At 56.9% G+C, this 51,944-nt stretch carries 48 protein-coding genes, 10 tRNA genes and 3 pseudogenes; 43 read left to right on the top strand and 18 right to left on the bottom strand.

Annotated elements, in window-relative coordinates:
- The first annotated feature begins 182 nt into the window (after nucleotides 1-182).
- Entirely contained in the window at nucleotides 183-1,211 is a 1,029-nt protein-coding gene (locus DU506_RS11765; protein WP_114487114.1) for a quinone-dependent dihydroorotate dehydrogenase, read from the top strand.
- 90 nt (nucleotides 1,212-1,301) lie between these two features.
- On the opposite strand, the gene rmf is transcribed toward DU506_RS11765, so the two are convergent.
- Nucleotides 1,302-1,508: a ribosome modulation factor gene (rmf, locus tag DU506_RS11760; RefSeq protein ID WP_114487113.1), complete on the bottom strand. Its 207-nt coding sequence runs from the start codon at nucleotides 1,506-1,508 to the stop codon at nucleotides 1,302-1,304.
- Between the two features lie 340 nt (nucleotides 1,509-1,848).
- Here rmf and rlmKL point away from each other — a divergent pair, with 340 nt between their 5' ends.
- The 3 genes from rlmKL (at nucleotide 1,849) to DU506_RS11745 (ending at nucleotide 5,991) form a co-directional block, all read left to right on the top strand.
- Nucleotides 1,849-4,182, top strand: a complete 2,334-nt coding sequence (gene rlmKL, locus DU506_RS11755) for a bifunctional 23S rRNA (guanine(2069)-N(7))-methyltransferase RlmK/23S rRNA (guanine(2445)-N(2))-methyltransferase RlmL (protein WP_114487112.1) — start codon at nucleotides 1,849-1,851, stop codon at nucleotides 4,180-4,182.
- On the top strand, nucleotides 4,179-4,514 hold the full coding sequence (locus DU506_RS11750; protein ID WP_114487111.1) for a glutaredoxin family protein: 336 nt from the start codon (nucleotides 4,179-4,181) through the stop codon (nucleotides 4,512-4,514). The genes rlmKL and DU506_RS11750 overlap by 4 nt, the downstream gene beginning before the upstream one ends.
- 130 nt (nucleotides 4,515-4,644) lie before the next feature.
- Nucleotides 4,645-5,991 (top strand): ISNCY family transposase, encoded by a 1,347-nt coding sequence (locus DU506_RS11745; RefSeq protein ID WP_114487110.1) that lies wholly within the window; start codon nucleotides 4,645-4,647, stop codon nucleotides 5,989-5,991.
- Nucleotides 5,992-6,202: 211 nt separating this feature from the next.
- Here the strand turns inward: DU506_RS11745 and DU506_RS11740 are convergent, their stop codons facing one another.
- Nucleotides 6,203-6,484 (bottom strand): hypothetical protein, encoded by a 282-nt coding sequence (locus DU506_RS11740; RefSeq protein ID WP_114487109.1) that lies wholly within the window; start codon nucleotides 6,482-6,484, stop codon nucleotides 6,203-6,205.
- 112 nt (nucleotides 6,485-6,596) lie between these two features.
- Here DU506_RS11740 and pdxB point away from each other — a divergent pair, with 112 nt between their 5' ends.
- Nucleotides 6,597-7,742, top strand: coding sequence for a 4-phosphoerythronate dehydrogenase PdxB (gene pdxB / locus DU506_RS11735; RefSeq protein ID WP_114487108.1), 1,146 nt, complete (start codon nucleotides 6,597-6,599; stop codon nucleotides 7,740-7,742).
- A 61-nt stretch (nucleotides 7,743-7,803) separates the two neighbouring features.
- On the opposite strand, the gene htpX is transcribed toward pdxB, so the two are convergent.
- The 4 genes from htpX to msrB form a co-directional block, all read right to left on the bottom strand.
- A complete protein-coding gene (gene htpX / locus DU506_RS11730; RefSeq protein WP_114487107.1) occupies nucleotides 7,804-8,706 on the bottom strand; it encodes a protease HtpX in 903 nt (300 codons plus the stop codon).
- Nucleotides 8,707-8,855: 149 nt separating this feature from the next.
- A complete protein-coding gene (locus DU506_RS11725) occupies nucleotides 8,856-10,103 on the bottom strand; it encodes a pyridoxal phosphate-dependent aminotransferase (RefSeq protein WP_114487106.1) in 1,248 nt (415 codons plus the stop codon).
- 66 nt (nucleotides 10,104-10,169) lie between these two features.
- A complete protein-coding gene (gene ylqF / locus DU506_RS11720) occupies nucleotides 10,170-11,123 on the bottom strand; it encodes a ribosome biogenesis GTPase YlqF (protein ID WP_114487105.1) in 954 nt (317 codons plus the stop codon).
- A gap of 78 nt (nucleotides 11,124-11,201) precedes the next feature.
- A complete protein-coding gene (gene msrB / locus DU506_RS11715; protein WP_114487104.1) occupies nucleotides 11,202-11,600 on the bottom strand; it encodes a peptide-methionine (R)-S-oxide reductase MsrB in 399 nt (132 codons plus the stop codon).
- A 158-nt stretch (nucleotides 11,601-11,758) separates the two neighbouring features.
- On the opposite strand from msrB, the gene DU506_RS11710 reads away from it, so the two are divergent.
- From DU506_RS11710 to DU506_RS11655, 12 genes are all read left to right on the top strand, one after another.
- A tRNA-Glu gene (locus DU506_RS11710) sits at nucleotides 11,759-11,834 on the top strand.
- A 25-nt stretch (nucleotides 11,835-11,859) separates the two neighbouring features.
- Nucleotides 11,860-11,934 (top strand) — tRNA-Gly (locus DU506_RS11705).
- Between the two features lie 4 nt (nucleotides 11,935-11,938).
- Nucleotides 11,939-12,052 (top strand) — tRNA-OTHER (locus DU506_RS11700).
- 39 nt (nucleotides 12,053-12,091) lie between these two features.
- A tRNA-Gly gene (locus tag DU506_RS11695) sits at nucleotides 12,092-12,166 on the top strand.
- 16 nt (nucleotides 12,167-12,182) lie between these two features.
- Nucleotides 12,183-12,258 (top strand) — tRNA-Glu (locus DU506_RS11690).
- A gap of 77 nt (nucleotides 12,259-12,335) precedes the next feature.
- Nucleotides 12,336-12,410, top strand: a tRNA-Gly gene (locus DU506_RS11685).
- A gap of 194 nt (nucleotides 12,411-12,604) precedes the next feature.
- Nucleotides 12,605-13,546 (top strand): ABC transporter ATP-binding protein, encoded by a 942-nt coding sequence (locus DU506_RS11680; protein ID WP_114487103.1) that lies wholly within the window; start codon nucleotides 12,605-12,607, stop codon nucleotides 13,544-13,546.
- Complete coding sequence (locus DU506_RS11675) at nucleotides 13,543-14,316, top strand: ABC transporter permease (RefSeq protein ID WP_114487102.1); 774 nt, start codon at nucleotides 13,543-13,545, stop codon at nucleotides 14,314-14,316. The genes DU506_RS11680 and DU506_RS11675 overlap by 4 nt, the downstream gene beginning before the upstream one ends.
- Nucleotides 14,317-14,318: 2 nt before the next feature.
- Nucleotides 14,319-15,155: an NADPH-dependent 7-cyano-7-deazaguanine reductase QueF gene (queF, locus tag DU506_RS11670; protein ID WP_114487101.1), complete on the top strand. Its 837-nt coding sequence runs from the start codon at nucleotides 14,319-14,321 to the stop codon at nucleotides 15,153-15,155.
- A 52-nt stretch (nucleotides 15,156-15,207) separates the two neighbouring features.
- The gene (locus DU506_RS11665) at nucleotides 15,208-15,768 is read left to right on the top strand and encodes a nitroreductase family protein (RefSeq protein WP_114487100.1); all 561 of its coding nucleotides are present in this window, start codon (nucleotides 15,208-15,210) and stop codon (nucleotides 15,766-15,768) included.
- Between the two features lie 2 nt (nucleotides 15,769-15,770).
- Nucleotides 15,771-16,292 carry a YiiD C-terminal domain-containing protein gene (locus DU506_RS11660; protein ID WP_114487099.1) on the top strand — a complete coding sequence of 174 codons (522 nt, stop codon included), beginning with the start codon at nucleotides 15,771-15,773 and terminating at the stop codon, nucleotides 16,290-16,292.
- Between the two features lie 93 nt (nucleotides 16,293-16,385).
- Nucleotides 16,386-16,473, top strand: a tRNA-Ser gene (locus DU506_RS11655).
- 214 nt (nucleotides 16,474-16,687) lie between these two features.
- Here the strand turns inward: DU506_RS11655 and DU506_RS22495 are convergent.
- Nucleotides 16,688-16,810 carry a hypothetical protein gene (locus DU506_RS22495; protein WP_268877321.1) on the bottom strand — a complete coding sequence of 41 codons (123 nt, stop codon included), beginning with the start codon at nucleotides 16,808-16,810 and terminating at the stop codon, nucleotides 16,688-16,690.
- 71 nt (nucleotides 16,811-16,881) lie between these two features.
- Here DU506_RS22495 and iscB point away from each other — a divergent pair, with 71 nt between their 5' ends.
- The 4 genes from iscB to DU506_RS11640 all read left to right on the top strand — a co-directional run bounded on the left by iscB (nucleotide 16,882) and on the right by DU506_RS11640 (nucleotide 19,706).
- Complete coding sequence (iscB, locus tag DU506_RS11650) at nucleotides 16,882-18,252, top strand: RNA-guided endonuclease IscB (RefSeq protein WP_114487098.1); 1,371 nt, start codon at nucleotides 16,882-16,884, stop codon at nucleotides 18,250-18,252.
- 90 nt (nucleotides 18,253-18,342) lie between these two features.
- Nucleotides 18,343-18,495, top strand: coding sequence for a cold shock domain-containing protein (locus tag DU506_RS22795; protein WP_220254357.1), 153 nt, complete (start codon nucleotides 18,343-18,345; stop codon nucleotides 18,493-18,495).
- A gap of 44 nt (nucleotides 18,496-18,539) precedes the next feature.
- Nucleotides 18,540-18,812 (top strand): DUF1294 domain-containing protein, encoded by a 273-nt coding sequence (locus DU506_RS21940; protein WP_220254358.1) that lies wholly within the window; start codon nucleotides 18,540-18,542, stop codon nucleotides 18,810-18,812.
- Between the two features lie 60 nt (nucleotides 18,813-18,872).
- Nucleotides 18,873-19,706, top strand: a complete 834-nt coding sequence (locus tag DU506_RS11640) for an ion transporter (protein ID WP_114487097.1) — start codon at nucleotides 18,873-18,875, stop codon at nucleotides 19,704-19,706.
- Nucleotides 19,707-19,761: 55 nt separating this feature from the next.
- On the opposite strand, the gene DU506_RS11635 is transcribed toward DU506_RS11640, so the two are convergent.
- Entirely contained in the window at nucleotides 19,762-19,962 is a 201-nt protein-coding gene (locus DU506_RS11635; protein ID WP_114487096.1) for a response regulator, read from the bottom strand.
- 649 nt (nucleotides 19,963-20,611) lie between these two features.
- Between DU506_RS11635 and DU506_RS11630 the strand changes: the two genes are divergently transcribed.
- The 4 genes from DU506_RS11630 to DU506_RS11615 all read left to right on the top strand — a co-directional run bounded on the left by DU506_RS11630 (nucleotide 20,612) and on the right by DU506_RS11615 (nucleotide 25,630).
- Nucleotides 20,612-21,235 carry a hypothetical protein gene (locus DU506_RS11630; protein WP_220254355.1) on the top strand — a complete coding sequence of 208 codons (624 nt, stop codon included), beginning with the start codon at nucleotides 20,612-20,614 and terminating at the stop codon, nucleotides 21,233-21,235.
- A 167-nt stretch (nucleotides 21,236-21,402) separates the two neighbouring features.
- The gene (locus tag DU506_RS11625; protein WP_235825548.1) at nucleotides 21,403-23,004 is read left to right on the top strand and encodes an SLC13 family permease; all 1,602 of its coding nucleotides are present in this window, start codon (nucleotides 21,403-21,405) and stop codon (nucleotides 23,002-23,004) included.
- Nucleotides 23,005-23,116: 112 nt separating this feature from the next.
- Complete coding sequence (locus DU506_RS11620; protein ID WP_235825546.1) at nucleotides 23,117-25,054, top strand: winged helix-turn-helix domain-containing protein; 1,938 nt, start codon at nucleotides 23,117-23,119, stop codon at nucleotides 25,052-25,054.
- 111 nt (nucleotides 25,055-25,165) lie between these two features.
- Nucleotides 25,166-25,630, top strand: coding sequence for a hypothetical protein (locus DU506_RS11615; protein WP_114487094.1), 465 nt, complete (start codon nucleotides 25,166-25,168; stop codon nucleotides 25,628-25,630).
- Nucleotides 25,631-25,787: 157 nt separating this feature from the next.
- Here DU506_RS11615 and DU506_RS11610 read toward each other — a convergent pair whose 3' ends face one another.
- Together DU506_RS11610 and DU506_RS11605 are read right to left on the bottom strand one after the other, a co-directional pair.
- Nucleotides 25,788-27,068, bottom strand: coding sequence for a M20/M25/M40 family metallo-hydrolase (locus tag DU506_RS11610; RefSeq protein ID WP_114487093.1), 1,281 nt, complete (start codon nucleotides 27,066-27,068; stop codon nucleotides 25,788-25,790).
- A gap of 286 nt (nucleotides 27,069-27,354) precedes the next feature.
- Nucleotides 27,355-27,558: a cold-shock protein gene (locus DU506_RS11605; RefSeq protein ID WP_114487092.1), complete on the bottom strand. Its 204-nt coding sequence runs from the start codon at nucleotides 27,556-27,558 to the stop codon at nucleotides 27,355-27,357.
- A gap of 307 nt (nucleotides 27,559-27,865) precedes the next feature.
- Here DU506_RS11605 and DU506_RS11600 point away from each other — a divergent pair, with 307 nt between their 5' ends.
- Together DU506_RS11600 and DU506_RS11595 are read left to right on the top strand one after the other, a co-directional pair.
- Nucleotides 27,866-29,818: a metallophosphoesterase family protein gene (locus DU506_RS11600; protein ID WP_114487091.1), complete on the top strand. Its 1,953-nt coding sequence runs from the start codon at nucleotides 27,866-27,868 to the stop codon at nucleotides 29,816-29,818.
- 147 nt (nucleotides 29,819-29,965) lie between these two features.
- A complete protein-coding gene (locus DU506_RS11595; RefSeq protein WP_114487090.1) occupies nucleotides 29,966-30,439 on the top strand; it encodes a YgaP family membrane protein in 474 nt (157 codons plus the stop codon).
- Between the two features lie 76 nt (nucleotides 30,440-30,515).
- Here DU506_RS11595 and tnpA read toward each other — a convergent pair whose 3' ends face one another.
- Nucleotides 30,516-30,938: an IS200/IS605 family transposase gene (tnpA, locus tag DU506_RS11590; RefSeq protein WP_181870748.1), complete on the bottom strand. Its 423-nt coding sequence runs from the start codon at nucleotides 30,936-30,938 to the stop codon at nucleotides 30,516-30,518.
- A gap of 50 nt (nucleotides 30,939-30,988) precedes the next feature.
- Here tnpA and DU506_RS11585 point away from each other — a divergent pair, with 50 nt between their 5' ends.
- The 3 genes from DU506_RS11585 to DU506_RS11570 all read left to right on the top strand — a co-directional run bounded on the left by DU506_RS11585 (nucleotide 30,989) and on the right by DU506_RS11570 (nucleotide 33,608).
- The gene (locus tag DU506_RS11585; protein ID WP_114487088.1) at nucleotides 30,989-31,537 is read left to right on the top strand and encodes a hypothetical protein; all 549 of its coding nucleotides are present in this window, start codon (nucleotides 30,989-30,991) and stop codon (nucleotides 31,535-31,537) included.
- Complete coding sequence (locus tag DU506_RS11580; RefSeq protein WP_147273749.1) at nucleotides 31,476-32,084, top strand: IS200/IS605 family accessory protein TnpB-related protein; 609 nt, start codon at nucleotides 31,476-31,478, stop codon at nucleotides 32,082-32,084. The genes DU506_RS11585 and DU506_RS11580 overlap by 62 nt, the downstream gene beginning before the upstream one ends.
- Nucleotides 32,085-32,384: 300 nt before the next feature.
- Complete coding sequence (locus DU506_RS11570) at nucleotides 32,385-33,608, top strand: YbfB/YjiJ family MFS transporter (RefSeq protein WP_181870747.1); 1,224 nt, start codon at nucleotides 32,385-32,387, stop codon at nucleotides 33,606-33,608.
- A gap of 189 nt (nucleotides 33,609-33,797) precedes the next feature.
- Here the strand turns inward: DU506_RS11570 and DU506_RS22790 are convergent.
- Nucleotides 33,798-33,851: pseudogene (locus DU506_RS22790) on the bottom strand (hypothetical protein); the annotation flags it as partial.
- Nucleotides 33,852-34,151: 300 nt separating this feature from the next.
- Here DU506_RS22790 and ppk2 point away from each other — a divergent pair.
- From ppk2 to DU506_RS11550, 3 genes are all read left to right on the top strand, one after another.
- Nucleotides 34,152-35,366, top strand: coding sequence for a polyphosphate kinase 2 (gene ppk2 / locus DU506_RS11560; RefSeq protein ID WP_114487086.1), 1,215 nt, complete (start codon nucleotides 34,152-34,154; stop codon nucleotides 35,364-35,366).
- A gap of 200 nt (nucleotides 35,367-35,566) precedes the next feature.
- A complete protein-coding gene (locus DU506_RS11555) occupies nucleotides 35,567-36,454 on the top strand; it encodes an alpha/beta fold hydrolase (protein WP_415843647.1) in 888 nt (295 codons plus the stop codon).
- 22 nt (nucleotides 36,455-36,476) lie between these two features.
- Nucleotides 36,477-37,475 (top strand): patatin-like phospholipase family protein, encoded by a 999-nt coding sequence (locus DU506_RS11550; protein WP_114487085.1) that lies wholly within the window; start codon nucleotides 36,477-36,479, stop codon nucleotides 37,473-37,475.
- Between the two features lie 3 nt (nucleotides 37,476-37,478).
- Here DU506_RS11550 and DU506_RS11545 read toward each other — a convergent pair whose 3' ends face one another.
- The gene (locus DU506_RS11545) at nucleotides 37,479-38,048 is read right to left on the bottom strand and encodes a Smr/MutS family protein (RefSeq protein ID WP_114487084.1); all 570 of its coding nucleotides are present in this window, start codon (nucleotides 38,046-38,048) and stop codon (nucleotides 37,479-37,481) included.
- A 371-nt stretch (nucleotides 38,049-38,419) separates the two neighbouring features.
- On the opposite strand from DU506_RS11545, the gene prmB reads away from it, so the two are divergent.
- The 5 genes and pseudogenes from prmB to phaC all read left to right on the top strand — a co-directional run.
- Entirely contained in the window at nucleotides 38,420-39,373 is a 954-nt protein-coding gene (prmB, locus tag DU506_RS11540; protein WP_114487115.1) for a 50S ribosomal protein L3 N(5)-glutamine methyltransferase, read from the top strand.
- A gap of 5 nt (nucleotides 39,374-39,378) precedes the next feature.
- Nucleotides 39,379-40,476, top strand: coding sequence for a chorismate synthase (gene aroC / locus DU506_RS11535; protein WP_114487083.1), 1,098 nt, complete (start codon nucleotides 39,379-39,381; stop codon nucleotides 40,474-40,476).
- Nucleotides 40,477-40,579: 103 nt separating this feature from the next.
- Nucleotides 40,580-40,846, top strand: a pseudogene (locus DU506_RS22785) (hypothetical protein); the annotation flags it as partial.
- Nucleotides 40,847-41,335: 489 nt separating this feature from the next.
- Entirely contained in the window at nucleotides 41,336-41,767 is a 432-nt protein-coding gene (locus DU506_RS11525; RefSeq protein WP_114487082.1) for a phasin family protein, read from the top strand.
- 130 nt (nucleotides 41,768-41,897) lie between these two features.
- A pseudogene (gene phaC / locus DU506_RS11520) lies at nucleotides 41,898-43,718 on the top strand (class I poly(R)-hydroxyalkanoic acid synthase); the annotation flags it as partial.
- A gap of 487 nt (nucleotides 43,719-44,205) precedes the next feature.
- Here phaC and lnt read toward each other — a convergent pair.
- The 5 genes from lnt to miaB all read right to left on the bottom strand — a co-directional run bounded on the left by lnt (nucleotide 44,206) and on the right by miaB (nucleotide 49,785).
- Entirely contained in the window at nucleotides 44,206-45,735 is a 1,530-nt protein-coding gene (gene lnt, locus DU506_RS11515) for an apolipoprotein N-acyltransferase (protein ID WP_114487081.1), read from the bottom strand.
- Between the two features lie 58 nt (nucleotides 45,736-45,793).
- On the bottom strand, nucleotides 45,794-46,666 hold the full coding sequence (locus DU506_RS11510) for an HlyC/CorC family transporter (RefSeq protein ID WP_114487080.1): 873 nt from the start codon (nucleotides 46,664-46,666) through the stop codon (nucleotides 45,794-45,796).
- 65 nt (nucleotides 46,667-46,731) lie between these two features.
- A complete protein-coding gene (gene ybeY, locus DU506_RS11505; RefSeq protein ID WP_114487079.1) occupies nucleotides 46,732-47,283 on the bottom strand; it encodes an rRNA maturation RNase YbeY in 552 nt (183 codons plus the stop codon).
- Nucleotides 47,280-48,362, bottom strand: coding sequence for a PhoH family protein (locus DU506_RS11500; RefSeq protein WP_114487078.1), 1,083 nt, complete (start codon nucleotides 48,360-48,362; stop codon nucleotides 47,280-47,282). Before DU506_RS11500 ends, ybeY begins: the two co-directional genes overlap by 4 nt.
- 79 nt (nucleotides 48,363-48,441) lie before the next feature.
- Complete coding sequence (gene miaB / locus DU506_RS11495) at nucleotides 48,442-49,785, bottom strand: tRNA (N6-isopentenyl adenosine(37)-C2)-methylthiotransferase MiaB (RefSeq protein ID WP_114487077.1); 1,344 nt, start codon at nucleotides 49,783-49,785, stop codon at nucleotides 48,442-48,444.
- A gap of 215 nt (nucleotides 49,786-50,000) precedes the next feature.
- Between miaB and DU506_RS11490 the strand changes: the two genes are divergently transcribed.
- From DU506_RS11490 to DU506_RS11470, 5 genes are all read left to right on the top strand, one after another.
- A tRNA-Asn gene (locus DU506_RS11490) sits at nucleotides 50,001-50,076 on the top strand.
- A gap of 32 nt (nucleotides 50,077-50,108) precedes the next feature.
- Nucleotides 50,109-50,184: transfer RNA gene (locus DU506_RS11485), tRNA-Asn, on the top strand.
- Nucleotides 50,185-50,241: 57 nt separating this feature from the next.
- A tRNA-Asn gene (locus DU506_RS11480) sits at nucleotides 50,242-50,317 on the top strand.
- Nucleotides 50,318-50,364: 47 nt separating this feature from the next.
- A complete protein-coding gene (locus tag DU506_RS11475) occupies nucleotides 50,365-51,339 on the top strand; it encodes an arsenic resistance protein (RefSeq protein ID WP_114487076.1) in 975 nt (324 codons plus the stop codon).
- A 142-nt stretch (nucleotides 51,340-51,481) separates the two neighbouring features.
- Nucleotides 51,482-51,829, top strand: a complete 348-nt coding sequence (locus DU506_RS11470) for a metalloregulator ArsR/SmtB family transcription factor (protein ID WP_114487075.1) — start codon at nucleotides 51,482-51,484, stop codon at nucleotides 51,827-51,829.
- Nucleotides 51,830-51,944: the final 115 nt, after the last annotated feature.

Raw genomic sequence — 51,944 nt, 5'->3', positions numbered from 1 at the left:
GCTTTCGTGGTGTAAGTTTCTATATGAAACGGTTTGCTAACACTTGACCAACCGCCTTGGTACGGGACCCGTATGCCAGGTGGTGTGGGCGGACGGGGACTAGCTCCCCTCCGACCCGATAGCGGCTTTACGCTATACTCGCCGCGCATCGTTATTTGTCGCCCGCCTGCTTTGGAGCATTTATGTACGCATTGGCCCGTTCGCTGTTGTTTCGCCTGGATCCGGAAACCGCTCATGACAGAACCCTGAGTGCCTTGGATCGGCTGCATCAGCTGCGTTTGGTGCAGCGTCTGGCAGGCAAGGCAATCACAGACCCGGTCACCTTGATGGGGCTTACTTTTCCCAACCGGGTAGGTCTGGCGGCGGGGCTCGACAAGAATGCCGACCATCTGGATGCACTCGGAGCCCTGGGGTTCGGTTTCGTCGAAGTAGGCACCGTGACCCCCAAGGCGCAGGCAGGCAATCCCAAGCCGCGCATGTTTCGACTGCCCGAGCAGGGCGCCATCATCAACCGGATGGGCTTCAATAACGCCGGCGTGGCGCATCTGGTCGCCCAGGTGACAAAGCACCGCTATACCGGGGTGGTGGGTATCAATATCGGCAAGAACCTGGCCACGCCGGTGGAAAGCGCTCTGGATGATTACCTGACGTGCTTGAATCAGGTGCATGATGTGGCGGATTATATCACCGTGAACATTTCATCCCCCAATACCCCTGGGTTGCGCACCCTGCAGTTTGGTGAGCAACTCAATGCGCTGTTGGGGCCGCTGCGTGAACAAGCCACCCGGCTGGATCAGCAAAGCGCGCGGCGTGTGCCTCTGGTTATCAAGATCGCTCCGGACATGACGCCGGAAGAAGTCGAGTTGGTCTCGGAAAGTATTCGTGATAATGCCCTGGACGGCGTGATTGCCACCAATACCACTGTGTCACGCGAGGCGGTGCTCGGCCTGGAGCATGCGCAAGAGCAGGGCGGGTTATCCGGGCGGCCGGTGTTCGAGGCATCCAATACGGTCATTCGTGAACTGAGGCGCCACTTGCCGACACTTCCGATCATCGGCGTGGGTGGGATCGATAGCGAAGAAGCGGCGATAGCCAAGCGGGATGCCGGTGCGGATCTAGTACAACTGTATTCCGGCTTGATTTATCGTGGCCCCAAACTTGTTCAGGAGTGCGCCAAGGCATTGGCTGAAAGAGGCGGTCAGGGGAGCTGATGCCATCAAAAAGCCCGCGGAAAACGCGGGCTAGGTGCACAGCTCAACCAGTCATGGAACCAATGAAAATGTGAAAGGTGGCTGAATCGGTTACATGACCATGGGATTTTTATGAATACCGGAAACGCCGGTCATTCCATCCCACTGATCTCCCCGACCTTCACGCCAGCCGCTCATCCAGTATTCGCGAAGATTGACCTCTTGACTGGGGCAGTCATCACGGGAGCGACCGGTAAGCCCTGCCTTGTAACCATGAACATAAGCACGCTGAAAGCGATCACGTTTTTGTCGTTTCATTGGCTAACCTCTTATCATGAAAGCCGTTTTTTAAAAAAATAAAAGCCTGTTTCGACGTGCTGTGGTTTTTGAAGCACTGTCTCTGCTACTGCTTTTATTTCAACATCAAGAGCTATCTTTCAAGAGAAGGTACCTGTACTAGCGGAGATGACCGGCTATGAAGTACCTGTTTTGGCCAGCGGTAACTATGCCGTCACCGTGACAAGGAACGCATGCGTTTTGTGTAGCTACCCTGTTATTGTTAGCTCATTATGGTCCCCTTTGTCGACCCCCAAATTGTCATAAGACGTAAACTTAATCGTTATAAATAGGAATAGGGCGCCGAGCCGCCGCACATACCATGACCGAGCCGACCCACGAAGCCCCCCTGAACCTGCTGGCGAGCTGCCCCAAAGGCATCGAACTTCTGCTGGCCGATGAACTCACCGACCTGGGCGCCACGCCTGGAAAAACCACCGTAGCCGGCGTTTATTTTACCGCTAGCCTGGAAACGGCATACCGCGTCTGCCTGTGGTCCCGGTTAGCCAACCGCATCATCCTGTGTCTGGTGCGAGAATCGATGGTGGAGTCCCCGGAACAGCTACGCATGGCAACCGCGACCTTGAACTGGGCGCAACATGTATTGCCGGGCCGCACCCTTGCAGTGGACTTTCACGGGCGCAGCGACCAGATTCGCCATACCCGTTTCGGCGCTCAGACCGTCAAGGACGGCGTGGTGGATGCCCTGCAACTGGCCGGCCAACCGCGCCCCGATATCGACCTGAAAATGCCGGACCTGCGCCTTTACGCCAACCTGCACCGGGCCAACCTGACCCTGGGGATAGATCTTTCCGGCGAAAGCCTGCACCGGCGTGGCTATCGCCGTGAAGTGGGTCATGCGCCGCTGAAGGAGAACCTTGCCGCCGCCTTGTTGGTAAGAGCTGGCTGGCCCAAGCGGGCCGAGGCGGGGGAAGCCATGCTCGACCCACTATGTGGTGCCGGCACCTTGGCGATCGAAGCGGCAATGATGGCGGCGGATGTCGCCCCTAACCTGGCTCGCCAGCGTTTTGGTTTTCATGGTTGGGCCGGGCATCAGGAACCTGTCTGGCTAGACGTCAAGAAACAGGCCGAAGAGCGCGCCAGCCTGGGGCGCAAGCGCTGCAAGTCCCGGTTATTCGGGTTCGATCAGAGCCCGACGGCACTTTCAGCCGCCAATGCTAACGCCATGCGCGCAGGCATACCTGCCTTGATCCATTTTGAAGGGGCAAGCCTGACGCAGCTTCAGCGTCCCGCTTCCCTGGAAGATACTGACCGCGGACTGGTGATTACCAACCCGCCCTATGGTGAACGCTTGGGTGAATTGCCCGAGCTGGTCACGCTTTATGCAAAACTGGGTGAGCGCGTCAAGGCAGAATTTCCCGGCTGGACCCTTGCGCTATTCACCGGTAACCCTGACCTGGGGCATCGCCTCGGCTTGCGTGCCCACAAACAGTACGCCCTAAAGAACGGGCCTTTGGATGCCAAGCTGTTGCTCATGAATATCCCCGACACCGCTGAGCAGGCCGCGCAAACCTCGTCAAAAAGCACACCGCAAGGTGTGAATGAAAACCTGAATGAGGGAATGAAAGAAGCTTCTCAAAAAACAGCGGAAGAAACTCAAGGCGAGGTAGGGGAGAATGCTAAACAGGTCGGAGAAAGCGCTACAGAAGAAAACGCTACAGAGATAGATGCAAGCGCTGCAGAGCCAGGCGAAGGCGCCCAGATGTTTGCCAACCGCTTGCGCAAGAATCAGAAACGGCTGAAGAAATGGCTCAAGCAAAGCGGTGAGACTTGCTACCGCCTGTATGACGCCGACATGCCTGAATACGCTTTGGCGATTGACTGCTATCTCGACCGTGTCCATGTGCAGGAATACGCACCGCCACGCTCGGTCAATCCCGCTCAAGCGCAAAAGCGCCTCTACGACGCCCTGGAAGTGTTGCCTGAAGCCTTGGGGGTGGATGCCGGCAGGATTTACGTCAAACAGCGTGAGCGCCAGACAGGCAAGGCTCAGTATCAAAAGCGCGGCGCCAGTGGCGAGCGTTTCGAAGTGCGTGAGGGGGATGCCCTGCTGTGGGTGAACTTGCGCGATTATCTGGATACCGGCCTGTTTCTCGATCACCGCCCGGTGCGTCGCATGCTGCAAGAAATGGCCAGCGGCAAGCGGTTTCTCAACCTTTTCTGCTACACCGCCACCGCCACGGTGCAGGCTGCGCTGGGGGGTGCCAGCGATAGCGTCAGTGTGGACATGTCCAATACTTATCTGGACTGGGCGCGGGACAACTTCGTTCTGAATGATCTGGACCCTGCCCAGCACCGCCTGGTGCGGGAGGACTGTTTTCACTGGCTGGAAACCGCCTCTACCCAATTCGACCTGATCTTTCTGGACCCGCCGACGTTTTCCAATTCCAAGAAGATGCAGGAAACCTTGGATATCCAGCGCGATCATCCGCGCTTGCTGGACTTGGCCATGGCCCGTTTGGCCCCCGGCGGTACCTTGGTGTTTTCCAACAACCAGCGCCGTTTCAAGCTAGATGGCGCGGTGGCTGAGCGTTACCAGGTGGAGGATATTTCGGCGAAAAGTTTCGATCCCGACTTCCAGCGCCGCACCAACTTGCACCATGTATTCCTGCTGCGCCATCGGGAGGCTGCGTGATCCAACTTCGCCTTTACACCACCCTGGGCTGCCATCTGTGCGAACAGTTGGAAGCCTTGATTCATACCCTGGCCAACGACGAGGTCGTGCTGTCGCACATCGAAATCAGCGACGACGCGGCCTTGATGGAACGCTACGGCGTGCGTATTCCAGTGGTGATCGACGAGGCGGGAAAAGAGCTGGATCGGGGATTCGAGCTGGAACGCCTGAGCGAATGGTTGAAGGTACGTGGCTGGCTGGATGAAGTGGCGCTGGCAACGCTTACCGGCCCGGTGCCGGCACCTTCGCCCAAAGCCGCGTATCAGCGCAATGGGCGGCGGTTTCTGGGCTAGCTAGTGCCCATCCAGAAACTAACAACTACATGATTTTCTGGTAAAAATTCTGAGAAGAGATAAAAACCCTCTTGGCTCTGGTATGTTTAAAGTGCGAACCAAAAACAGCCAACAACCAAGAGGATCCCGCATGCGAGAGACTCGCCATGCTCAGGCCAGTATATTCGAACATTACTCGAATCACGAGTACGGCATAAAGCTCCAGAAGCTGTCGGAAGTCCTGGATAGGCAGCCCGAGATTCTGAATCTGGTGGCCGCCGATTTAATCGATGCGTCCGTATCAGCCGTGGGGCGAACCGGTCTCAGCGCAGAGAGTGTCCTGCGTTGCCTGGTGTTAAGGCAGCAACTGGGATGCAGCTATGAACAACTGGCGTTTCATCTGTCGGATTCGGTGACCTACCGAACCTTCACCCGATTGCCGGCTCAGTTGTCGCCCAGCCGGTCTTGCCTGCAGTCCACGATCCGCCGCATCACGCCGGAAACGCTGGAGCAGGCGCACCAGGACCAGGCATTGACCCGAAACCTGATGCGCGAGGGTGTCCTTTCCATGGATAAACTGCGTATCGACAGTACCGTGGTGGCCAGCCACATCGCCCCACCCAGTGACAGCCAGTTGCTGAATGACGGCGTTCGTGTGATCAGTCGTCTGCTGGCAAAAAGCAACGCCGACACCGGCCTGAAAATCCGCTTTACGGACAAGCGTAAGGCGTCAAAATCATTGGCGTTTCGGATATTCAATGCGAAAAAGGCGGCCAAGGATGAGCTCTATCCCGACCTGCTGAAGATCGCACGGCTAGTATTGAAACAGGCGGATCGCGGGCAACGGCAGGTGCTCGAAGGCGGGGATGGCTCAGCGGCTCAACAGAAATGGCTGGACGCGTTGGCGCATTACAGGGAGCTGATGTCGCGCGTAATCGAGCAGACCGAACGTCGTGTCATCCAGGGCGAACGGGTGCCCTCCTCGGACAAGCTCGTCAGCCTGTTCGAGCCGCATACCGATATCATCGTCAAGGGATTCCGCGACGTGCAGTACGGCCATAAAATCAATCTGAGCAGTGAAGTGAGCGGCTTTATCACCGCGTTGACCATCGAAGAGGGGAATCCGGGCGATAAAACGCTGTTTCTGCCGATACTGGATTTTCATCGATCCGTTCTGGGCAAGCTGCCTTGCGCTGTAGTCGCGGATGGCGGCTACGCCAGCCAGGCAAATGTCGCGGCTGGGCGCGCCATGGGCCTTAAGCACGTTGTATTTCACAAGCCCGTGGGCGTATCGCTCACCGCCATGGGCGTCAAGTCGAAGACCTTTAACGCCTTACGTCATTTTCGAGCCGGCGTCGAAGGCAATATCTCGGAGCTGAAAAGAGCCTTCGGCGCTGCGAAGGCGAAGTGGAAAGGTCATGATGGCTTCAAGGCGTTTGTCTGGGCCTCGGCTCTGAGCTACAACCTGGTAAGGTTGGCGCGACTCGGGCCGGATTAATTCCCAGGTTCGGGCTGAAAACCTATCAAAGGAACGCATGGGGTGGCCATGCAAGATATACCCGTGGCCTGACGTTGGGCTGACTGCTCAAATGACAGCCAGACTGAGCGTTATTCAGCCGTCGTCACGTTATTGACGGCACTCAGCGCCGCTTCCATTTCCAGGGTCGAGCTGAATTGGCTGAAAATGTATGTTTCTGGATGGGCACTAGCTAGAGCATGTCCAGCAACGATAGCTGGCGCATGGCCACGACACCCTCGGGGCTATCGTCATCCACATCCAGCACCTTGCGAAAGCCACGCGAGGCCTGGATGGTGGTTTCGTCTTCCAGCCACATCCTGGCTTGGCCGTGATGCTCGGCCAGTTGATGTTTCAGCCCGCCGTACTGGGTGCCGATCTGGCCCCAAGCGCGGCTGAATATCCAGTCCCCGAACATGTCCTGATGGATATGCACCAGCACATAGTCGTGGTCGGTTTCCCAGCGTACGATCACAAAATGTCTCCGGGCAGGGGTAGGTGAAAAGCGGGCCTATTGTAAAGCCGACCAGCGCCAAAGCCTATTCACAACCGTCAATTTACGGCTAAGAAACTACAAGGAATCGTCCGTGAAAATCGTTGTCGATGCCAATGTGCCGGCGGCTGAACGCTGTTTCGGCTTTTTCGGAGAGATGCGGCGTTTGCCTGGGCGTGAGATAACCCCGGCGGATGTGCGCGATGCGGATGCATTGATCGTGCGCTCGGTCACCCCGGTGAATGCGGATCTGATAGCGAACAGTGCGCTCAGCTTCGTGGGAACCTGCACCATCGGTACCGATCATATCGATCTCGACGCCCTCAAAGCGCGGGATATCGCTTTTGCCAGCGCGCCCGGATGCAATGCCGAGGCGGTGGTGGATTACGTGCTTTCGAGCCTTTTGACCTTGGCCGAGCGGGGAGGCTGGCAGCTGAGAGCGCGCTGTGTCGGCATCGTCGGAGTGGGTAACGTCGGTAGCCGGCTACGTTCGCGCTTGCAAGCCATGGGTGTGGCGACGCTAGCCTGTGACCCGCCCCGGGCGGAGAAAGAAGGTGAAGACGGTTATGACCGCTTGGGTACCTTGCTCGAACAGTGCGATATGATTTGCCTGCATACGCCATTGGTAAAACATGGCCGACATGCTACCCAGCATCTACTGGGTGCCCAGGAGCTCGCCGCGCTGGCGCCGGGAAGCATTGTGCTCAATGCCGGGCGTGGTGATTGTATCGACGGGTTGGCGCTTCGCCAATGCTTGGTAGGTAGAGGCAGTGTCAGTGCGGTACTGGATGTGTGGGAACACGAACCCGGCATCGATGCCGGGCTGCGTGACCTGGCGGCGCTGGCCACACCGCATATCGCCGGTTACAGCCTGGATGGCAAGCTGCGCGGCAGCTGGATGATTCACGCAGCGCTTGCCGCCAAGACAGGCTGCACACCGCTGAGCCTGGACGCTCTGTTACCGCCACCGGCGCTTGCCGAGCTCAGCCTGACGCAGGCATTGGACGCCGAAGACGCGCTCAGACTGTGTGTCCGTGCGGTATATGACGTGCGCAAAGACCATGACCGCCTGTGGCGGCAGATGCATGAGGAAGGGATCACGCTGGGTTTTGATCGCTGCCGGGCGGAATATCCACTACGCCGCGAATTCTCCACCCTGAAAGTGAATCTGAACGGTGATGCCCTGAGTCTGGCGCCACTGCTGCAAGCCGCGGGATTTCAAGTCAACGAACAAAAATAAAGCCCGCATAAGCAGGCTTTATCCTCAGGGAACGGCGGGCAACCAACGTGGCTGATAGTGCTTATTGACGATAGGCGGCTTCTTTCAAGGCACGAATACGATCATCCAGCGGTGGGTGGCTGGCAAAAAGGCGCTCCATGATCTTGCGGGTCTGGCCGGTGGTGATGGCGAAGGCGGTCAGGGTGTCCGGCATCTCGTCGGGCATCTGGGTTTCCGCTTTCAGGCGTGCCAGAGCGTTGACCATGGCGCCGGTGCCCGCCAGACGCGCCCCCGCGGAGTCGGCGCGGTATTCGCGAAAGCGCGAGAACCAGGCGACTATGATCGAGGCGATCAGGCCGAAGACGATTTCCGCCACGATAACCACCGCGAAATAGCCGATAAACCCCAAGCCTCCGCCTTCGCTGCGACTGCGCAGAAAGTTGTCCACCAAATGAGCCACCACACGGGCGAAGAACATCACGAAGGTATTGAGCACGCCCTGAATCAGCGCCAGTGTCACCATGTCGCCGTTGGCCACGTGACCGATTTCGTGGGCCAGCACCGCGCGCACTTCGTCGGGGCGCATGCGGTTGAGCAGGCCCGCGGAGACCGCCACCAGGGCGTCATCCTTGTTCCAGCCGGTAGCGAAGGCATTGGACTGCTGGGCGGGAAATATACCCACTTCCGGGGTCTTGATCCCCGCCTCGCGGGCCAACTCGGCCACGGTGTCCATCAGCCACTTTTCAGTGGAATTGGAAGGCGTCTCGATGACGACCGTGCCGGTGCTGCGTTTGGCCATCCACTTGGAGATGAACAGCGAGATCGTCGAACCCGCCATGCCGAAGATAAAGCAGAAAATCAGCAGGCTGGTAAAGTTGATGCCCTGCCCACGCAGATAGCTCTCCACCCCGAGCAGGCGCAGGGTGATGCTGGCGACGATGATAACCGCCAGGTTGGTTCCCAGAAAAAGCAGGATTCTCATCATGGTGCAAATTCTCCGTGGGACATGTAGGACGCTATATCTAAACGACGTGTCTAGGTCTAAACGACGTATCTGTGACTAAATAACGTATCTAAACGATGGCTTAGATGCGGCCGCTGCGCTCGAGTTTCAAGTTCGAGCATGGCGTTGACTCATTGCCGATAACGCGACAGAAAGTTGGCGAAGCGGTCCAGGGCGTCTCCCAGTTGTTCGGCCCAGGGGAGTGTCACGATGCGCACATGATCCGGCTCCGGCCAGTTGAAGGCGGTGCCCTGTACCAGCAGGATCTTCTCTTGCAACAACAGGTCCAGCACCAGCTGCTGGTCGTCCTGAATGTTGAAAACCTTGGGGTCGAGCCGCGGGAAGGCATATAGCGCTCCCTGAGGCTTGACGCAGGAAACGCCGGGAATTGCATTGAGCTTTTCGAAGGTAATGTCGCGTTGGGCAAGCAAACGCCCACCGGGCAAGATCAAGTCGTTGATCGACTGGTAACCGCCGAGTGCCGTCTGGATGGCATGTTGAGCCGGTACGTTGGCACACAGACGCATCGAGGCCAGCATGGTCAGTCCCTGGATATAATCGGCGGCACGTTGTTTGGCGATATCTCCGGAAATGATCATCCAGCCCGAACGAAATCCGGCGCAGCGATAGCTTTTCGACAAGCCGTTCATGGTGATGACCAGTTGGTCGTCATCGGCCAGGGCACCGGTCGAGGTGTGCTCCACGCCGTCATACAGAATCTTGTCGTAGATCTCGTCGGAAAACACCACCAGGTTGTGCTCGCGGGCGATGTTCAGCAGTTCGCGCACCACGGAGGGGGGGTATACCGCGCCGGTGGGATTGTTGGGGTTGATCAATACAATCGCACGGGTATGGCTGGTGACCTTGGCGCGAATATCGGCCATGTCGGGTGCCCAACCCGCCTGCTCGTCGCAGAGGTAATGCACGGCATGCCCGCCGGAAAGATGCGCCGCAGCGGTCCATAAAGGGTAATCCGGGGCGGGAATCAGCACTTCATCGCCGTCGTTGAGCAGGGCCTGCATGGCCATCACGATCAGCTCGGATACGCCATTGCCGATATAGATATCTTCCACGCCGACGCCGGGGATTTCCTTGCGCTGGCATTCCTGCATGATCGCCTTGCGTGCCGAGTAGAGCCCTTTCGAATCACAGTAACCCTGGGCGGTGGCCAGGTTGCGCATGACATCTTGCAGGATTTCTTCCGGCGCTTCGAAGCCGAACGGTGCGGGGTTGCCGATGTTGAGCTTGAGAATGCGCTGACCTTCCTCTTCCAGGCGCTTGGCATGATCCAGCACCGGGCCACGGATGTCGTAGCAGACATTGGCGAGTTTATCGGACTTACGAAGCTTCTGTGATTCGAGAGGTTGCGGGGTATCCATGTAGCGTATCCAAAGGGGTCCAGGGGCGGCCCGGCAGGGCGGGCCGACACAACGTAGCGCAAGGCATTATGCGATGGGTGGCTCGGCATTGTCTTGTTCGGGAGGCGCAGGCTCCGGAATATCCTGCGGCGTTTCCAGCGTCAAGCGCCCCAGCTTGCCGTCACGCAACTCGTGCAGCAAGACTTCCGCGCCTCGGTGCAAGTCGACTTCACCGCCGGGACGCAGGCCACCGCGCCGAGCGGCAATCTCCTTGAGAATGGCGTGGCCGTCAAAACCTGCCAGCGCCAGGAAGTCCGGCTTCTGCGGGCCGTCTGCGTCCACGTCGTGGGGCTGTTCGATGGGGGCGTAGGGTGCGAGCTCCTTGAGCTTGAAACGGGCCTTGAGCGCTTCCGGATAGCGCTTGGCCAATTCCGCGCTGGTGACGATGGCCACATCGGTGTATTCGATCGCGGTATCGCGGATGGCGCCACTGGCGGCCAGGCGATAGGCACTGGCTTGATCCTCGATTTTCGGCCACAGCACCCCGGGAGTGTCGATCAATGCCACTCGTCCGTCGATACGCACCTTTTGCTGGCGCTTGGTCACCGCGGGCTCGTTGCCGGTCTTGGCGATCTTTCTGCCGGCCAGGCCGTTGATCAAGGTGGATTTACCCACGTTGGGAATACCCATCACCATGACGCGCACGTCGCGGTCGGCGCGAATGTGCCCGGCAAGTTGATGGCAGAGCTTGGGAATCTGCTTGAGTTCGCGCAGGTTGGTGGTGGTGACTGCCAGGGCGCGCGTGGCGTCCTGGGCATCGAAATGATCGACCCATTCCTGGGTGCGTACCGGGTCGGCCAGATCCGCCCGTGACAGTATCTTCAGCACGGGCTTGTGCCGGGTCAACACCGCAAGCATGGGGTTGGCACTGGAGTAGGGCAGGCGAGCATCCAGTACTTCAATCACCACGTCGATTTCCGGCAGCGCCTCCTTTATCTGGCGGCGGGCCTTGTTCATATGTCCCGGGAACCAACCGAGCATGGCATTCTCCTGCAAGCACAAAAAAGCGGGCTGCCATTCTAGCAGATGGCGCCCGCGATGCTTGCGGGATTTGCCTGGTCATTCTCCGGGGTGAAATTCAAGCGCCACATCATTGATGCAATAGCGCAGGCCGGTGGTTTCCGGCGGCCCATCGGGGAAAACATGTCCCAGGTGGGCGTCACAATGCGAACAGAGCACTTCGGTGCGCTGCATGCCATGGCTGGTGTCGGTGTGTTCTTCCACGCTGCGACTGCCCAAAGGACGGTCGAAACTGGGCCAGCCGCAACCGGCATCGAACTTGTGTTCGTTTTCGAACAGCGGTGCATGACAGCATACGCAGTGGTAGATGCCGATTTCGTCGCTGACGCGATGATTGCCACTGAAGGGCGGTTCGGTGCCTTTTTCACGGGTGACGCGATACGCCTCCGGCGTTAGTTGCTCACGCCACTGTTCAGGGGTTTTCTTGATCTTGGCCATGTGTTTCTCCTTCGTGCATTAAGGCGCATGACAGCGGGGCGGTGTAAGCCTGAGGGTTAGCATGCGTGATCCTGGATCGCTTCGCCAGTGTGGCGTAATGCTTGACAGTCAATCAAGCGCTGAGTACTATACGCGCCACCTCGACGAGGCAAGCAAGTGTCCCATTCGTCTAGTGGTCCAGGACACCGCCCTTTCACGGCGGTAACAGGGGTTCGAACCCCCTATGGGACGCCACTTGCATCGCCAAGGTAACCGGAATGCGGGAATAGCTCAGTGGTAGAGCATCGCCTTGCCAAGGCGAGGGTCGGGAGTTCGAATCTCCTTTCCCGCTCCAATGTGTCCCATTCGTCTAGTGGTCCAGGACACCGCCCTTTCACGGCGGTAACAGGGGTTCGAACCCCCTATGGGNTTTCACGGCGGTAACAGGGGTTCGAACCCCCTATGGGACGCCACACCGGCTACGAAAAACTGCAATACCCAGTAGAAACGAAGCGGGAATAGCTCAGTGGTAGAGCATCGCCTTGCCAAGGCGAGGGTCGGGAGTTCGAATCTCCTTTCCCGCTCCAGTTTTTTCTCGATTATGTCCCATTCGTCTAGTGGCCTAGGACACCGCCCTTTCACGGCGGTAACAGGGGTTCGAACCCCCTATGGGACGCCATCTCGTTGTTGAAAGCACTTCTTATCTTATAAGTACCTCTTGATAAGTACGCTTTGAAAGAACGGTCAGTTTGCGTTGCGGGAATAGCTCAGTGGTAGAGCATCGCCTTGCCAAGGCGAGGGTCGGGAGTTCGAATCTCCTTTCCCGCTCCAGGCGCCATACCTGACGTTAGGCCTCCTGTATTATCCAATCATTCTTTCCTTCTTTTTCTCTTGCCGACCTTGGTTGGTGGGACGTTTTGCGTGTTTGCGATTCGGGCCACATGGTGGGCATGACTTGAAAATGGCTGTTATGCCCCGATATTCAGGGACCCGACTCATAATTTTTTTGCTGACAGGACATGTTCATGGCCGAACCGGCACTGTCCATCCGTGGGCTAACCAAAGTCTACGGTAATGGATTTCACGCGCTCAAAGGTATTGACCTGGATGTCGAGCAGGGCGATTTCTTTGCGCTACTGGGGCCCAATGGCGCGGGTAAATCGACCACGCTGGGGGTGGTTTGCTCACTGGTGCAGAAAACCGCTGGCCGGGTGACCATCTTCGGTATCGATATCGACAAGGACTTTGCCAAGGCCAAATACCATCTTGGCGTGGTGCCGCAGGAATTCAACTTCAACCAGTTCGAGAAGGTCGAAGACATCGTGCTCGCTCAGGCGGGTTACTATGGCATGTCACGTGCTGAAGCCTTGCCGCGTGCCGAGCAGTTGCTCAAGGATTTGAGCTTGTGGGACAAGCGTCACGGTAGCGCCCGGATGCTTTCTGGTGGCATGAAACGCCGTCTGATGATTGCTCGCGCCTTGATGCATCGCCCTAAGCTGTTGATTCTGGACGAGCCGACTGCCGGGGTGGATATCGAACTGCGCCGCAGCATGTGGGAGTACATGCGTCGTATCAATCGTGAGGAAGGCACCACCATCATTCTCACCACGCACTATCTGGAAGAGGCAGAAAGCCTGTGTCGCAATGTGGCGATCATCAACAATGGCGATATCATCCGAAACACCGGGGTGCGGGAACTGTTGGCGGAGCTGAATACCGAGACCTTCCTGATGGATCTGGCGCATCCCATCGAGCAACTGCCGGAGGTGGAAGGCTACGAGATACGCCAGGTGGAGCCCACTCAACTGGCTGTCGTGATCGATCGTGGCCAGCGTTTGAATGATGTTTTCAAGGTGCTCAGTGAAGAGGGCATACAGGTAATTTCGATGCGTAACCGCAGTAACCGCCTGGAGGAGATGTTTGTGTCGATGGTGAAAGGCGGTCAGAACACGGAGGTGCGCTCATGAATGCCAGTCAGACACTGATCGCTCTGTGGACGCTGGTGCTCAAGGAGATCAAGCGCTTTACCCGCATCTGGCCGCAAACGCTGCTTCCGCCTTCCATCACCATGACCATGTACTTCATTATCTTCGGCAACCTGATCGGTTCGCGCATTGGCGAGATGGACGGCTTCAGCTACATGGATTTCATCGTTCCCGGCCTGATCATGATGGCGGTGATCACCAATAGCTATTCCAATGTGGCCTCGTCGTTCTTTTCCAACAAGTTTCAACGCTCGATCGAAGAAATGATGGTCTCGCCGATGCCCAACTGGACCATCTTGATGGGATTCGTGTTCGGCGGCATGTCGCGTGGCTTGGGCGTGGGGCTGATCGTTACCCTGGTCTCGCTGTTTTTCACCCGGCTGAGTGTCGAGCATGCCTGGCTGACCGTGCTGGTAGTGGTGCTGACTTCCGCGCTTTTTTCAATCGGTGGCTTCATCAATGCGTTGCTGGCTGATAAATTCGATGATATTTCCATCGTGCCGACCTTTATCTTGACGCCATTGACGTACCTGGGCGGGGTTTTCTACTCGATCTCCATGCTGCCGGATTTCTGGCAGGGCGTATCGATGCTCAATCCCATCCTTTACATGGTCAACGTCTTTCGCTACGGCTTTTTGGGCGTCTCGGATATTCCCGTGGGTTGGGCGCTGACGGCTATCTTTGCTTTCATTGTGGTGCTGTTCGGCGTGGCCTTGTGGATGTTGGAACGCGGCAAAGGCATCAGGAGTTGAACATGACACAGGATCGCCCCGATACACTGGCGAATGCTCCTTTAGGCCGTGAGTCCGCCTACCCCGAGCACTATAATCCCGCCTTGCTGTACCCCATCGCGCGGGCTGCCAATCGGGCCCCACTCGGCATCGAAGAGGGCGCCTTGCCTTTCGTGGGTGAGGACGAATGGCACGCCTTCGAGATGTCCTGGCTCAACGCTCGCGGCAAGCCGCTGGTGGCGGTGGCACGTTTCCGGTTGCCGGCCGACTCGCCCAACCTGATCGAGTCAAAATCCTGGAAGCTCTACCTTAACAGCTTCAATCAGACCTGCTTCGAAAGCCAGAATGCGGTCATCAAGATGTTGGAGCAGGATCTTGGCGTGGCCGCTCGCGCCCCGGTAAAGGTAGAGCTAGTGGATGTGGACGACGAGACGCTGACACCGCGCAAGCTGCCGGGGGAGTGCCTGGATGAACTGGATATCGCGGTCAGCGACTACACGCCCAGCGCCGAGCATTTACAGGTAGGCGACGCCATTGTCGAAGAAACGCTTTATTCGCATCTGCTCAAGTCCAACTGCCCGGTAACCGGCCAGCCCGACTGGGGAAGTGTGTTGATCCGCTATCGCGGCCCCAAGCTCGACCGCGAAGGGTTGCTGCGTTATCTCATCGGTTACCGCCAGCATCAGGATTTTCATGAGCACTGTGTCGAGCATATATTCTGTGACCTGATGGCTCGAGCGACGCCTGAGCGACTTTTGGTAATGGCGCGTTACGTACGCCGTGGCGGGCTGGATATCAGCCCATGGCGGGGGACGCCCGGCGAACGGCCGCCCGAACCGCTACGCTTGGCGAGACAGTGAATCGGTGCATTAAAAGTCACACCGCGATCACCTTTTTGAAGCTGGAGGCAAGATGGATGCGATAACGCTGCTGCATGAGCGCAGTTCCATGGGCAAGTTGAGAGCACCGGCGCCGTCGCCTGAGCAATTGGAGGCCATCTATCGCGCAGCGCTACGCGCGCCAGATCACAAGGAACTGCGGCCTTGGCGGTTCATAGAATTCAGCGGCGAAGGGCTCGAGCGCCTGGGTGAGCTGTTTGCCGAAGCCGAGTTCCATGAAGACCCGCATGCCAGTGACACGCTCTTGAACTCGGCGCGCAAAAAGCCCCTGCGTGCCCCTATGGTGATCGCGGTCATCGCCAAGGTGACGCCGGATATTCCCAAGGTGCCCAAGGTCGAGCAGGTGATTTCCGCTGGCTGCGCCGCTCACGGCATTCTGCTGGCTACCCATGCATTGGGCCTGGGCGCCATGTGGCGCAGTGGCAAATATGCCTTCGACACCACGGTGCGTAAGGGTCTGGGGCTGGAAGAAGACGACGAGGTGGTGGCCTTCATTTATCTGGGCACGCTCGGGGGGCGGCACAAGCCGGTACCCACCCATCAGATCAGTGACTTCGTTGAACGTTGGGACTAAACATGACAGTGACTGCTCGCCAACCCGGCATTCCTCACCCACGCTTGGCGCTGCCTACCCCTCAAGCCCCGGAAGACCTGGAAGCCTTCCAGCGCTGGCTGAATGAGGCGATTCCCATGGTCTCGCAGCTGGGCATTCAAGCGATGCAGCAACAAGATGATTGGCTTGAGTGGCAGCTGGCGTTGACCCCGAACCTCAACGACAAGGGCACGGGTTTCGGCGGCGCATTTACCGCCCAGACGACCTTGCTTGGCTGGTGCTGGATCACATTATGGCTGCGTGAAAACGGCTTGGTCCGGGATGTAGTGGTCGCTGAAGCCTCGCAACGTTTCCTGGCACCGGTGACCCAGGATTACCGCCTGCGCTGCCGTCCAAGCGAGGCTGACGGCCCACAGCAACTCCAACAGCGGTTGCATGAGCGCGGTAAAGGGCGCATTCAGCTTACCCAGCAACTTTACTGCGGTGAAACCCTTTGTCTGGAAGCGTCCGGCAATTATGCCGTCTTGCCTCAACCCCCGGTATAAGCCAGAAAAGGCTTGTCATTTCGTACCTTAGCCGTTAGGATATGCGCCGTTCCGTTGAGAAAGCCAAGTGCTCAAAAACGGAGCGAAAAATGCGGAGGGGTGTCCGAGTGGTCGAAGGAGCACGCCTGGAAAGTGTGTAAGCCGCAAGGCTTCGAGGGTTCGAATCCCTCCCCCTCCGCCAGAACATCCCGAAAAAGCCCGCCATGAGCGGGCTTTTTTGTGTCTGTTGTTTCGCTAGCCCATACTTTGGACGTCGCTAACGCTGCGCCATTTACATGGGCGTTTGCCAGAGAAGGACTATGTCAACTACCTCGCCCTAAAGGACGAGGCTTGTGAAAGCAAGCCCGGTTGACCAGGGAAAGCGGTAGCCAACCCGCTACGTTTGCAATAGGTCGTCAAGACCCACCGCCGAATGCTTCGCTCAGTTCGGCGCTCTGGAAGATCAGGATCATGCTGGCGAAAGGTGAAGCGCCGAAGGTTCTGGTCGCTACCGCAAGGTAGGAGCCGGTTGCAGACATTCCCGAGGGGAGACAGGTTGGAAGACCTGCGTCACCAGGCCCGTAAGGGTTCTATTTAAGAAGGAGATCGCATGGCGGTGTTCGTATTGGGAAAGAACAAGCAGCCGTTGATGCCATGTAGCGAAAAACGCGCACGGCTATTGCTGGAGCGTGGTCGGGCGGTGGTGGTGAACCTGACGCCTTTCGTGATCCGCCTGCGTGATCGCTGCCTGAGTGACTGCGCCTTGCAGCTGACGTTGCTGGGCATTGATCCGGGCAGCAAGGAAACCGGCCTCGCGCTGATGCGTCTGGAAGAAAATGCAACGGACGAGCAAGCCCCGGCAATTCGCCATGTGCTTTGCCTGTTTCAGTTGGTGCATCGGGGCTTTCAGATTCGCCAAGCCTTAGAGCAGCGTGCCGGTTTTCGGCGTCGGCGTCGCAGCAAGAATCTGCGTTATCGTCAGCCGCGTTTTGATAACCGCACGCGCAAGAAGGGCTGGCTACCACCCAGCCTGCAACACCGAGTCGATACCACCATGGCCTGGGTGGGCAAGCTGTGCCGCTGGGCGCCGGTGACTCACCTGAGCATGGAGCTGGTGCGTTTCGATCTGCAGAAGATGGAACACCCCGAGATTTCCGGCATTGAGTATCAACAAGACACGCTCCTGGGCTATGAGGTGCGTGAATACCTGCTCGAAAAATGGGGTAGAGAGTGCGCCTACTGCGGTACCGGTGATACGCCCCTGGAGATCGAGCATGTGGTAGCGAAGTCTCGGAACGGCTCTAGCCGGGTGGCCAACCTGACCATCGCCTGTCACGACTGCAACCAGGCCAAGGACAGCCAGTGGCTTGCTGATTTCTTTGCCACCAACAAGGGACTCAAGAAACGCCTCAAAGCCAATGGCTTGTCGGCAGACGTCCGCCTTGAGCGCGTCCAGCGCCAGCTCAAATTACCGCTGCGGGATGCCACTGCCGTCAACGCCACCCGCTGGGCGTTGTATGGTTCCCTGAAAACCACCGGCCTGCCGGTCGTCGTGGGCAGTGGCGGTCGCACCCAGTACAACCGTCAGCGCCTGGGCATTCCCAAAACCCATGCGCTGGATGCGGCCTGCGTCGGCAAGTTCGACACCCTGAAAGGCTGGCGGGTACCCACCCAGGTCATCAAGGCCATGGGGCGCGGCAGTTATCAGCGCACCCGGCTCGACAAGTTCGGCTTTCCGCGTGGCTACCTGATGCGCCAAAAGCAAGTGAAGGGCTTTCAGACCGGCGATAGGGTCAGGGCGATTGTCCCGGCCGGCAAGAAGACCGGCAGCCACACGGGGCGCGTGGCGATTCGCAAGACCGGCAGTTTCAATATTCAGACCGAACAGGGCGCGGTCCAGGGTATCTCCTGGCGCCACTGCACCCTGCTGCAACGCGGTGATGGCTACGGCTACCACCCACTACCCACCATCCAACACTAAAGGAGGCGCGGACAGGGAGCCCCGAGTCGTGCTGCGCACGACGCGCTATCCCTCCCGGCGCTAAAGCAACCGGGTTTCCCGCGCAAAACGATGATGCGACAACAAGGCAAGGTGACCACTGGGAACGGCGAGCAGGGCTTCGGTTTTATAACGCCATCAGCTGGTGGTTCGCGGATTTTTGTGCATATCGGTGCGTTTCCCCGCAGTTGGCCGCTTTCTTTGCTGCCTTGCTCCACTGCGTGATTGTCGGAATCGCGCCTTTGACGGTCGTCGGCTTCTACGCTTTGATGAGTGCTGTATCCTTCGTCATGTACGCGTTGGATAAGTCGGCGGCGAGGCGTGGGGCTTGGCGCATTGCAGAGAAGACCCTTCATATCACGGACTTAATCGGAGGATGGCCGGGTGCTTTGGTTGCGCAGCGCGTGTTTCGCCATAAAACCAGGAAGCAGCCGTTCCAGTCCATCTTCTGGACGGCGGTCGTAGTCAACACTGGGGCGCTAGCTTGGCTGCTGCTCTCGGATGGGGCGGCGAGCCTCCGTGTCAACTTTGGGATTGGCTAACGAAGCGCTGGAGCCGATGGCAGAAGGTCTTCCGGGATGGTTCAAAAGTGGGGACATTCGATGAGCGACGACGGAACGAACAAGAATCCAGACGCGAAATCCACGGACACGGAGGAGCTGAAGCGAGAGCGATACGAGCTGCTCCAGCGTTTGGAGGGCTGGTTGGAAACGCCGATGCTAGTTCTCGCGTTCGTGTGGCTGGTGCTATTGATAATGGAGCTGGTTCGGGGCGAGAGCCAGCTGTTTTATTTTCTCGGCACGACTATCTGGGTCGTCTTCATTATCGATTTCGCTGTGAAACTGGTCCTGGCCCCGGACAAGGTCGTTTATCTCAAGAGTAACTGGCTGACCGCCATTGCCCTGTTGCTCCCCGCGCTGCGGATCTTCCGCGTCTACCGAGTGTTTCGGCTGCTCCGCCTGGCCAGGGCGGGGCGGGGGTTGCGTCTGGTCCGCGTCGTCAGTTCGCTGAACCGCGGGATGAAGGCACTGGGCGCGAGCTTGAGCCGACGGGGCTTCGGGTATGTGATTGCCCTCACCTTGCTGGTCACATTCGCCGGCGCGGCCGGAATGTACGCATTCGAGAACGAGGTGCCCGGCGGCCTGGACAGCTACGGCGAGGCGCTGTGGTGGACTGCCATGATCATGGCAACGATGGGCTCGGAGTACTGGCCGAAGACGGCCGAGGGGCGTGTGCTGTGCGTCTTTCTGGCGCTGTACGCCTTCGGAGTTTTCGGCTACGTGACAGCGGCGCTTGCCACCTTCTTTGTCGGCCGCGACGCCGACGATAACGATGCCGAAGTGGCAGGGGCCAAACAGCTGACCGCGGTCCGTGATGAAGTGAGCGCCTTGCGCGATGAGATCCGCGCGCTGTCGCGACAACCGCCGGAATTGTGAAGCGTATTCCAGGGACGTAAAGGTACGCCGAACCAAAATAAATTTGATATGCGTCTTAAAGGCCGTCGAGATCCGGATAGTCGTACTGGAAGCAGGCGGCGATGGGCGGCCTGTCCTTGAGCAATGGGAGGAAGTCCTGCCCGGGTGCCACGGTCTCAAGGTGGTACCCATGCCGTTTCAAGGCGTCATGGTACTTATCTTCGATCGGTTCCTGCAGGGTTCGCAGTACGATAAGAATGTAATTATGAGCGATCATCAATGTCCCCCAGCGCTCACACTGTCGTTGTGCAACAGAATGAGAAATGCCTTGCTCGGCAATAGCGCCTATGAGTGCAACGTTTCTTTAAGTTTTTTCATGACGTCTTGACTAACCGTTTTATTGTTTCCAATTGCTTTGAATAGAACTGTTGCGTCTGTTGTTCTCCGATGCACAAACGCTGAAATTAATTATAGTTTAGTTGGTCTGAAAAAAAAGACTGAAGGATCTTATAAAAAAGAATTAAATATCAGATTAAAAAGCGTGAAATGTAGAATATGGCCAAGTGCCTTTGAGTAAACTTTTGTGGAGATGGCGTCCACAAGATCATGTTTTATATAAAGAATCTTAGCTAGCACTTGGGTGCCTGTGCCGTCTGTCTGATCCTGTGGCCCTTCCCGGCATCCGCCCGCCAGACTGATCAAGCCCGATACCAGCCACCATCGAGCAGGTCGCCAGGAGGGTACTTTCTGATGTCGCTTGACGATCGTTTGAGACCACGCTGAATTCTCACGAAATTCTCATTACTTTTTCACTCCGCAAAGCGGGCCTGGCGCTATAAGTGAGCTGTGCCGGAACTTGTCCGGCACAAGGCCGCGCGACCAGCGGTGGTCACGTCAGTCTGAGCATCAGCCCAAGGAGAACAGTCATGCTGACAATACGAGCCAAGAGCAATCATCCGAGCCGGTTCAGCGGCGCCATCATTTCCACCGTTATCATTGGCAGCTTGGGCCTGTCTGCCCCTGTCCTGGGCACAGCGTCGGAGCGCAGTGAGGCCGAAACTCGCGCCATCATTGAGGAGGCTCTCAGTGCTGCTCCGCCCCAGGTCGCACGGACAGCGACAGTGATCGACCTTGACGGCAACGTGGTCCGTGAGGGCAGTGGTGCATACACCTGCCTGCCGGGGCCGCCGGGGTTTGGTGGTCCCATGTGCCACGATGAGCAGTTCATGAAATGGATGCAGGCCTTCATGAACGGAGAAGAGGCTCCGCCTGTATCGGAGATTGGCACATCCTACATGCTGGCAGGAGACTCCCTCGACGGCGGTGCCAGCAATATCGACCCTGCGGCAAGCACGCCCACCGCGGATAATCAGTGGGTGGTTGAAGGTCCCCATGTCATGCTCATCGTGCCTGACCCGGCGCTGTTGGAAGGGCTGCCCACAACGCCTGACGCAAACGGACCCTATGTGATGTGGCCGGACTCCCCCTACGCCCACGTCATGTGGCCGGTGGATGAGCGCCCTCGGCAGCGCCTGCCCGCCGATCAATGAAACCAGTAAATGGGTCATCTAAGTAAATGGGTCGTCTAGCTGTTGTTGGGCTATGGTAAAGCGATATTCCATAGAGCGGCTGATGCCGCCACGCCATGCGGCTAGCCAGTCAGCCTCAGCCGTTAAACGTATGCATGAGAACGTAAGCAGTGGGGGAGGACGTCACAATGGCCAATGGACCTCGCCAGCAAGGGGAATACGAAGATTTTTCCGAGGAGCAGGGACCCAGTGGGCGTTCCGCGAAAATGACGTGGGGTCTGCGCGCCTTCGGGTTGATCATGGCGCTGCTGGTCTGGACCGCCATGGGGTTCGCCGAGGACCTGTCGTCGGATGCGCGCTGGGTGGCGACGATCGCCACTCTGATGGCGGTCTGGTGGATGACCGAGGCGATCCCGCTTTCGGCGACGGCCCTTTTACCGATCGTGCTGATACCCATGCTGACGGCACGGACCGTTGGTGAGTCCACGGCGCCTTACGCAAGCTCCATTGTGTTTCTGTTCCTCGGCGGTTTCTTGATCGCCATCGCGATGGAGAAATGGAATCTCCATCGGCGCATTGCGCTCTTGACGCTTGCCCGGGTCGGGGTCGAGCCGAAGCGAATCGTGCTCGGCATGATGCTCGCCACGGGCTTTCTCTCCATGTGGGTTTCGAACACCGCAACGACACTGATGATGCTGCCGATCGGGCTGTCCGTGCTTCGTCTGGTGGCGGAGCGCAGCGGTGAGACCGTAGAAACGACGGCCAACCCCGACGACCATCACCGGGCCGGCCACGTTGACTTCATCCATGACGACAACATCAAACGGTTCGGTGTCTGCCTGCTGCTGGCGATCGCCTGGTCGGCGAGCATGGGTGGCCTCGGCACCTTGCTGGGTAGCCCGCCGAACGCCATCGTCGCCGGCTACGCCGCTGACGAGCTAGGCCGTAGCATCGGCTTTCTCGAATGGATGATGCTCGGTGTGCCGCTGGCTTTCACCTTCATCTTGGTGGGTTGGGTGCTGATGACCCGCGTGCTTTATCGGTTCGACATCGCGGATATTCCCGGTGGCAAGGAAATGATCGACGGCGAGATCGACAAGCTCGGCAACCTCAGTCAGGGCGAGAAGATGGTGATGATCGTCTTCGGCTCGGCGGCGTTTCTGTGGGTCGTGCCTGGACTGCTCGCTACCCTCCCCGGGGTGGGTGATATATTGGGGCCGCTTGGCGACCTCAACGACACCGCCATCGCCATCGCTGCCGGCATCGCGATGTTCATCCTGCCCGGGAGAGGCCGGGGCGAGATGGTGCTGACGTGGCAGGACGCCGAGGATGGGTTGCCCTGGGGTGTATTGCTGCTGTTCGGCGGTGGCCTGAGCCTTGCCGGCGCGGTCGCGGGAACCGGCCTGGACAGCTGGTTCGGCCAGCAGATGACCGGGCTGGAGGTGCTGCCAATCCTGCTGGTGGTAGCCGCCGTGGCAACGCTCATCCTCTTCCTCACGGAGATCACTAGCAATACGGCGACGGCCGCGACCTTCATCCCCGTGCTCGGGGGCGTGGCGGTGGGCATCGGTGCCGACCCGATGACTCTACTTATCCCGGCGGCTTTCGCCGCAACCTGTGCCTTCATGCTGCCGGTCGGCACTCCCCCGAATGCCATCGTCTTCGGCACCGGCGCGGTCAGCATCGCCCAGATGGCGCGTGGTGGCATCGTCCTCAACGTCATCGGGATCGTCTTGATCACAGGCTTCTGTTACATGATTGGCGGCTTCGCGCTCGGGCTGCAGTTCTGATGTAAGTTCCTTGCCCAGAGCGCAGTGACTGTCTCAGAGGGTGTTTGGGCTATGCTGAACTCAGGCATCAGCCGGGCCTGAACACAAAGAGAAACCAGCCATGTGGCAAAGGATGTCGGAGTTGACGGCCAGCCGGGTACATCAGGCTTTCGTTGGTCGCACTAGTGAACTCGATGCCCTGCGCGGCGTGTTTGCGACAGCGGGGCCGCAGGTGGTGCATGTCTATGGTATTGCCGGCATCGGCAAGACGGCACTGCTGCACATCCTGGCGGCCGAGGCGAGAGACGCAGGCGCTACCGTCATCCGGCTGGATTGCCGCCACATAGAGCCGACAGAGACGGGGTTTCTTCAGGCGCTGGAAGGCGCCATTGGCGGTGGGGATCCGGACATGGATACGCTCGTGGAGCGACTGGGTCGGCTGGGCTCCTTGGTGCTTCTCGCCCTGGACAGCTATGAAGTGTTTAGGCTGCTCGATACCTGGTTACGGCAGATATTTGTCGCGCTGTTGCCGGATAACGTTCGGATACTTTTTTTCAGTCGCCAACGTCCCTTGGATGCCTGGTTTTCGGCGCCGGACTGGGGGCGATTAGTTCAATGCGTGCCGTTAGAGCCCCTGAGCCAATCGGAGGCAAAAGCGCTCCTGAGCGTGCATGGTATGCAAGACGAGGATGCGGCATTCCTTGCCCGGGCCACCCATGGCCATCCGCTGACACTGAAGCTAGCGGCGGCTGCCAGTCGGGAAAATAACGTTCGGTCCTGGCCGCAAGAGACAGTGTTGCAGCATGCGGTCGATGAACTGAGCCGTATGTTTCTTGCCGATGTGGATGACCCGGTGAGCCGGCGCGTGCTGCAGGGAGCTGTGGTGCTGCGTCGGGTCACCGTTTCCCTGTTGCAGGCACTGTTTCCAGAACTTGCCCCTCAAGATGCCTACGAGCGGCTACGCAGGTTGCCATTCGTGGATGGCGTGCATGATGGACTGATTATCCACGAGGCCGTTCGTGATTCGCTCGCCCGTTCCTTGCATGCAAGCGACCCCAGCCGTTATCTGAACTACCGCCGGTCAGCCTGGCGACAGCTGGTTGTCGAGGCGCAGTCCGCCGCCAGTGACGATCTCTGGCGCTACACCGCGGACATGCTCTATCTAATTGAAAACCCTGTGGTGCGGGAGGCTTTTTTCCCGACCGGTACGGTGCTTCACACGGTGGAAGTGGCACATCCCCAAGATACTGAGGCCCTTGCCGGCATTGTTCGCGCTCATGATGGAAGTCAGGCCAGTGAGTTGCTGCTGCAATGGTGGCGGCGCTTGCCGCAGGCTTTTTCCATTGTGCGAGGGCAGACGGGGCAGGTTGAAGGTCTGTACTGCAAGCTGCGTTCCGACCGGATTGAACCCACTTGGTTGCTTAGTGACCCGGTGACCGCCCAGTGGTACTCGCATCTTGAACAGAAACCCCTGCGGCCGGGGGAGGTGGCGCTGTTTTGCCGCCGCTGGCTGAGCCTCAATGAAGGCGATTCACCCAGTGAAATACAGGCGGCTGTCTGGCTGGATCTTAAGCGTAGCTACATGGAGCTGCGCCCTGGGCTGCGGCGGGTCTATCTTGCGGCTACCGATCTTGGCGCCTACAGCCAGGTGGCGCAGTGCCTGGGGTTTGAAGTGCTTGCCGGGCGGGAAGTAGAGCTGGATGGTCTCAGCTATTCGAGTGCGGTGCTCGATTTCGGGCCAGCATCCGTGGATGGCTGGTTGGCGGAGCTTGCAGCAGCAGAACTGGGAATAAAGCGTGCCCCTGCCTTGTTGGATGTCGAAGCCCGACAGCTGAGGTTGGCAGAGGGTGCCGTTGCCCTCACGCCGCTGGAGTTTGGCGTCATGCGCTACCTGGTGGAGCGCCAGGGTAAGGCCGTGTCCCGCAGTGAGCTTTTGCAGCATGTCTGGGGCACCAGTTATCAGGGAGGCAGCAACGTGGTCGATGCCGTTGTGCGCACCTTGCGCCGCAAGCTTGGCGGCCAGTCTGGGCGGGTCGAGACGTTGACCGGTGTGGGCTATCGGCTGCGATGATCGATTATCGTCTAATATGATTTATGTGGCTTCTGTATCAATGGCTGTGAAGAAAGTACGAGTTTTAAACTAATTCAGTCGCTTAGCTTGAAAAGCTAGAAGGAGGACATTGTGTTCAGGACGATATTTATCCCAGCGGCGATGACCGCAGCGCTCGCCGGCGCTACGCCCGTCCTTGCGCAGCAGGACAGCCAAGGTGATTACAGTCATCAAGAACAGCAAGACTCTCGGGAAGGGATGAGGCAAGACGCCGAAAGCTGGGACCATGAGCCAGGGCGTGAAAGCCGCAACCCAGGCCCCGATATTCAAGGCGAAGCCGAGGCACAGCTGGAAAAATCTCGGGAAGGGATGAGGCAAGACGCCGAAAGCTGGAATTCTGAGCCAGGGCGTGAAAGCCGCAACCCAGGCCCCGATATTCAAGACGAAGCCGAGGCTCAGCTGGAAGACTCTCGGGAAGGGATGAGGCAAGAGACCGAAAGCTGGAATTCTGAACCAGGGCGCGAAAGTCAGAATCCAGGTCCCAATCTGCGGGAGGGGAATGGGCCACAGGCCGAGTCCCGAGATACCAATGAGTGACACCTATGTTCCGTAGTGCCTTGTTCCATAGTACTTTGTTCCATAGTACCTTGAAGGCTCAGCCGAGTCCTACAAAAGGCGCGCAGAATAAGTATGCGCGCCTTTTCATTGGGTGCTGACCCGCTCTGAACGATGATGCCATCGCTCGGCAAGTACTTTAGGCGCTGGGCGGTTTCGTCTCCGCTGTATCCACTTCGTCTTTTTCCGGCTTGGCCGACCCCTGGTGTTGCAAGGTTCCGGCTTGGTCCAGGCGTGGGTGGTTGTCGAGAAATTCACGCTGAAGATCAGGCAGGGCATCCAAGGCCTGTAGGGTATATGTCAGCGCATGCACGGCTGCCAGCACGTCCTGCGTATTGCCGGTTTCCGAGATGGTATGCATATTGCGGATCGGGAAGCCAATGGAGGTGGCGGCGCAATCCACTGCGGCCAATACGCCGGCCATGCCATCGGTACCGGTATCCGGACCCACCATGTCGCGCTGCATGGGGATGTCGTGCTTCTTGGCGGTGGTCTCGATGATCCGGTTCAATTGTTCACTGGCGATAGCACCCACCGCCATGGTGAAGCCTTTGCCCATTTCCAGCGGTTGCATGCGCTTGTCACCGATGCCGGGCGCCGCCACGTAATCGTGGTTCACGTCCACCCCTATCACCACATCCGGCCTGAGTTCACCGGCCAGCACTCGGCTGCCGAACCGGCCGATCTCCTCATAGCTTGCGACGGCGAAGAGCACGCGTACCTGTTGCGTGCCGCCTGCCTCGGCGATTAGGCGTGCCACTTCGGTAGTGACAAAGCACCCCAGGCCGTTATCCAGATAGGCGCCATAGAAAGTGTCGGGGCTGAAGCCGGGGCGGATGGGGCGGTCCAGAATGATGGAGTCACCCGGGCGAACGCCGAGATTCAATATCTGCTGTTTCTTGTTCTCTCCATGAATCTGCAGATCCAGGTAGATCTGTTCTTTCTTGATCCCTTTATCTCCCGCGCGAACCGACGGGTCGGCAAAGTGAATGGCGCCCAGGGCCTCCACCGTACCGCCTTCGATCACCCGGTAACTGCCGGGTTGTTCCGGGTCTTCGCTGAATAGCTTGACCTCGTGGCCGATAAGCACGGTCGGCAGAAAAGAATCGGTGTTGATCCAGATCTTGCCGTCGTCACCGATGCTGCGCACCTGCATGCGAATCTTGTCCGCATGGCCGATGAGCATCACTTTGAACAGGTCGTCGCGACCGGGATGAGTGTCCAGTACCACGCCGGCGCTTCCCTTGTACTGGTGCATGTGCCAGTCCTTGGGTGCGAAGGTCTCGAAATAGGGTTTGAGCACGCCGTAAGTCATGGCGCCTTCCAGGCCAACCGGGCTTGGGGCATCCAGAATGCTGCGCATCAGACTGAACTGTTGCTTCGGCATCGGTTGAGTCCAGGGCTTTTTCACTTCGCTCATGGGGTTTACTCTTTTCGTTGGTTCAGGGAGACGGGATGTTGGTAACTATGTATTGATAGCTATGTATTGGTAACCGTGTGTTGATAACCATGTATTAATGACTATGTGTTCAGTTTGCCAGATTGCAATGGGTGCTGGGGAGACTTGAATGCGTTGCATGCCGTTTGAGCGGTTACGGTTGTTTTGGCAAGCAAGGTTGGTAAACAGGCATAAAAAAAACCAGGCCCGCATAAGCGGACCTGGTTTTTCGAAGCCTTTCGGCTCGAAGCTCGTAACTAAGGGATAGTTAGGCGAGCTGGATATTTGAAGCTTGGAGGCCTTTCTTGCCTTGGGTCACGTCAAAAGAGACGTTTTGACCGTCTTGCAAGGATTTGAAGCCTTCAGCTTGAATTTCTGAGAAGTGAGCGAACAGATCGTCGCCGCCGTCAGCAGGAGTAATAAAGCCGAAACCTTTAGCGTCGTTAAACCACTTAACTGTGCCAGTTGCCATGTGATGATTCCTTTGCGCTTAGCGCTATAATACAAGTTGCCGGGTGTTGCCCCGAAGTGTAGCGGGTAGAACAAGGGGATATGACCAGACCACCGAAAGAATCGACTACAACTGTCAATATTCACTACTTGCTAACCAACTGGCAGTAAGATTCTCACATCTGTGGGGTGATGTCAACTTAATTGAAAGAGGACCTGATGCTGTCTCGCTGATAAGCTCTGCTCCAGTGCCAAGGCCGGTTGTTAGCCTAGGTGTTTGCCGCGTCGCCGTGAGCCGCCATGACAGACATTAATAGTACAGGTCGTAAATGACATCTACCGATTTCGATTCCTTTCATGAACCGCTGCCCGATGTTTTAGCGGGTCCCTTATTAAGACGCATCACGCCAAAACGCCTGCTGATCTGGTTGGTGGGCTCATGTGCTCTTGAGCTTAGTTTGTTGTTGCAACCTGCGGGAAAGCCCCCGCGTCGGTTGAATCTCAAGGCCGAGCGGCTCAGGCGCATACCGCTTGGTCGCCATGCCTGGTTGCATCTGATCGATGTCAGCCTGGCGACTCCCTTGCCTACCGGGGTCCGTATTGATTATGACCTTAAAATCATCCATGCCGAGGGCGAAACCGGTATTGCCGGCTGGGCGCCTCATTTACTCCAACAAGGTGCTGGTTACCCTGGCTTCGTGATTGCAGAGCAACATCATCGCTTATTGCACGGCTCTTGCCGCAAGCCGCATTACGATGGCCCGGATGGCCTGGTCAGAGCCGATAGCTGGTTGGCCGAGCGATGCGACACGCCAAGCGAATGGCCCGCTTGGCTATTGATGAGTGGCGACCAAGTCTACGCTGATGATGTGGCAGGCCCCATGCTGGCTGCCATTCATGCACTAATTCACCGTTTGGAACTATTCGACGAACCTTTGGCCGGCGCCACGGTTGCTGATAGCCAGGCGCTGTATAGCGCTGCTGCGACCTATTACCGCCGCGAAGCGTTGCTGCCCGATGTCGAGAGCAGCACGGCCCTGCGTGAACGGTTCTTCGGCGGAGTGCGCAAGCCCGTCTTTACCTCGGCGAACGCCCAGAATCACTTGATCACCTTCGCCGAGGTCATCGCCATGTATCTGCTTGTGTGGTCGCCAACGCCCTGGCGACTGATCAACCTGGCGGAGCCACCATTGAATGAAAACGATCTCGGGTTATTCAAACGGGAACGGGCAATTATCGAGCGCTTCGTGGAAGGCTTGCCTGCCTGCGCTCGGCTACTGGCGCATTTGCCGACCCTGATGATATTTGATGATCATGATGTTACCGATGATTGGAATCTTACACCGGACTGGGAAAATGCAGCCTATGGCCATCCTTTTTCGAAACGGATTATCGGTAACGCTTTAATGGGCTATCTGCTCTGTCAAGGGTGGGGTAACGACCCGGATCGACTTGCTGAACCGATAAACAACCTGGCTACCTTGCTGGAGCAAGCCAAGGACGAACAGGGCTGGCTGCCTGCGCTGGCGCATGACGAGCATATCCAGCGACTGCTGGATTTCCAGGGCTGGGATTACCAGGTGCCGGGGACGCCGTTGTTGCTGGTGCTCGACACTCGCACCCGTCGTTGGCGCAGTGAAAGCAACCTGGGGCATCCTTCAGGATTGATGGACTGGGAGTCTCTGACGGAATTGCAACATGCCATGCTGGATGCGCCCTCGGTGATCATTGTGTCGCCGGCCCCCATGTTCGGGGTCAAGTTGATCGAAACTATCCAGAAGATGTTTACCTTGGCTGGAAAGCCGCTGCTGGTGGATGCCGAAAACTGGATGGCGCATCGCGGCGCTGCAAATGTGATGCTCAACATCTTTCGCCACGGCCGTACCCCGGGTAACTATGTGGTCCTTTCCGGGGACGTGCATTATTCCTTTGTCTATGACATTTACCTTCGTCGTTTGCGCGAGAAGGGGCCCCGGCTTTGGCAGATTACCTCCAGTGGCATCAAGAATGCCTTCCCGAAGACACTGCTTGATTGGTTTGATCGGCTCAATCGCTGGCTTTACGCCCCCTGGTCTCCGCTTAACTGGTTCACAAAACGCCGACGCCTGGAAATTCATCCCCGCGACCCTGATCGGGCAAGAGCCGGCGAGCGCCTGTGGAATGGCTCGGGCATCGGACTGGTGGATTTTGACAACCAGGGACGCCCGAGCAATATCCGACAACTTGATGCCCGGGGCTTCGATGTGACCTTTCCTGCCCCAAAGCGCAATCCATATAAATGAAACCGGGCACGCTGAGCGCGTTGTGCCATCTCCTTCTATAGTGAGATGGCTATCGCATTTACACGGGGAAAGTTCCGCACAAGCCAGTTAGCGGTAGGCAGAAAAAACCTGACATCACCGACATTATGGATCAATAAGGAGGACACCATGTTGCCGTCCACGACGTCTCGGGTAGAGCGTAATACTGCTGAAAGCGTCAATCGGGAAATCCAGCAGAAAACAGAAGAAAATATAGCCTATTTCGCTGAAAATCCTCATAAAATAGAACAGAGACTCTATGAGCTCGAACAAGAGTGGGATATAGAGCGCACGCTTGAGGCCAATGCGTCCACCCTCAACCTGATAGGCATCACGTTGGCCGCTGCAGGCTACCGGCGCTGGTTGTGGCTACCCGCCGCTGTGTCGGGGTTTCTACTGCAACATGCATTGCAGGGGTGGTGCCCGCCTATTGTGATTCTGCGTAAGCGAGGCATTCGAACCTCCTCGGAAATCGATCTTGAGCGCTATGCACTGAAGGCGCTACGCGGTGATTTCGGCGGACTGGAAGACACTACGGCGTTGAGTACCGAGGAGCGGGTGCGAAAAGTGCTCGTGGCCCTGGGCCACAAAACGTCTTTTTAAGCGCTGTCTTTAACATTTTGCGCGGAATTCCACGTCCAAGCCACGCATTGGGCGTGGATGGATAGCGCGCTGTCCGTCAGGACGGCCAGGTCTGGTTCTGGATGTAGCGCTTGATGATCTCCGTGTTCGCACCATCGTCCACGCTGAGCACGCAGTACGACCTGGACCAGAAGCGCTCGCCCCAGAGCTGTGTCTTGATTGTTTCCCAATGGTCTTTCCTGATCCGCCGGCTCGTCAAGGTCTTGATGCTGTTGACCAGCTTGGCTGGCATGACGGAGGGGTGAAGCGCCAGCAGGATATGGACATGATCCGTTTCACCCGAAAATTCCAGCACACCCACGTCGGACATCTCGCAAACGCGGCGGATGTGTATTTCCAGGTCATCCATGATCGCCGATGTAATCACCTCTCGCCGATAAGCGCTCACTAACACTAAATGACGCTTTAGATTAAAAACACAATGTAGTTGCGATCTTAACGTAGTCGTTGATATTGACACTAATATTATTTGCCGCTAATGTTAGTTCAATTGTCACAGTGGGCCAATCCATGCCTGTCCGTCGCGTCGAACGCATCATGATCCGCCCTGGTCACGCCAACTACCTGGCCTGCCATCGGTATTGTTCGGCCGCGAGAAAAGTGGCTAACGCCACGCTCTATTACATGCGTCAGGCGCTGTTCGCCGAGGCACCGATCAGTGCCAGCCAGGCCGACAAGCTGCTGAAGAAAGAGCACAAGGACGTCTATCAGCTACTCCCCTCCGCCGGTGCTCAGCGGATAACGCAGATAGTCGGCGACGCCTGGAAGAGCTGGCTCGCGGCGAAAGACGATTTCAAGATCAACCCTCACAAGTACCAGGCGTGTCCGAGAATCCCCGGTTACTCGAAGGGCGCACGCACCTATGTCGTCAATCGCAATGGCTATAAAATAGTCGACGGCATGATCCACTTGAGCGGTGCCAGGACAGTTGGCTTCCAGCCGGTCAAGACCACGGTTTGTCAGCATCAACCGTTCAACGAAAAGGCGGACAAGGCGATTGTCACGGACATCCGAATCGTTCCACTGGGCAAATCGTTCTGCATTGAAGTCGGCTATTAAAAGGAGGTTACCGCCACCGACCACCTTACTTGACATGCGTCGTGCATTTTCCATTGATATCGGTATCGACAACCTTGTAGCTCTCGTCTCCAATCAGCCGGACTATCGTCCTGTTCTGATCAAGGGCAAGGTAATCAAGTCGATCAATGCCATGTACAACAAGAATAAGGCCGGGCTCGCCAAGAAAGGCAAACAGAAGCACATTCCATCCAAGGTCAGAAAGCGCTATTGCGCCCTGCATGATTACTTCCATAAAGTCAGTCACTGGATTGTCAGCGAGTGTCTTCGCACTCGAACGGACCACATCATTATCGGCCGCAATCCTGGCTGGAAGCAGAACGTTAATACCGGAAAGGTAAACAATCAGACGTTCGCCACCATCCCGCACGCCAAGCTGATCGAGATGATCCGCTACAAGGCGGACGAGATGGGCATTGCCGTGACGCTCATCGAGGAGTCATACACCAGCAAAGCCAGCGCGCTTGATCTGGATATCTGGATGCGATTCCTGCCTATGAAAAAGGACGGATGGAAAAATACCGGTTGAGTGGACGGCGAGTAAAACGAGGTCTCTACCGTGCCTCCCAAGGTCGGCTTATCAATGCTGATGTGAACGGTAGCGCGAATATCATGCGAAAAGTAATCGGTGATGCGTGGGTCAACGCCTATCTCAAAGCCGGTAAGGGCGTTGTGGACACGCCCATGTCAATTACGCACATTGATCACCCGTTGACATTGGAAGCTCGCCAACGAGCGAGTGAAGCCACGTCTAACGGCGCAGCCGCTTAGGCGTGGTAGTTCATCAATAGTGAATATAATAAGCACAAAGCATTCAAGGAGAGGCAAAATGGTGGCGTTGGATATTCATTCTCGACGTTTCAAGGTATTGCTGGCGGGCATCTTCAGTCAGATTCTGTGTATTGGCGTGGCGCGTTTTGCCTACACACCGCTCTTGCCGGTTATGCAGCAGCAAACCTGGATTGGGGATGCCGATGGTGGCTGGCTGGCGGCGCTCAATTACTCCGGTTACATGTTGGGGGCGGTGATTGCCGCCTCCATCCGCAACATTCAATTGAAAGATACGCTTTACCGGGCAGGCTTGATACTGGCGGTGATCACCACGGCTGGAATGGCGTTGACCGAGCATTTCTGGGTATGGGCGGGGTTGCGTTTTTTTGCCGGGCTTTCGAGCACCGCTTCGATGCTGCTGGCTTCCGGGTTGATATTGCACTGGTTGATTCGTCATCAGCAGCGCGGTGAACTGGGTGTACATTTTGCCGGGGTCGGGGTGGGTATCGTCGTCGCCGCTTTGGCGGTTGAAGCCATGGTGCAGCTGTCGCTTGATTGGCAAGCGCAGTGGTGGGGATTTGCCGCGCTGGCCGTGGTGTTACTGATACCGGCATGGCGCTGGTTGCCGCGCCCCGAACCGGTCAGCGCCGCTTCCGCGCAACACAAGACCAGCCAGGACTCACCGCCTACGTCCACTTTCATGCGCTTGATGATGGCCGCCTACTTCTGTGCAGGTTACGGCTACGTGATAAGTGCCACCTTCATTGTCACCATTGTGGAGCGTGAACCATCGTTGGTGGGCACCGGCAACTGGGTCTTTGCGTTGGTAGGCTTGGCGGCGGCGCCTGCGGTCATGCTCTGGGACTTGATCGCGCGGCGAATTGGTTACTTGGGTGCCTTGGTGCTTGCCATGCTGATTCAAGTGGTGGGCATTCTGTTGCCGGCGCTCACCACAAGCCTTTTTGGCGTGCTGCTGAGTGCGGTGCTTTACGGGGGTACCTTCCTGGGCTGTGTGAGCCTGGTGCTGACCATGGCGGGGAGGCTTTATCCTTCCAGCCCGGCGCGACTGATGGGTCAAATGACACTGGCCTACGGGGCGGCTCAGATCATTGCCCCGGCATTGACGGGCATGATTGCCGAACGTACCGGCCATTATGGGCTGGGGTTGTGGCTGGCAGCCGGTTTTGTCGCCTTGGGAGCGGTGCTGCTGCTGTGGCTGCGCGGTGTCGATCAGACCGCTCAGCAACTCGATGCCGCCGCCAAAGCATCGGTTTATACCTGAGCTGTTTATGCGGCATATATGGCTTATACGACGTGCGGCAGCTCGTTCCAACGCCTGGTGTAACGCTTCGATTACCACGAAAAAATGTTTCTGCAAGACTTTCGGGTCGCTGCAACGCAGTGCCCAGGCGTATTTCATGATCACTTCGCCTTCTACCAGGGCCACCAGAATATGACCGGGCCGAGGTTCCACGGAACGGTCTACCACCAGTAGATCACCTGCCTGAATACCCAATGCTTCCATGTTGTCACCAGTGGCGTTCATATAGAACGTCGCCGCCGGTTATTTGATCAGATGTTCGTTGAGATCCAGTGTGCGGTTTTCATAATCCTGATCCGGTGACGGAAACTTTTGTGCAGTGTCTTGGTGAGTTCAGAAAAAATGCAAGCGAGAAACCTGGCCCTGGTTTTTCATGCAACTTGATGCCAATCAAGTACGAGGTAAGTAAGCTTTGTCACACTGGACGTAGGTAAATTGCCGCACGCTGCAGGTGTCGTGGCAAAATAGAGACCACTAAATTACTGAATGTAAAAGGAAGCCGTAATGCCGCAGCAGAATACTAATCACAAAGCGTTGGCAGGTGAAGAGGCATCACGCCTGGATGTGGGGCGGGGCGATATCGCTCCCGAGCTAACAGCTGCAGGCGTCAAGCAACATGATGTATTGAACGCAACGGAAGGCGCCAAGGAGTCGCTGGAAGTCGCTTTACGGGATATTTCCGGCCAAGCCAAGACCAAGCGGACACGCAAGGAGCTGGCTCGCCTGGCGGAAGACCTTTCCTCTGTGATTGAAGGGGCGGCCCCGGATGAAGTCGCATTGCTACGCAGAGCTTTGCTACAGGAAGAGGTTGCCGCCAAGGCCGCCGCCGGGGTCAATTCCGACGATGAGTTGGCGGAAAATTGGCGTGATGGCAACTATCCCTACAAGAACCGGCTGCGGCGCAAGACCTACGAGAAACAGAAATATGACCTCCAGGTCGAACTGCTGAAACTGCAGCGTTGGGTCAAGGAAACCGGAGCGCGGGTGGTCATCTTGTTCGAAGGGCGGGATGCCGCCGGCAAGGGCGGCACCATCAAACGTTTCATGGAGCACATGAACCCGCGCAGCGCTCGGGTGGTGGCGCTGGAAAAGCCTACCGATATCGAAAAAGGTCAATGGTATTTCCAACGCTACATTCAGCACCTTCCCACGGCGGGTGAAATTGTCATGTTCGACCGCTCCTGGTACAACCGGGCCGGTGTCGAGCGGGTGATGGGATTTTGTGACGACGAAGAGTACGCCGAGTTCATTCGCCAAGCGCCGGAGTTTGAACGCAATCTGGTGCGTTCGGGCATTTACCTGGTCAAGTTCTGGTTTTCAGTGAGCCGGGAAGAGCAGCGCCGTCGCTTCAAGGAGCGCGAAGTGCACCCGCTCAAACAGTGGAAGTTAAGCCCTGTGGATCGCGCCTCGCTCGATAAGTGGGAGGACTACACTCGAGCCAAGGAGGCGATGTTCTTTTACACCGATACTGCCGAGGCGCCATGGATCGTGCTCAAGTCGAATTGCAAGAAGCGGGCACGCTTGAGCGGCATGCGCTATGTGTTGCATCACTTGCCTTATCGCAACAAGGACGTGGCACGGCTTGGCAGTGTCGATCCTTTGATCGTCGGCCGGGCAAGCGTGGTTCATGAACTGGACGAACGCAATGACCTTGAGCTGGTACGAGAAGTCTGGAAAGGATTGCCCGGTTTAGCCGGGCTTTCCGGTAACCGCGCTTAGCGTGCCAACCACAAGCCGACCACAGTGGCGCTGGTTACCGCAATCAGGAAAACCAGGTTACGAACGCGGGTGTCGCGGTGTTTTTTCATGGGAGTCACCGGTGGCGAAGGGATATATTGGCTGCGCATGGTAACGCTTTCAGGCTGGCCTCGTCATCTTGAGGCCGTATACTGAAGGTTTTACAACCGGATAGCGTGCTGATGATGATGTCGTTTCCCGAGCCTCTCCCACTTACCTTGTGTCGGGGGCGTTTGGCGGCGCTTGCCTGGGGTGATGCCCAGGCACCCGTTTGGCTGGCGCTTCACGGCTGGCTGGATAATGCCGCCAGCTTTTCCCGTCTGGCCCCCAGGTTGGCTACCCGGCTTGGGGTGCGTATCGTCGCCCTGGATTTTCGTGGGCATGGGCTTTCCCGATCAGCCCCCGAAGGGGCTGATTACGCGCTTTGGGACTATTGCCACGACCTGTTGGATGCCATGGAGGAGCTGGGTGTCGAGCGTGCACCGCTGCTGGCCCATTCCATGGGCGCGGCAGTCGCTTGCCTGATTGCCGCAGCCTTTCCGGAACGCACCGAAAAACTGATATTGCTCGATGGCTTGGGTTCATTGAGCACGCCGGCGATAGATACCCCCGCTCAGTTGCGCAAAGGGCTTGTCTCCCATCGACGCCCGCTGTCTCGTCCTCCGCGTTACCCCGATCTTGATACCGCGATTGCGGCGCGTGTCGCCGGCGGTGTCACGCCAATCGATTTCGATACCGCAGCACCCTTGGTCGAACGTAATCTGGCGCTAGAAGAAGCGGGCGATGTCAGGCTGCGTTCCGATAGCCGATTGCTCAAGCCATCATTGGTACGCTTTAGCCCGGAGCAAGTGAACGGGATACTGGCAGCGATTGTCTGTCCGGTACTGTTGATCGAAGGGGAGAGCGGTATTTTGGGAGAGCGCGCGTCAGCGCAACAGGCACGCCGAGCCGTCAAGCATTTAACCCGCCACGTAATGAAGGGCGGCCATCACCTACACTTGGAAAAAGGGGTAGTCGATGCGGTCACGGAAGTGATCGAAGCCGATCACCAGACGGCATTGCCGACGTGAAGCATTTGAGCAAGGAGAGAGCATGGATAAGCTGATGGCTCCCGAAAAAGGAAACAAGGTGGCGCTGGTGTTGGGCAGTGGCGGAGCGCGCGGTTATGCTCATATTGGCGTGATTGAAGTACTCGAGGAGCGAGGCTATGAAATCATCTCTGTGGCGGGGTGTTCCATGGGAGCGTTGATCGGCGGTATCTATGCCTCGGGAAACCTGCCAGCGTATCGTGACTGGGTCTGTGGGCTGGACTATTTCGATGTACTCAAACTGGTGGATGTGACCTGGAATCCCATGGGCGCCATGCGAGCCAGCAAGATAATGAACAAGCTTGAATCCTTGGTGGGTGATGTCTTGATTGAAGACTTGCCTATACCGTTGACAACGGTCGCCACGGACCTGGTCCGTCAACGTGAAGTCTGGTTTCAACGCGGTCCTTTATTGCGTGCGATTCGCGCCTCGATTGCCGTACCTGGTGTAATTACGCCGGTGCATCTGGGCGACCAGGTATTGGTGGACGGCGGGTTGCTCAACCCGCTCCCCATGATGCCGGTGGAGGCCGCCCATGCAGCGGACTTCGTAGTGGCGGTCAACGTTACGGCACATACGCCACAACCGGTGATGTTTGAAGATCTACTGCCGGATACCGACTTCCCGGACAGCGAAGCCGAGCTTGAAAAAATGCACCCCGTCGAGGGCTGGATGAACGATGCTCGGGAGGCCACTAAACGCCTGTGGGAAGGGCTGGGAGGCAGTGATGGAGGCGTAGTCGACAAAGAGGAAACGCCGGAAGATCGCAGCAAGCGTGAGTGGAGCAAGTTGGCAATGATTTTTGAGTCATTCGATGTCACTCAGGCGGCGTTGGCCAAGTATAAGATAGCCAGCTATTCCCCGGACATGCTGATTGAAATACCCAAGACGGTATGTGGCGCTTACGAGTTTCATCGCGCGAATGAGCTGATACGGCTGGGACGCCATTTGACCGAACAGGGGCTTTCACGGTTCATCCCGAAAGTGAAGGTAACGTCTTGAACGTTAGCGTCCTGGCTTGCGCAGCAGTACATAAACCGCGCCGGTACCGCCGTCCATGTCGATGGCAGAGCAAAACGCCAGTACGCGGGGCCATTCGCGAAGCCAGGTATTGGTGTGGCTTTTAAGTACTGGATAATCGGCAGTGGTGCCCCATGCCTTGCCATGCACCACCAGTACGCAGCGTAATCCTTGCCCCGCTGATTCACGCAGGAAGCTTTCCAGCTCGATACGCGCTTCTTCCAGGGTATAACCGTGCAGGTCCAGCCCCGCTTGCCAAGGGGTCTGACCGCGCTTGAGCTGGTTTAACGTGCGCCAGGGCAGGTCGGGTACGCTGAATTCCAGGTATTCCGAAGGCCGTACGGCTTCCACCCGGCCATCGGAGGTGCGGCCGTTGGCCTGAAGCGTATTGGCTTCAACGGCGGCTTGGCGACGCACTGCGTGTGCCGAGCCATCTTTCTTCGGTTTGCCCGGGTCGGCCTGGTTGGAAGGCAATCGACGCACCCCGGCGGCTTGCAATGCCTGACGAAAGGCATTGATCTCATCATCGTCGGATAAAGGGGGGCGGCGTGTCATGGCAGGCTCTGGTGTAATGATTGAAATATCGGTAATTCGGTTAACTAGGCGACAAACATGAAATTACTCGCCCGCTAAGCACTTAAGTCCACTGCTTCAGCCAAGTACTTGAGTCAGGCACTTCAGTATAGCGGGCTGAGCGTAGCTGTGAACCGGGCAGCGTGAAAGGTACAATCATTGCAGCTCTCATCGTTCATCTCCCCTTGGGAGAGCGAGCGTTTACCCTCGACTTTTGCAACGCAGGATATCCCGTGGCCGCGCCTTCCGATTCCATTTCTTCCGGATATGACACCTCCGGTACTGTCTCTTCCGATACTGCTTCTTCCGAGACGGTTTCTTCCAGTGCCGATACTAGGGCTGAACCTCGAGGCATCGGCAGGTCCGCTGTCTCCACGTTGAATCTGGACGAGGCTGACATCACCGCTGACTTGATTACCCTACGTGATTACCTACGCTGGCTCGCCAGCGAGTTTCATCTGGCCGGCTTGCATTACGGGCATGGCACAGCCTCGGCCTGGGATGAAGCAGTAGCATTGACCCTGGGAGCGCTGCACTTGCCTTGGGATGTCGACCCTGCGGTACTGGAAGCTCGCCTGTTGATGACGGAGCGTCGGCGGATCGTGGCGCTGGCGAGAGAGCGTATCACTAGTCGGCGTCCATTGCCGTATCTACTCGGGGAAGCGTTTTTCGCCGGCTTCCCCTTTGATGTGGATGAGCGCGTGCTGATTCCACGCTCGCCCATCGCCGAGCTGATCGAAGACGGTTTCGAAGCCTGGTTTCCTGAGCAACCGCCGGCTCGGGTGCTGGACCTGTGTGCCGGCTCGGGCTGTATCGGCATAGCCACTGCCTTGCACCTGCCTGGTTGCGAAGTGGATCTGGCCGATATCAGCCAGGATGCACTGGCCGTGGCCCGCCGCAATATCACCCGCCACGATGTAGGAGAAAGAGTCAGAGCGGTGGCGTCGGATGTGTTTTCGGGGCTGGAGGGTCAACGTTACGACTTGATTGTCTCCAACCCGCCCTATGTTGATGCGCGTGATTTGCGAACCATGCCGGCAGAATTTCAACACGAGCCGGCATTGGCATTAGGCGCCGGCAACGACGGCCTGAATATCGTGCGGCGTATTTTGCGTGAAGCTCCCGAGCACCTTACCGAGAACGGCTGGCTGATCGTTGAGGTCGGCAACTCCGATCACCACCTAGAGGCCGCCTTTCCCGAGGTGCCTTTCATATGGCTGGAATTCGAGCGTGGCGGCCAGGGCGTATTTGCCTTGAGCGCCGCTGAACTCGACGCCCATGCGGCGTCTTTCACACAAGGGAAATAACCCAGATGTCAGGCAATACCTTCGGCAAGTTGTTTACGGTGACTACATTCGGCGAAAGCCATGGCCCGGCACTGGGTGCCATTGTGGATGGTTGCCCGCCAGGAATGGAACTGAGTGAAGCCGATCTGCAATACGATCTCGACCGTCGTCGTCCGGGTAGCTCACGCCACACCACCCAACGCCAAGAGCCGGATCAGGTACGTATTCTTTCCGGGGTGTTCGAAGGCGTTACCACCGGTTGCCCGATTGGTCTGTTGATCGAGAATACCGACCAGCGCTCCAAGGACTATTCCAAGATCAAGGATCAGTTCCGCCCGGCGCATGCCGACTATACCTACCACCATAAATATGGGGTTCGCGATTATCGCGGAGGAGGCCGCTCCAGCGCCCGGGAAACCGCCATGCGTGTTGCCGCTGGCGCCATTGCCAAGAAATTCCTGGTCGCCAAGGGGGTTCAGGTGCGTGGCTACATGAGCCAGCTCGGCCCCTTGCCTATCGAATTCAAGAGCTGGGAGGCGGTGCATGACAATGCTTTCTTCTGCCCAGACCCGGAAAAAGTCGCGGAGCTTGAAGCGTTCATGGACCAGCTGCGCCGCGATCAGGACTCGGTAGGTGCGGAAATCACCGTGATTGCCGAGGGGGTGCCGGTGGGGTTGGGTGAACCGGTGTTCGATCGCCTGGATGCTGATCTGGCGCACGGTTTGATGAGCATCAATGCGGTAAAAGGAGTGGAGATAGGGGCCGGGTTTGCCTGCGTCAGCCAGCGAGGAAGTGAACACCGCGATGAAATGACACCGGATGGATTCCTTTCCAATCATGCGGGTGGCGTGTTGGGCGGAATCTCCACGGGCCAGTCCCTCGTTGCAAGGCTGGCGCTCAAACCCACCTCCAGCATCACCACGCCGGGCCGTTCGATCGATGTGCAGGGCCAGGCGATAGACGTGATCACCAAAGGCCGCCACGATCCTTGCGTGGGTATTCGTGCCACACCGATTGCCGAAGCGATGATGGCGCTTACGTTGATGGATCATTGGTTGCGTCATCGCGCCCAAAATGCTGAGGTAAGCGTGGATACGCCACGTTTGGAACAGTATTTGAAATAGAAAGAGCTTGAGATAAAAAGAACAGTACTCGAGATAGGAACGAGCCAACTTTCGTTGTTAGCGGATACTGCTACACTTTGATTATAGGTTTAAGGAGCTGGCCATGAAGATCAATGTTGAGTTCGATCTCACTCCTGATGAATTTCGTCAGGCCTTGGGGTTGCCGAATGTGGAGGCATTTCAGCAAAGCCTACTGGAGCAGATCCAGCAACAAATGGAATCGGGCGTGGAAGGTTATGACCCGATGAGTTTGATGCGGCCCTTCATGCAGCAGCCCGCCCTGCAGCAGGGTCTGTCTCAGGGGATGGCCAGCTTTGGCACCTACCAACAGATGATGATGGACATGTTGAAAAAGGCAGGAGCGAGCAGCTATGGCTCAAAGGCTGAAAGCTCCGACAATGAAAATGTCAGTACCCAAAGCAGGCAAACCTCTGGCCACGCTTCCCGGAGTTCTTCAACCGACAGGCGTTCATCATCCGAAAGTGGCGCTACGGGAGATGCGAGTGGCGCGCACAGTGCCAAGGCCAATGAAAAACCTAAGCCGGCAGCGGCATCATCGCGTAGTAAGCGAAGCCCCTGATCTTAGAAGGACGGACGAAGGTGCAGATAAAGTAAACCTTAGCGCTATTGCAAAGTCATAAGTGACCTACTAATCTTTTTGCAGCGCAACAAGTTGCTTGGTTGCAGTATTTTTAAAAGTGAGTTTCTTTTCGAGACCGATTATCAAGAACAAGTTTCAACAACAAGTTTGAGTTTGAAGAGCAAGTTTCGATGATAGAGGCTGGTCCGAGGGGTTGGCCTTGTAGATTGCCAGCTAGATGCTGGCAAACGGTAATACTGATAAAAAGAAGGAGGCACCATGCAAGATAAAATGACGGAAGCATTCAACAATCAGACACGCCAGCTATTCGAGCCGATGCGCAAGCTAAATTCGCTGATGCTCAATAACATGGAAAAGATGACCCAGTACCAGCTGGAAGCCATGAAACGTTACAGTCAAATGGGAACGGACCGTATTCGTAGTGCCACGGAAATTGAAGATGCTGAAAGCATGCGCGATTTCGGCACGCGTCAAGCGGAAATGATGAATGAGCTCTCTCAGCAGATGCAGGAAGATGCTCGTGCCATGGGCGAAATGAGTCTCCAGTTCAAGTCTGAAATGGAAAAACTGTTCAGTGAGGCGGGTCAGAAAATGACTGATCAAGCCAATGCTGCCGCCAAAGGGGAGCAGCAATCCGGCAAAAGCGAACAGCCCGCCAAGTCCACCAGCCAAGGCTCACGTAAGAGTTGAGCCTTGTCATATCGCGGCGCATGCATAAAGCGCCGCGCATTGTTTCATGTTAATGACATGTTATGCGAATGACAGGTCAAGTTGCCTCGGCGTAATACCGCACGCCATGACATGCTAGGGGAGATAGGGTATGCAGCCAGGGTGGGATACTGCATCACAGGCTGATTTAACCGCCTGGAATGTACAGCTCAAAGAAATTGGTGAGCAATATCAAGGTTTAATGCAGGATTTTCTGACCCGAATGGAGCCTAGCCAAGGTGACAGTTCCGTTCTCAAGGATATGCGTGAGAGCTTCAAGGCCGGTGCTTACTCTTTGATGCAAAATCCCGTGCTGTTATGGCAAACCCAGGCTCGTCTGGCACAGGATCAGTGGTTGCTATGGCAGCAGAGCATGCGAGCGATGGCGGGTGAAGACGTCGAGCCGCTGATAATTCCGGGCAAGGGTGATCGCCGCTTCAGCGATGAGGCATGGTTGAAAGACCCTCAGTACCTGGCGATCATGCAGCAATATCTACTGTTTTCTCAGACCGTCGAAGAATTGGTCAAGAAGCTGGACGGTCTGGACGATAAGCAAAGACGCGACCTGGAGTTTTATTCGCGCCAATTGGTCAATGCCATGGCGCCGACCAACTTCGTCACCACCAATCCTGAAGTCATGCGGCTTACCATGGAAACGCGGGGGCAAAACCTGATTGATGGGCTGACACGCCTACGCGAGGATCTGGCCAATTCCGCGGCTGGAATCAATGTGCGCATGACCGATCGCGAGGCGTTCAAGATCGGCGATAATATTGCCGTGACGCCCGGGGCGGTAGTGTATGAAAATGAACTAATCCAACTGATTCAATATACGCCAACTACGGGAAAAACGTTCAAGACGCCACTGCTGATAGTGCCGCCCTGGATCAACAAGTATTACATTCTCGATCTGCGCCAAGACAACTCCTTGGTCAAGTGGATGGTCGAGCAAGGTCACACGGTATTTTTGATTTCCTGGCGTAATCCTGGCCCCGAGCAGCGTGACCTCACCTGGGCCGATTACATGCAGATGGGTCTGATTGAAGCCATCGAGGCGATCGAGGAAGCCACTGGCGAAAAGTCAGTGAATCTTCTTAGTTACTGTATCGGGGGCACGTTAGCGGCTTCAGCCTTGGCCTACCTGACCAGTACCCATAGAGGAAGAAAAGTCAAGTCAGTGACTTACATGGCCACGCTGCAGGACTTTCGTGATCCAGGTGAGCTCGGTGTCTTCCTCAATGAAAGGGCCTTAAGCGGTATCGAGAAGATCCTGGAAGAGAAGGGCTACCTGGATGGCCGCTCGATGGCGTATACCTTCAATCTGTTGCGTGAAAACGACTTGTTCTGGTCGTTTTATGTAATGAATTACTTGAAAGGACAAAAGCCCGCGGCCTTTGACCTCCTGTATTGGAACACTGACGGCACCAACTTGCCGGCAGGTACGCATGCTTGGTATCTGCGCCATATGTACCTGGAAAATCGATTGGTAGAGCCGGGCGGGATCGAGCTTGATGGGGTCAAGATAGATTTGCGCAAGATTTCCACGCCAAGCTATTTTGTATCGACGAAAGAAGACCATATCGCCCGTTGGAACAGTACCTATTACGGTGCCTTGTTACCCAAGGGTCCGACTACCTTTGTGCTGGGAGGCTCCGGGCACATTGCGGGCATCGTCAACCCGCCCCACAAGAACAAGTACGGCTTCTGGACCAATGACGACTTGCCTGAGTCTCATGAGACCTGGCTGGAAAATGCCGACTTCAACGAAGGGTCCTGGTGGCCGCATTGGCAGCAGTGGGTAACCTCAAACGGCTATGCCGACCCAGAGAAAATGGTACCCGCACGCCAGCCTGGTGAAGGCGAACTGACTATCATCGAACCGGCGCCTGGGCGCTATGTGCAACAGACTATTCCTGAAGTGTTGGGAGAAGTCGTGAAGGAAGAGGCGCCGGCAAAAGCTCAACAGCCAGCTGAAGGGAAAAAGGCAGCATCTTCGCAGTCCAAGTCCAAGGAGCGGTCTTCTTCGCCACCAAAGCAAGTGTCCCAAAAGCAAGAAGCTCAACAGCAAAAGGCCCCGGTTAGCGAAAAAACCACAGCCGGTGCTGCCAAGCCGGGTATGAAAAAAGCCACTCCCGCTGTAGAAAAGCCGAGCACCGTAAAGCCGAGCCCTGAAAAACAAGGCCCTGAAAAGCAGGATGCGGAAAAGCCGAGCACCGTAAAGCCGAGCCCTGAAAAACAAGGCCCTGAAAAGCAGGATGCGGAAAAGCCGAGCACCGTAAAGCAGAGCCCTGAAAAACAAGGCCCCGAAAAGCAGGGTGTTGAAAAACAAAGCACCAAAAAACAGGAGCAGAGTGTCGAGAAGTAGAAATACCACTCTGGCAAAACAGAAAGGGCGATTTTCATCGCCCTTTCTGTTTTTTTCAGCTCTTGCGCTTGGCGAGCTTTTTGCTCTCGAAAAAGGCCAGGCCCGGTATCATCATGAGAGTGGCCAATAGCCACGCTGGCCAACTGCCCAGCCGCGTGAAGGGCGTCATGCCATGCATGGCATGAACATCGCCGACCAGGACGGCGGTTTCAAACTGCGGTGCCCGTGACAGAAGTTTGCCTTGGGGGTCGATAATGGCGGTGATGCCGTTACTGGTGGCACGAATAACGTAACGCCCGTTTTCCAAGGCTCTCAAACGGGCCATCTGCAAGTGCTGGAGTGGCCCGATGGAAGCGCCGAACCAGGTGTCATTGGAAACCGTGACCAGTATGTCACTGTCACGTGCGCGATTGGCAACCAGTTGTGGATAAATGATTTCATAACAGATCGCATTGCCCAGTTTGAGCCCGGCAGCCTGCATGGGGGCCTGGTCAGCATCGCCGGCAGTGAAGCTCGACATGGGCAGATTGAAGAAATCAATTGCACCACGCAGCACGCTTTCCAACGGTAGGTATTCACCAAAAGGCACAAGATGCTCTTTCTGATAACTGCCTTGCGTATTGCCCACGCCGATCATGCTGTTGTAATAACGATCCTCTGCGGTGCGCTGTACGATGCCGGTTACCAGTGCCGTTTCGGGAGCAAGATTGGCCTGTACTCGTTCGAGTACCGGTCGTGCCTGGGTCTCCATCATGGGTAAGGCGGTTTCCGGCCATAGTACCAAGTCGATGTCGTCATCAAGGTCGCGGGTCAAATCACTGTAGGTATTGGCGGCGACACGCTGGCCTTCCGGCGTCCATTTGATCAACTGAGGCAAGTTGCCTTGCAGCAGGGCGACACGGACGGGCTCGGGCCCAGGGGTTGTCCACTGGCTGGGCAAGGCGAAAGGTACAAGCCATATTATTGCCAAGGGTGCCAGCGCCCACCAGCGTGCCCGAAGCAGTTCGACGCCTAAGGCGCCGCTAAGTGCGGCCATTAAAGAAAGCAGGTAGACACCGCCTACCGGTGCCCAGGGGGCGAGTGGAGAGTCCACGAGACCAGTGCCCAGCAGTAACCAGGGAAAGCCGGTAAACAGGTAAGTACGCAGGACCTCGCCTAGTACCCAGGCGCCAGCGAAAGATAGCACCGCCCAACGTGGGCGGGTCAGGCGCCGATACAACCAGAACGTGGCCGCGAAGAACAAGGCCAGACAACCCACGAAGAGCAGGGTGAGAAATACCGCCAACGGCACCCCGGTATAACCGTAATCATGGATCGAGACATAGACCCAGGATGCCCCGGACCCAAACAGTGCCACACCATATAACCACCCCTTGAAGGCGGCCTGGCCGGGGGTGAGGCTATGCACGCCTGCATGCATCAGTCCGGCGGCGACAGGCGCCAGCCACCACAGCTCGAAAGGCGAAGCGGTCAGGGTAGTGAAGCCTCCGGCTATCAAGGCTGCAACGTAGTTGAGCACTTGGCTAAGGCCGGGATTAAGGCCGCGGGAGTCAGACGAGGTGAAAAAAGCAGCAGAGCGCGACATGTGCCTCCATACCAGACGTTACGTGGGTAAGCGGTGAGTTAGCTGATCATCGAGAGGTTTAATCCTCGCGTTGAGAGGGGGAATCACGCTGAGCTTCGAGAAGCCGGATTCGGCGGTTGTCGGCATTGAGAACGGTAAAGTGCCAGCCACCGAAGGAAGCATGTTCGTCACGGCGGGGAAGGTGACCGAATTGCTGCATGACCAGACCGCCAAGGGTATCGAACTCATCATCGGAAAAATTGGTGCCGAAACGTTCGTTGAAATCTTCTATCGGGGTCAGGGCACGAATGGCGTAGCGGCCGTTCTCCAGTTCACGAATATCCTCTTCTTCGTCGATATCGTGCTCATCTTCAATATCGCCCACGATCTGTTCCAGAATGTCTTCGATGGTGATGATGCCGGCAGTCCCACCGTACTCATCCACCACGATAGCCATGTGGTTATGCGTGTCACGAAATTCCTTGAGCAAACTGTTCAGGCGCTTGGATTCAGGGATGAACATGGCCGGACGGAGCACATCGGATAGCTGAAAGTTATCGCGCTGTTCCTGCGTCTGGGAAAGTAACGGCAAGAGATCCTTGACCAGCAGAATCCCTTTGATGTCATCAAGGTTTTCACCGATAACCGGGTAACGTGAATGCCCGGTTTCATGGATTAGCGGAAGATAGCCATCGCTGGTTTGATCCAAGGTGATGGCATTGACCTGTGAGCGGGGTATCAGAATCTCACGCACCTGTTGGTCGCTGATCTGCAGGGCGCCCTCGATGATCATCATGGCGTCCTGGTCGAGCTTCAACCGACTGGCGGTGTGGCGAAGAAACTCCATCAGCTCATCGCGAGAACTGGGTTCTTCGTTGTCTCCGGTAAGGGCGCCAAAGAATTTTTCGAGCCAGGATTTTTGCGTTAAATTGCTCGATCGGTCTTCGCTCATGCGTCGGTTCTCTTGTCTTTGTCTGCGGGCGTGCGAGTCATGGGCTGGAGAGCTGGAATACGCTCTCAGTGCCCTGGATCGTCAGGAGGGAAGCTCCCGCCATCCTCGGTGCTATAAGGGTCTGGAATTCCCAGCGTAGCCAGAATATCGCGCTCCTGCTGTTCCATGACCTCGGCTTGGGCGTCTTCAATATGATCGTAGCCCAGTAAATGCAAGGTGCCATGAATCACCATGTGCGCGTAATGATGTACCGGCGTCTTGTGTTGTTCACTCGCTTCACTATCGACTACGGCAGGGCAAATCACCAGATCTCCAAGCAACGGCAAATCAATTTCCGGTGGGCTTTCAAACAGAAAGGAGAGAACGTTGGTGGGTTTGTTCCGGTCACGATAGGTGTGATTAAGCTCACGGCTCTCGTCGTCTTCGACAAAACGGATGGTCAGCTCGCCGCGTGGCTCATCGGGATGGCGCTCAAGCACGGCGCTCACCCATTGGGTGAGCTGATCGTCAGTGGGCAGCGCCGAGGCAGGTGATTGCTCGGCGCAAGCAATTTGACGATCCACCACAATTTCGCGGTCCACTGGGGCCGCGTTCCGTCCTGGGTCTATATCGCTCATTCGCGAGAAGCTCCGGACTGTCTGTTATCACGCGCCTGGAGCCGTGCTTCACGCTCTTCTCGACGAGCATCGTCACGGGCACGTTCTTCGACTTCCTGCTGGGATTCGAACATATCGTAGGCTTCGATGATGCGTTGCACCAGAGGATGACGTACCACATCCTTGGCGGCAAAATGCGTCACCCCGATTCCCGGCGTGTCCTTGAGCACATCCAGCACTTGAATGAGTCCCGAACGCTGGCCACGCGGCAGGTCGACCTGGGTGACATCGCCGGTGATCACCGCTGTGGAGCCGAAACCGATCCGTGTCAGAAACATCTTCATCTGTTCGGGAGTGGTGTTCTGACTCTCATCCAGAATGATAAAGGCGTTGTTGAGCGTGCGCCCGCGCATATAAGCAAGGGGAGCAATCTCGATAATTTGCCGTTCGATGAGCTTGGCGACCTGCTCAAAGCCGATCATTTCATATAGGGCGTCATACAGCGGGCGCAGGTAGGGATCGATCTTCTGGGCCAGATCGCCGGGCAGAAAGCCCAGTTTTTCGCCGGCTTCGACCGCCGGGCGAACCAGAAGAATACGCCGCACTTCCTGCTGATTGAGAGACTCCACCGCCGCGGCAACGGCCAGGTAGGTCTTGCCGGTGCCCGCTGGCCCAATACCGAAATTGATGTCGTGAGCTCGGACACTTTGCACGTAACGTTGCTGATTGAGGCCGCGCGGCTTGATCATGGTCCGTGGGGTACGCAATACCACTTCATCGCTATCTTCGGGGGACTCTTCATCCCCCAGAGCTTCAAGCCCGGACTCCTGTAAAAACAGGTGGACGGTGTCGGGCGAAAGCTCTTCGGCGCCCGTTTCGCGATAGAGGTGCTCAAGGACGTTGGCCGCAGCCTTGATGCGATTGGCGGGACCCGCCAGCTGAAAGATATTGCCGCGGTTGCGTAGGGTGACATTCAAGCGGCTTTCAATAAGCTTGAGATGCTCGTCCTGTTGGCCGCACAGCCCGGCAAGGCGCTGGGGATCGTTGGGCTCAAGGCTTAGGGTAATAATGCGGTTGGCCTGGGTAGATGGCTGGCTCAAGACAAGGAAACCCGTAAGTTGGTGTATGTGACGCTCAGCTTACTGCCCCGGCGGGTGCCGGGGCAATCATGCTGATCGATCAATAGCGCTCAGGAGAGGCAAGCTCCCCCCGCAATGAGTTGGGCAATGCCTCGGTAATTTCCACATCGACAAAATAACCGATCAGTTCGGTCGGATTGGCGGCGCGAAAATTGACCACGCGGTTGTTTTCCGTGCGTCCGGAAAGCTGCCCCGGATCGCGTGGAGAAAAGCCGCTCACCAGTACGCGCTGAATGCTACCCACCATGCGCCGGCTTATCTGCATGCTTTGCTGAATAATGCGGTCCTGCAGAATCGCCAGTCGCTGCTTCTTGACACTTTCCGGGGTCTCGTCCGGCAATGCCGCGGCCGGGGTGCCGGGGCGTGCGGAATACACGAAGCTGAAGGAGTGATCGAAACCGATACGATGAATCAGATCCATGGTCGCTTCGAAATCCTCTTCGGTTTCTCCGGGGAAGCCGATGATGAAGTCCGACGAAAAGCTGATATCCGGACGCTGCTCGCGGATACGCTCCATCTTGTCGATGTACTCTTCAGCAGTGTGGCCGCGTTTCATCGCGCTCAGGATACGGTCGGAGCCGGATTGCACCGGTAGATGCAAGTGGCTGACCAGTTCGGGGATCTCGCCATAAGCGTCTATCAAGCTGTCGGTGAATTCCACCGGATGGGAGGTGGTGAAGCGTACCCGGTCGATGCCATCGACGGCGGCGACGCACCCGATCAGTTCGGCAAGATCGATTTCATCACCGACAAGATTCTCGCCACAATAGGCATTCACGTTCTGGCCGAGGAGATTGATCTCGCGCACGCCCTGGTCGGCCAGGTGAATGATTTCATCCATGACTGCTTCAAAGGGACGCGAGACTTCTTCGCCGCGGGTATAGGGCACCACGCAGAAGGTGCAATACTTGGAACAGCCTTCCATCACCGAGACGAATGCCGTGGCCCCATCGGAAGAGGGCTTGGGCAAATGGTCGAATTTTTCGATTTCGGGGAAGGTGACATCCACAGCGGCGATTTGATTGTTGCGCCGAGCGTCGAGCATGGAAGGCACTCGGTGCAGGGTTTGCGGGCCGAAGACCATGTCCACGTGAGGGGCACGCTTGCGCAGTGCCTCGCCTTCCTGGCTGGCCACGCAGCCGCCCACACCGATTACTAGATCCGGATTGGCGTCCTTGAGCTTTTTCCAGCGCCCCAGTTGGTGAAAAACCTTTTCCTGAGCTTTTTCACGAATCGAGCATGTGTTCAGCAGAATGACATCGGCTTCGCGCTCGTTATCGGTCAACTCAAGCTGATGCGATACGCCGAGCAGATCCGCCATACGGGAGGAATCGTACTCGTTCATTTGGCAGCCGTGCGTTTTGATGAAGAGCTTCTTCGCCATCGGTACCTGTCGTCTGTGGATCGTCGGGGGACGAATGATGAATTTGCCTGCTTTTGGCAGCAGGCCGTCAACCAGGATTCGGGTGGCTTGGTTTGGCCACTGATATGGAGATCCGTTATTATACGGACAGGGGCGATAGGGGGCCAGCATTCGAGGTCAATCAGGCTTGACCCTCAGGCTACAATACGTATACTACGCACCGTGCTTAAGGCAGATCCCCGATAGCTCAGTTGGTAGAGCAAATGACTGTTAATCATTGGGTCGCAGGTTCGAGTCCTGCTCGGGGAGCCAGTTTCAATAGCACATAATGCGGGTATCATTGTTCCTCGATAGCTCAGTTGGTAGAGCAAATGACTGTTAATCATTGGGTCGCAGGTTCGAGTCCTGCTCGAGGAGCCAAACACCGTATCTCTCTGTAAGTCGCGTCATTGCAAGTTCAGTTCACGTCAGCATGATTCCTCGATAGCTCAGTTGGTAGAGCAAATGACTGTTAATCATTGGGTCGCAGGTTCGAGTCCTGCTCGAGGAGCCAACGTGAAATGCATGTCCCTTCCGTGATAACCCCGCTTTTCTGATGTGATGCCCCTGGCACTTCTCGAACGTTACCAAGTTATCGTTTATCTTCTCGCCATTGCTGTCGGGTTGTCTTTTGGTGCTGTCTATCATGTGCCTGACGCTTTCGACGCCTTGTTATGGCCGTTGCTGGCTGCCTTGCTCTACGCCACTTTTAGCCAGATTCCCTTGATTCGATTGGCCGCTGCCTTCAGGGACCGCAATTTTTTCGCGGCCGCTCTAATGGGCAATTTTGTGTGCCTGCCATTGGGGGTTGCGATACTTTTGTGGCTGGTACCGGACGACCCCGCCTTGCGCCTCGGTGTGGGGTTGGTATTGCTGGTGCCTTGCACCGATTGGTTCATCACGTTCAGCCAGTTGGGCGGAGGAGATGCCCGGCATGCGATTGCCTTCGCTCCCCTGAGCCTTCTGCTTCAGCTGATGTTGCTACCGTTTTACCTGGGATGGTTAGTCGGGAGTGATAGTGCGTTGGACGTCGCCCTGGGAGATAGCTTTCAAGCGTTTGCGCTAGTGATCCTGGTGCCCCTGGGGTTGGCGTTCTTGACGCAGCGCTGGGCGGCGGCTGGACGACACTCTGAACGAAGCGCTGAACGAGCAAAATGGCTGGCACGGCTGGGCTGGCTGCCGGTGCCGCTGCTGGGGGTGGTGGTGGGAATCATCGCCTTGACTCAGGTGAGTACTGTCCTGGAAGCAGTGACACAGCTACCTCGCTTGGCGCTGGTTTTTGGCCTCTTCTTGCTGGGCGCCGGGCTACTTGCGAGGGGGTTGGCGTGGCTTTTCCGCTTGCCTGTCGCGCAGGGACGAGTGCTGGCGTTCAGCTTGGGGACGCGCAATTCCTTCGTGGTGTTACCCATCGCCTTGGCCTTGCCCGCGGGTTTCGAAATGGCCGTGATCGTGGTGGTGTTTCAATCGTTGGTCGAGTTGCTCGGCATGGTGGGATACCTTTATTGGGTGCCGAAAAAGCTGTTTCCGAATCCCTGAAAATAAATTTCAAATGACTATCGATAAATAACTTTCAAATGACTAACGATAGAAACGGTCAAGTGACTACCGAGCCATGCCCGCTTCGCGTAGATTATTGTTTCTGGCTGTTGGCCCTTGATGAGGCAGGAGAACCCTCCGCGTGGTAACCACCTTTCGTTTTTTTAAATGTCTGAGCGACGAAACTCGCTTGATGCTGACTTTGTTGATTCGTCACGAAGAACAGCTTTGCGTCTGTGAAATGACCCATGTGCTGCAGGAATCCCAGCCTAAGGTATCGCGGCATCTTGCGCAGTTGCGTAACTGCGGGCTATTGCTCGATGAACGCGAAGGGCAGTGGGTATATTACCGCCTCGCCCCCGATCTACCCGGCTGGGCCCACACGGTTCTGGACGCCGCCGCGACAAGCGAAAAGGACAGGCTTTCCAAGCTACAAGCGCGACTTGGCAAGATGGGCAACCGTCCTGAGCGACGTGCCGCCCTGTGTTGAACCAACCCCGGCGCAATCTCGGTTGCTTTAGCTTCGAGTCAAGCCGGCTCGGCCAGGGAAGGCCGCTATCGGCGGCGTAGCCGCCGCGATTGTTGTTCACCTTGCTCGGAGGTGG

Source organism: Vreelandella rituensis (assembly GCF_003336665.1).
Taxonomy (GTDB): Bacteria; Pseudomonadota; Gammaproteobacteria; order Pseudomonadales; family Halomonadaceae; genus Vreelandella; species Vreelandella rituensis.
This window is presented reverse-complemented; position numbering and strand designations above follow the sequence as displayed.

Coding starts and splice junctions, on each gene's coding strand:
- DU506_RS11665 (WP_114487100.1), top strand. CDS start 15,208: ATGGATGCGATAACGCTGCTGCATGAGCGCAGTTCCATGGGCAAGTTG.
- queF (WP_114487101.1), top strand. CDS start 14,319: ATGACACAGGATCGCCCCGATACACTGGCGAATGCTCCTTTAGGCCGT.
- DU506_RS11765 (WP_114487114.1), top strand. CDS start 183: ATGTACGCATTGGCCCGTTCGCTGTTGTTTCGCCTGGATCCGGAAACC.
- aroC (WP_114487083.1), top strand. CDS start 39,379: ATGTCAGGCAATACCTTCGGCAAGTTGTTTACGGTGACTACATTCGGC.
- DU506_RS11630 (WP_220254355.1), top strand. CDS start 20,612: ATGCTGACAATACGAGCCAAGAGCAATCATCCGAGCCGGTTCAGCGGC.
- DU506_RS21940 (WP_220254358.1), top strand. CDS start 18,540: ATGAGTGCTGTATCCTTCGTCATGTACGCGTTGGATAAGTCGGCGGCG.
- ppk2 (WP_114487086.1), top strand. CDS start 34,152: ATGCCGCAGCAGAATACTAATCACAAAGCGTTGGCAGGTGAAGAGGCA.
- DU506_RS11620 (WP_235825546.1), top strand. CDS start 23,117: ATGTCGGAGTTGACGGCCAGCCGGGTACATCAGGCTTTCGTTGGTCGC.
- lnt (WP_114487081.1), bottom strand. CDS start 45,735: ATGTCGCGCTCTGCTGCTTTTTTCACCTCGTCTGACTCCCGCGGCCTT.
- ylqF (WP_114487105.1), bottom strand. CDS start 11,123: ATGCTCGGTTGGTTCCCGGGACATATGAACAAGGCCCGCCGCCAGATA.
- DU506_RS11545 (WP_114487084.1), bottom strand. CDS start 38,048: ATGACACGCCGCCCCCCTTTATCCGACGATGATGAGATCAATGCCTTT.
- DU506_RS11745 (WP_114487110.1), top strand. CDS start 4,645: ATGCGAGAGACTCGCCATGCTCAGGCCAGTATATTCGAACATTACTCG.
- DU506_RS22495 (WP_268877321.1), bottom strand. CDS start 16,810: ATGTCTGCAACCGGCTCCTACCTTGCGGTAGCGACCAGAACCTTCGGC.
- DU506_RS22795 (WP_220254357.1), top strand. CDS start 18,343: ATGATGCGACAACAAGGCAAGGTGACCACTGGGAACGGCGAGCAGGGC.
- DU506_RS11675 (WP_114487102.1), top strand. CDS start 13,543: ATGAATGCCAGTCAGACACTGATCGCTCTGTGGACGCTGGTGCTCAAG.
- DU506_RS11595 (WP_114487090.1), top strand. CDS start 29,966: ATGTTGCCGTCCACGACGTCTCGGGTAGAGCGTAATACTGCTGAAAGC.
- DU506_RS11600 (WP_114487091.1), top strand. CDS start 27,866: ATGACATCTACCGATTTCGATTCCTTTCATGAACCGCTGCCCGATGTT.
- DU506_RS11625 (WP_235825548.1), top strand. CDS start 21,403: ATGGCCAATGGACCTCGCCAGCAAGGGGAATACGAAGATTTTTCCGAG.
- ybeY (WP_114487079.1), bottom strand. CDS start 47,283: ATGAGCGATATAGACCCAGGACGGAACGCGGCCCCAGTGGACCGCGAA.
- DU506_RS11555 (WP_415843647.1), top strand. CDS start 35,567: ATGATGATGTCGTTTCCCGAGCCTCTCCCACTTACCTTGTGTCGGGGG.
- DU506_RS11725 (WP_114487106.1), bottom strand. CDS start 10,103: ATGGATACCCCGCAACCTCTCGAATCACAGAAGCTTCGTAAGTCCGAT.
- DU506_RS11550 (WP_114487085.1), top strand. CDS start 36,477: ATGGATAAGCTGATGGCTCCCGAAAAAGGAAACAAGGTGGCGCTGGTG.
- DU506_RS11635 (WP_114487096.1), bottom strand. CDS start 19,962: ATGATCGCTCATAATTACATTCTTATCGTACTGCGAACCCTGCAGGAA.
- DU506_RS11610 (WP_114487093.1), bottom strand. CDS start 27,068: ATGAGCGAAGTGAAAAAGCCCTGGACTCAACCGATGCCGAAGCAACAG.
- DU506_RS11475 (WP_114487076.1), top strand. CDS start 50,365: ATGCCCCTGGCACTTCTCGAACGTTACCAAGTTATCGTTTATCTTCTC.
- DU506_RS11660 (WP_114487099.1), top strand. CDS start 15,771: ATGACAGTGACTGCTCGCCAACCCGGCATTCCTCACCCACGCTTGGCG.
- DU506_RS11570 (WP_181870747.1), top strand. CDS start 32,385: ATGGTGGCGTTGGATATTCATTCTCGACGTTTCAAGGTATTGCTGGCG.
- DU506_RS11680 (WP_114487103.1), top strand. CDS start 12,605: ATGGCCGAACCGGCACTGTCCATCCGTGGGCTAACCAAAGTCTACGGT.
- DU506_RS11510 (WP_114487080.1), bottom strand. CDS start 46,666: ATGAGCGAAGACCGATCGAGCAATTTAACGCAAAAATCCTGGCTCGAA.
- DU506_RS11525 (WP_114487082.1), top strand. CDS start 41,336: ATGCAAGATAAAATGACGGAAGCATTCAACAATCAGACACGCCAGCTA.
- rlmKL (WP_114487112.1), top strand. CDS start 1,849: ATGACCGAGCCGACCCACGAAGCCCCCCTGAACCTGCTGGCGAGCTGC.
- rmf (WP_114487113.1), bottom strand. CDS start 1,508: ATGAAACGACAAAAACGTGATCGCTTTCAGCGTGCTTATGTTCATGGT.
- DU506_RS11585 (WP_114487088.1), top strand. CDS start 30,989: ATGCCTGTCCGTCGCGTCGAACGCATCATGATCCGCCCTGGTCACGCC.
- htpX (WP_114487107.1), bottom strand. CDS start 8,706: ATGATGAGAATCCTGCTTTTTCTGGGAACCAACCTGGCGGTTATCATC.
- DU506_RS11640 (WP_114487097.1), top strand. CDS start 18,873: ATGAGCGACGACGGAACGAACAAGAATCCAGACGCGAAATCCACGGAC.
- DU506_RS11605 (WP_114487092.1), bottom strand. CDS start 27,558: ATGGCAACTGGCACAGTTAAGTGGTTTAACGACGCTAAAGGTTTCGGC.
- miaB (WP_114487077.1), bottom strand. CDS start 49,785: ATGGCGAAGAAGCTCTTCATCAAAACGCACGGCTGCCAAATGAACGAG.
- msrB (WP_114487104.1), bottom strand. CDS start 11,600: ATGGCCAAGATCAAGAAAACCCCTGAACAGTGGCGTGAGCAACTAACG.
- iscB (WP_114487098.1), top strand. CDS start 16,882: ATGGCGGTGTTCGTATTGGGAAAGAACAAGCAGCCGTTGATGCCATGT.